A 55,718-nucleotide genomic window follows, 5' to 3' on the forward strand; every position below is an offset into this window, starting at 1 on the left:
CTTGCCGGCGATCGGGCTGCAGAGCAGCCCCAGCTTCTACTTGCCCACCCCGGCCAGCGGGCAATGCAACACCAATCTGGCCCCACCCAACTCGCTGTCTCCCACCTCCAGCCTGAACCCATGCAGGTCGACGATCGCCGCGACGATCGACAACCCCAGCCCGAACCCTGGGTGACGATGGCCTTCCTCGCTGCGATAGAACCGCTTCAACACGGCGGTGCGTTCTTCTTCGGGAATCCCCGGCCCGCTGTCTTCGATGGCAATGTGCACGCCCAGCTCGTCCTGGGTCGCGCGGATGGCCACCAGGCCCCCTTCAGGGGTGAACTTGATACCGTTGCCCACCAGATTGGCCAGTGCCTCGAACAGCAACTCGCGGTCACCGTGCAGGGCTGGCAATTGTTCCGGTTGCTGCAGCTGCAAGCGAATGCCGCCGTCCTCGGCCAGAGGCAGGTAGAAGTCATGCAGCTCCACCAGCAACTCATGCGGATCCAGCTCGACGAAGCCCGCACGGCGTTGGCGGTCTTCCAGCTCGCTGATGCGCAGCAGGCCACGAAAGCGTGCCATCAGGGTGTCGGTTTCGCCGATGGCCTGGTCCAGCGCCTCGGCTTGGGCTGAATCCGCATCGCTCTGCTGGCGGATGCGATACAGCTGGGCGCGCAGGCGGGTGAGGGGGGTGCGCAAGTCGTGGGCGATGTTGTCGCATACCCCTTTGACCTCATGCATCAGCCGCTCGATACGGTCGAGCATGGCATTGACGATGGCCGCCAGCATGTCCAGTTCGTCGCGCCGCGCCGACAGGGGCAGGCGATGGGTGAGATCGCCGGCGACGATCAACTCGGCCTGGGCCTGGATCGCGCGAATGCGCTTCAGTGGCCGGCGGCGCAGCAGGTACCAGCCGGCAAATCCAGGAATCAGCGTCAGGGAGATCCCCCACAGCAGCGCATGCAGGATGATCCGGGTGACCACGAACAGCGAACCGTTGTCGCGGAACAGCACCAGCCAGCGGCCATCCTGCACCTTGATCGCCACGGCGTCGCAGCTGTCGCGTGGCATGTGCGGGTCATCGGCGTCCAGGCAGCGCTTGAGTTCGTGCACCTTGCCGTCCAGGCCAAGACCCGTGGGTATGGCGCGGATGCGCCCGCCAACCGGGTTGAGCTGGGCATCGAACAGGCCATAGGCATCGAACGCCCGCTCCTCGAAGGCCTGGCTGGCGATCAGGGCGTCGTCCAGCTGCTTGCCGCTCATGTGGGCGAACAGGTGCTGGCGCTGCAGCATCGAGTGGCGGGTGAGTTTGTTCAGGTAGCTGGACACCTCGAAGTACAGCACCCCCATGAGGATGCTGCTCCAGGCCACGAAGAGGAAACTGTACAACGCCAGCAAACGGCTGGTCGAGGAGCTCCAGCCCTTAGACGGGTTCAGCAATGGCATAGCCCGAGCCCCGTACCGTACGGATCAGCGGCGACTGCCCGGGGGAATCGATCTTCTTGCGCAAACGGCCGATGTGCACGTCGATCAGGTTGGTGCCGGGGTCGAAGTGATAACCCCAGACCTCCTCGAAGATCATCATTCGGGTAATCACCTGGCCACTGTGGCGCATCAGGTACTCCAGCAGTTTGTATTCGGTGGGCAGCAGGTTGAGCGTCGCCTCGCCGCGGCGGGCCTCGTGGCTGATCAGGTCCAGTTGCAGGTCGGCGACCTGCAGGCGGGTCTGGGTCATGGGCACGCTGTTGCGCCGCAACAGCACTTCCACCCGGGCGGCCATCTCGTCGGAGGCGAACGGCTTGGTCAGGTAGTCATCACCGCCAGCGCGCAGGCCACGCACACGTTCGTCGACATCGGACAGGGCGCTGATCATCAGGATCGGCGTGGCGATCTTGAGGTTGCGCAGGGTGGTGACGATCGTCAGGCCATCGACCTCAGGCAGCATGCGGTCCAGGGTGATCAGGTCGTAACCGCCGGCGATGGCCTTGGACAGGCCTTCGCGGCCGTTATCGGCCCAATCCACTTCCAGACCGTGGCTGGTCAGTTCGGCGACGATTTCCTGGCCGGTGACGGCGTCGTCTTCGATGGTCAGTACGCGTGGCATGCTCGTTCCTGGGCGTCTAGAGGAGACTTGATTGTGCCAAAGAATAGCCAAACGGCGATTTAAGAAAAATTCATCTTCTGCAATGGCCTCATCGCCGGTCCATTCAGCCAAAAAAAAGGGCATGCCAACAACTGGCATGCCCCTTGGTTCAGCATGTTGTCAAGGCTCAGGCGACCTTGACGATCCAGCCGGCTGGCGCTTCGACGTCACCGCTCTGGATGCCGGTCAGCTCGTTGTAGAGCTTCTGGGTGACCGGGCCGACTTTTTCCAGGTCGTGGAACACGTGCAGCTTGCCGTTGTACTCGATGCCGCCAATCGGGGTAATCACCGCGGCGGTACCGCAGGCACCGGCTTCGATGAAGCGGTCGAGCTTGTTGATCTCGACATCGCCTTCGATCACGGTCAGGCCCAGGCGCGAGGACGCCAGTTCCATCAGCGACAGGCGGGTGATGCCGGGCAGTACCGAGGCCGATTTCGGGGTAACGAACTCGTTGTTGGCAGTGATGCCGAAGAAGTTGGCCGAACCGACTTCCTCGATCTTGGTGTGGGTCAGCGGGTCGAGGTAGATGGCGTCGGCGAAGTGCGCCTTCTTGGCTTCAGCGCCTGGCTGCAGGCTGGCCGCGTAGTTGCCGCCGACCTTGGCCGCGCCGGTGCCCTGCGGGGCTGCGCGGTCGAAGCTGGAAATCTGGAAGTTGTGCGGCTTCATGCCGCCTTTGAAGTACGAGCCAACCGGGATGGCGAATACCGAGAAGATGAACTCGGGGGCGGTACGCACGCCAATGTTGTCACCGGTACCGATCACGAACGGGCGCAGGTACAGGGCGCCTTTGCCGTGCGGCGGAATGAAGCGCTCGTTGGCCAGGACCACTTGCTTGCAGGCTTCGATGAACACATCGGTCGGCACGTGCGGCATCAGCAGGCGTGCGCAGCTGCGCTGCATGCGGGCGGCATTCTGGTCTGGGCGGAACAGGTTGATCGAGCCGTCCTTGCAACGGTAGGCCTTCAGGCCTTCGAAGCACTGCTGGCCGTAGTGCAGGGCAGTGGAGCCTTCACTGATATGCAGCACATTGTCTTCGGTCAGGGTGCCTTTGTCCCACTCACCATTGCGCCACACGGACAGGTAGCGCTTGTCGGTCTTGATGTAGTCGAAACCCAGCTTGTCCCAGTTAATGCTCTCGTTACTCATGACACCCTCGATTGTATTGCAGATGCCCGATCGCTCGGGCTGCTGTTATATGCGCACCACGCCACCATAATACATCCGTCGCGGATCGGGAACGGCCAGTCACGAATTGGCGGGGGGCCAGTAGGCGCATGTCGGCGGATTTTTAGTGTTCATGAGATCGAGCGCCGCCCGCGCGGCGCATCGCGAGCAAGCTCGCTCCTACATTCGTTGCAACGTGCCACGGTCTGCAAGGCCATGGTTGTCCGCTTTTTGGCGCCCACCGAGAAATCGCGTCGTACCGACAAGGCTGACAACCATGGCCTATCAGACATAGGCACGTTGCAACGAATGTAGGAGCGAGCTTGCTCGCGATGCGCCGCGCGGGCGGCGCGCGATCTCATAGGCGCTGCAATTCTATCGGCAGCCCTCAAGTCGCCTGTTCCAATCACCCGCGTGGCTGCGCGCACAGGCTTCTTCACTGTCGAAGCGCACGTGCCAGGCGGGATGATCCAGCTGCACGCCGGCCTCGTCGAGCGCCTGGGATGTCAGCATGAGCATCCACGCTTTCGCCTCCCCAGCCAGCGCTGCGGCCTTGTCGGCCTCGCGCTCGAAGACCCAGGTGATGCGCAGGCTGGCCGGGAACTGGTCAGGGTCCAGGCGATGGGTCAGCCAGGTGAAGCCTACGATTTGCGCCTTGGCCGTTTCGCAGGCGTCGGTCAGGCAGGTGACCAGTTCACGCTCGAGGCGCGCCAGTTCGCGCTTGCTCATGGGTTTCACTGGACGGCCTCGTCGTCGATCTGCTGGCAGAAGCGCAGCAGGTTGCCGAACGGGTCGTGGATCTGCATCTGCAGGCCCCAGTCGACAGGCTCAGCATGTGGGCGCGAATAGCCGTATTGCTTGTCTTGCAGCTCGCGCTCCAGGGCGCGTAGGTCTTCGGTCCGGGCAAACACGGTCGAGCCTGGGCAGGCATCACCGTGGTGTTCGCTCAAGTGCAGGATCAGCCCGTCACGGTGGATTTGCGCATAGAGCGGCAGGTCCGGGCTGAAGCGGTGCTCCCAGTCCAGGGTGAAGCCGAGGAAATCGAGATAGAACTCCTTGGCCTTGTCGACCGAAAAGATGCGCAGCACGGGGATGGCGGGTGCGAGGGACATGGCGGTTCCTTGGCCGGTGGTAAACCGCGACTGTAGCGCAGCACCCGAATGGGGCCAAGCGGCGCGCCCGCATTGTGCGCCTGGTCCTTTGTATGCCCCATGCCAGAGCCATCGTCCTGAAGATTTCATCTGCCTTCACCTGCGTAGTTGGCCCGCTACCTGCTATATCCCAGCCAGTGAATTTGATCGAGTGGTCAGGCCAATCACGCGTTCGCGCAGTGGCCTGATCCCTCCAGAGAGCCGAAAGGCCAGGAATCTCGGGGGCTGTAGGATGTCGCTCGCCGTACAGGTAGATAAATCTGAAAGGGATGCAGGGTGGAGCGCTCACCTGCAATTGCGCTTCATCGAGCGCGATGGCGTGACCCGCCTTGGTGCGCGTCGCCACTTCGGACCTCTTTTGGTGCAGCGCCCGTTCTATCCGGAAGGCGCGCCCTGCCACGTTTATGTGCTGCACCCACCCGGCGGCATCGTCGCCGGTGACCGGCTGGAGCTGGACATTCACCTGGAGCCCGGCAGCCATGCGCTGCTGACCATGCCCGGTGCCAGCAAGTTCTACCGCAGCATCGGCCCGACCGCGTACCTGACCCAGCGTTTTCACCTGCAAGCCGGCAGCACGCTGGAGTGGCTGCCCCAAGACAGCATCTTCTTCTGCGGCGCCCGCGCCAGCCTGGACAGCCGCTTCACCCTGGAACCCGGGGCCCGGCTGCTGGCCTGGGAAACCCTGTGCCTGGGCCGCCCGGTGATGAACGAGCGCTTCGACCAGGGCACGCTGGACAGCCGCCTGCGCATCGAACTGCCCGACGACCCCGGCCTGCACGAGCGCCTGCGCATCATCGGCGGGCAACTGGCCAAGCTGGGCGGGCACCCGTTGTCCGCCACCTTCTGTGCATCACCTGCGGACCCGACCGTACTGGAGCAGGCCAGGGCAGTGCTCGATGAGCTCGACACGCCCGCCGGCGCGACCTTGCTCGGCTCGCTGCTGGTGATCCGCCTGCTCGACCACGACAACCAACACCTGCAACGCACCCTGCAGCGCCTCTGGCACGTCCTGCGTCCGGCCGTTCTCGGCCTGCCCGCGTGCCCGCCGCGTATCTGGGCCACTTGAGAGAGCGCCATGGAGCTGACCCCGAGAGAGAAAGACAAACTGCTGCTGTTTACCGCCGCACTGTTGGCGGAACGGCGCTTGGCCCGTGGCCTGAAGCTCAACTACCCGGAGGCGGTGGCGCTGATCAGCGCCGCGGTGCTCGAAGGCGCCCGCGACGGCCGCACGGTGGCCGAGCTGATGAGCCTGGGCCGCGAAGTGATCGGCCGCGAGCAGGTCATGGCCGGCGTTGCCGAGATGCTTCACGACGTGCAGGTCGAGGCCACATTCCCCGATGGCACCAAGCTGGTGACCGTGCATGACCCCATCGTCTGACCTGGCCAGGAGCCCAGCATGATCCCAGGTGAAATTCAGGTCGCCGACGGCGACATCGAGCTCAACGCCGGCCGTGCAACGGTCAGTGTCAGCGTGGCCAACCATGGCGACCGGCCGGTGCAGGTCGGCTCGCATTACCACTTCTATGAGGTCAACGATGCGCTGGTGTTCGAGCGCACGCCGACCCGGGGTTTTCGTCTCGATATTCCGGCCGGTACCGCCGTGCGCTTCGAGCCGGGCCAGTCGCGCACCGTGCAGCTGGTGGCCTATGCCGGCAGACGTGAGGTCTACGGCTTCCAGGGCAAGGTGATGGGCGCGCTGGAGGGCAGGGCATGAGCCGGATTTCCCGCAGGGCCTACGCCGACATGTTCGGCCCAACGGTCGGCGACCGCGTGCGTCTGGCCGACACCGCGCTGTGGGTGGAAGTCGAGAAGGACTTCACCGTCTATGGCGAAGAGGTGAAGTTCGGCGGCGGCAAGGTCATCCGCGACGGCATGGGCCAAGGCCAGATGCTGGCCGCCCAGGCCATGGACCTGGTGCTGACCAACGCCCTGATCATCGACCACTGGGGCATCGTCAAGGCCGATATCGGCGTCAAGTACGGGCGCATTGCGGCCATCGGCAAGGCCGGCAACCCCGACGTGCAGCCGGGCGTGACCGTGCCAGTGGGTCCAGGCACCGAAGTGATTGCCGCCGAAGGCAAGATCGTGACCGCCGGCGGTATCGATTCGCACATCCACTTCATCTGCCCACAACAGGTAGAAGAAGCACTGACCAGCGGCGTGACCACCTTCATCGGCGGTGGCACCGGGCCGGCCACCGGTACCAACGCCACCACCTGCACCCCGGGGCCGTGGTACCTGGCGCGCATGCTGCAGGCCGCCGATTGCCTGCCGATCAACATCGGCCTGCTGGGCAAGGGCAATGCCTCGCGCCCTGAAGCGTTGCGCGAGCAGATCGCCGCTGGCGCGGTGGGCCTGAAGCTGCACGAGGACTGGGGGTCGACGCCGGCCGCCATCGACTGCTGCCTGGGGGTTGCCGAGGAGATGGACATCCAGGTGGCGATCCACACCGACACCCTCAACGAGTCCGGTTGCATCGAAGACACCCTGGCCGCCATCGGCGACCGCACCATCCATACCTTCCACACCGAAGGTGCCGGTGGCGGTCACGCGCCGGACATCATCCGCGCGGCGGGGCAGGCCAACGTGCTGCCGTCCTCGACCAACCCGACCCTGCCGTACACGATCAACACCGTCGACGAGCACCTCGACATGCTCATGGTCTGCCATCACCTGGACCCGAGCATTGCCGAGGACGTGGCCTTCGCCGAATCACGCATCCGCCGCGAAACCATCGCCGCCGAGGACATCCTGCACGACATGGGCGCCTTCGCCATGACCTCGTCCGACTCCCAGGCCATGGGCCGCGTCGGCGAGGTGGTGCTGCGCACCTGGCAGGTGGCGCACCAGATGAAGCTGCGCCGTGGGCCGCTGGCACCGGACACCGCTTACAGCGACAACTTCCGGGTCAAGCGCTACATCGCCAAGTACACCCTCAACCCGGCGCTGACCCACGGCATCGCCCATGAAGTCGGTTCGATCGAGGTGGGCAAGCTGGCCGACCTGGTGCTGTGGGCTCCGGCCTTCTTCGCGGTAAAGCCCGCCCTGGTGATCAAGGGCGGGATGATCGCCACCGCGCCCATGGGCGACATCAATGGCTCGATCCCGACCCCGCAGCCGGTGCACTACCGGCCCATGTTCGGCGCGCTCGGTGCGGCCCGCCATGCCACGCGCATGACGTTCCTGTCCCAGGCCGCCATGGACCGTGGCCTGGCCCGGGAGCTGGGGCTGCAGAGCCTGATCGGCGTGGCCCACGGTTGCCGACGGGTACGCAAGGCCGACATGGTCCACAACACCTTGCAACCGCTGATCGAAGTCGATTCGCAGACCTACCAGGTGCGCGCCGACGGCGAACTGCTGGTGTGCGAGCCGGCCCGCGAATTGCCGTTGGCCCAGCGTTATTTCCTGTTCTGAAGGAGCGAAGATGATTGTTCTGACCCGCCGCATCGGCGCAGCCGACACGGTCACCGGTACCCTGACCCTGGACGTCGACAGCCGTATAAAGAGCCGGCTGCGCGTGACCCTGGACGATGGCCGCGAGGCCGGCCTGATGCTCGAACGCGGCCACTTGCTGCGCGGCGGCGAGCTGCTTGCCGATGCTGCCGGCAGCCAGGTGGTGCGCGTGCTCGCCGCCCCCGAACGGGTGTCCACGGTGCGCTGCGACGACCCGCATCTGTTGGCCCGTGCGGCCTACCACCTGGGTAACCGCCATGTGCCGCTGCAGATCGAGCCTGGCTTGCTGCGCTACCAGCACGACCATGTGCTCGACGACATGCTGCGCGGCCTGGGCCTGGCGGTGGACACCGAGCAGGCACCGTTCGAGCCGGAAGCCGGTGCCTACCAGAGCGCGCCACACAGCCATAGCCACAGCCACGATCATCCGTTCGTGCGCCTGCCAGCCCATTCCTGACCTGCCCAATGGAGCAACCCATGAAAAAGACTTTCGCCCTTGTCCTGCTGCTGGTCGCACTGCCGGCCTTCGCCCATCCCGGCCACGACAGCAACCCGCTGCAGGATGGCCTGCTGCACCCGCTGACCGGTCTCGACCACCTGCTGATGCTGCTGGGTACCGGCGTGCTGGCCGCGCTGACCCGGCGCAACCTGAGCCTGCCACTGGCGACCCTGGCGGCGATGTTCGCCGGGGCCGTGTGCGGCCACCTGTTTGGGGATGTAGTGGGTATGGAAACGTTGATCGCCGTGTCCGTGCTGGTCGCCGCCGCCGCCGTGCTGTTGCCCAGCCGCCAGCTGCTATTGGCCTTGGCGATGCCGGTATTTGCCCTGTTCCATGGCTGGGCCCACGGCGTTGAAGCCACCCCCAGCGCGTTCTGGCAGTTCAGCGCCGGCTTCGTCACGGTCAGTGGCCTGCTGTTGGTGGTGGGCTTTGCCGTCGGCTGCCTGCTGCGCCGTCACAGCGGCCTGCAGAAGGCGTTCGGCGGCGGCATGCTGGCCGGTGCCGCGCTGGTGTTGGCCGGTTGATGAACACCGACCTGGCACTGCTGCGCCTGCTGCAGCTGGCCAGCCCCGGGTTGCCGGTGGGGGGGTTCACCTACTCGCAGGGCCTGGAGTGGGCCGTGGAAGCGGGCTGGGTGCGCGACGCCGCCGGTTTCAGCGCCTGGCAGCACGAACAGCTGCACGACACCCTGGCTTGTCTCGACTGGCCGGTCCTGGCGCGCCTGTACCACGCCTGCCAGGCCGATGACGCCGAAGCGTTCGGCCTCTGGAGCCGCTTTCTCTTGGCCAACCGCGAAACCGCCGAGCTGCGACTTGAAGAGCAGCAACGCGGCGCTGCGTTCGCTCGGCTGCTCGATGGCTGGCAGTTGGGCCAGGCCCCAGCCTGGCGTGCCAGTCTCGCACTCAGCCAGCTGGGCGGTATGGCCTGGCTGGCCGTGCACTGGTCGATCCCGCTGCGCCAGCTCGCCCTCGGCCATGCCTTCGCCTGGCTGGAAGGGGCGGTCATGGCCGGGGTCAAGCTGGTGCCGTTCGGCCAGCAGGCGGCGCAGACCCTGTTGCGTGACCTGGCGGCAGCCTTGCCGGCGTTACTCGACCAATCCCTGGCCCTTGAAGATGACCAGCTTGGCGGCGGCCTGCCGTTGCTGGCGATTGCCTCATCGCGTCACGAAACCCAATACACCCGTTTGTTCCGATCCTGAGGACTGCCTACATGCAAAGCTATCAGCAACCCCTGCGCGTCGGTGTCGGCGGCCCGGTCGGTTCTGGCAAGACCGCGCTGCTCGAATGCCTGTGCAAGGCCATGCGCGACCATTACCAGATCGCCGTGGTCACCAATGACATCTACACCAAGGAAGACCAGCGCATCCTGACCGAGGCTGGGGCGCTTGAACCCGAGCGTATCGTTGGCGTCGAGACCGGCGGCTGCCCGCACACGGCCATCCGCGAGGATGCCTCGATGAACCTGGCAGCCGTGGAAGGGCTGGCGCGCAAGTTCGGCAACCTGGAAGTGATCTTCGTGGAAAGCGGCGGTGACAACCTGAGCGCCACCTTCAGCCCGGAGCTGGCCGACCTGACCATTTATGTCATCGACGTGGCCGAGGGCGAGAAGATCCCGCGCAAGGGCGGCCCTGGCATCACCAAGTCCGACTTCCTGGTGATCAACAAGACCGACCTGGCACCCTATGTGGGGGCCTCGCTGGAGGTGATGGAGCGCGACACCCAGCGCATGCGCCCACAGCGCCCGTGGACCTTCAGCAACCTGAAGAAAGGCGAAGGCCTGCAGGCGGTGATCGACTTCATCGTCGAGCGCGGCATGCTCGGCGTGAGGGGCTGAGCCCTTCACTCATGGCAGCAGTGCGGCTTCCCGGCTTGCCCCTCGTAGCGATCGTGGTGCCGCACCCAGTCCATGGTCCCGGCCTCGTTGCGCCCCAGGGGGGCAATGTCGAGGAAGTTGTAGGTATTGACCAGGATGTCCAGCCCGCGGGCATAGGTGGAGTAGGTGTGATACACCGCCCCATCCTGCCCGCGGTAGAAGGCGCTCAACCCCGGTAGTTCGGCTTCGTTGTCGGTATAGGGTTCGTAGTTGTAGTGCCGTTCGCCTTCAGTGCCGACACTGACCCCGAAGTCTTCATTGAAGCCGCTGCCCTGCGACGAATACCACGGGAAGCGCCAGCCCATGCGCTGGCGAAACGCCTGGAACTCCGCATAGGGTGCGCGCGACACGGCGACCAGCGACACATCGTGATGGGCCAGGTGCAGGTTGGCGCCGTCGAAGTGGTCGGCGAGGAACGAACAGCCGGGGCAGCCTTCGCTCCAGCCTTCGACGAACATGAAGTGGTAGAGCAGCAACTGGCTGCGCCCGGCGAACAGGTCGGCGAGGCTCAGTTCGCCGTCCGGGCCCTGGAAGCGATAGGGTTGTTCGACCTTGACCCAGGGCAGGGCAAGGCGGGCCGCGGCCAGTTCGTCGCGCTGGTGGGTGAGGGCTTTTTCGTGCAGCCACAGTTGGCGGCGGGCGGCCAGCCATTGGCTGCGTGAGACGACCTGGTGACCCTTTTCTGAATGGCTCATGGCGGTGACTCCGCGCTGGGGGATTCATGAGTGGTCGAGTGGGTAAAGGGCGTTTCGACAGGCAGAAGAGCAGGGCGACGAATGGCAGGTTTGCCACAAACTCCAGGGCCAGTGAAGAACTTGTGGGAGCCGGCTTGCCGGCGATAGGGCCCGAACAGGCCGACGTTTGTCTGTCAGGGCCTCATCGCCGGCAAGCCGGCTCCCACAGGGATCGCGCAGCTCCCTTCTACATGGATTCGATCAGCGCCCACAGTCGCGGATCATCGAAATCATCCACCACCAACTTTGCCCCGGCAGCCAGCAACCGCTCGGTCGTCTGCGTAGTCGCAATCCCCACGGTAAAGATCCCCGCAGCACTGGCCGCCTTCACCCCCGGCAACGAATCCTCGAACGCCAGCGCCTGTCCGGCGACCGCCTGCAGACGCTCCAGCCCGGTCAGGTAGGGCAAGGGATCAGGCTTGGCCCGTGCCAGCTCCTCGGCCACCAGCACATGTGCAAAGCGCTCGCCCAGGCCCATGGCCGTCAGCATGTGCTCGGCGTTGAGCCGGGGCGCATTGGTCACCACGCACATGCCAATCCGGCACCCTTGGGCATGCTCCAGCAAGCGCAACAGGCCCGGCATGGGGTCGAGTGCCGGGGCCAGCGCACGAAACAGTGCTTCTTTTCGCTCGGCCAATGCCTGGCATTCAAGGGGGCTGGCCTGCGGAAACAATTCGGCGAACAACTCGCCATTGGCCCGGCCACTGACCTGGGCATCGAACTGAGCCTGGGTCAGCTCACGCCCGTCGTACTCGCGCAGCAACTGGCGAAACGCCTGCAAATGCAGGGTGTCGGTGTCGGTCAGGGTTCCGTCGAGGTCGAACAGCAGGGCAGTCAGCATCAGGTATCCAGTTAGTTAAAAACACAAGCACGGGGATGATAACGAAAGCCGACGACGAAGGGGGCTGTTCAGTGTGCGTCGAAAAGAGTACAAATGTACTCCATGGACAATCTCACCCCAAAACGCCGGGCAATCCTCGCGTTCATCCGCGAGCGCATTGCCGACCATGGCCAGCCACCGAGCCTGGCCGACATCGCCAGCCGCTTCGGCTTCGCTTCGCGCAGCGTGGCGCGCAAGCACATCACGGCCCTGTGCCAGGCCGGCTACATCGACGTCACGCCGAACCAGGCGCGCGGTATCCGCCTGGCCGAACCTTTGCGTCGCCCGGAAATTCTCGAAGTGCCCGTGCTCGGCCAGGTAGCGGCAGGCGCCCCTATCGGGCCGGACCTGGGCATCCACGAACAGTTGCTGCTCGACCCGAGCCTGTTCCGCCGCACCCCGGACTACCTGCTCAAGGTGCGCGGCGACTCGATGGTCGATGACGGCATCTTCGACGGCGACCTGGTAGGCATTCGCCAGCAGGGTGACGCCCGTGACGGTCAGATCGTGGTCGCCCGCCTGGACGGCGAAGTCACCATCAAGCGCCTGCAGCGCCAACCCGGTGGCTATCGGTTATTGCCGCGCAACCCGGCCTATGCACCGATCGATGTCGGGCCTGAGCGCGAATTCTTCATCGAAGGCGTGTTCTGTGGCCTGTTGAGGCGCGACTGATGGGCGCGGTGGTCGATCTCGATCGGCTGCTGGATCAGCGCCAGGTCTGGCGCGGGCGGCAGACCCAGGTACGCCCGAGCGGCCTGCAGCCCACTGGCCATGCCGAGCTCGACGGGCGCCTGCCCGAAGGCGGTTGGCCGGCCTCGGCGCTCAGCGAGTTGCTGTTGGCCAGCCCAGGCTGCGGAGAGCTGCAATTGCTCTGGCCCTCGTTGGCACGGCTGACGGGTGAGGGCGCGCGGGTGGTACTGGTGGCACCGCCGTTCATACCCTACGCGCCGGCCTGGCAAGCGGCGGGTGTCGACTTGCGCTGGCTGGTTCAGGTCGATGCCGAGCCGCAGGACGCACTCTGGGCCGCCGAGCAGTGCCTGCGCTCTGGCAGTTGCGCCGCCGTGTTGTGCTGGCCCCAGCGGGCCGACGACCGTGCCCTGCGGCGCCTGCAAGTGGCCGCCGAAACGGGCCAGGCACTGGCCATTGCCTGCCGCCCCCAATCGGCGGCGCACAACCCTTCGCCGGCTGCGCTGCGCATAGCCATCGACACCCTTCCGGCCCAGTGGCGCGTGCTCAAGTGCCGCGGTGGCCTGCCGCCGACTGCGCCGATCGGGCGGGGCTGATGCACCATGCTCTGGGCCTGCATTCTCTTGCCGCAATTGGCGCTGGACTCGATCCTGCGCGAACGTGACGACGCCGATTCGCCCCTGGTCTTGATCGGCGGGCCGAGCCAGCGTCGCGTGCTGCAGGCGGTCAACCCGGCCGCAGCGGCACTGGGCTTGTGTGCCGGGCAGAGCCTGACTGCCGCCCGAGCCATGGCTGACGGCTTCCATTGTGTCGAGGCCGACGCCGCACGTATCGAGCAGTTGCAGCAGTTGCTGGCCGCCTGGGCCTACCGCTTCAGTGCCCAGGTGAGCCTGCATTACCCGCGGGCACTGTTGCTGGAGGTGGGCTCCAGCTTGCAGCTGTTCGGCCCCTGGCCGCTGTTCGAGGCGCGGCTGCGCGAGGAACTGTCAGCGCTGGGGCTGCGCCAGCGTATCGTGCTGGCGACCAACCCGGTGGCGGCGCGCATGCTTGCCAACGGCCATGACGGCCTGGCACTGACCTGTCCCGAAGACACCCGTGCCGCGCTGGCACGCATGCCCATCGCGCGCGTGGGGCTGCCCCCGGAGGCGGCCGAAGCGTTTGCCCGCATGGGCCTGCACCAGCTGGGTCAGGTGCTGGCCTTGCCGCGTGACGCTTTGGCCAAACGTTTTACGGCACAGGTGCAACTACACCTGGACCAATTGCTCGGCCTGCGTACGTTGGGGCTGGGTTTCTATCAGCCACCCGACCGTTTCGAAACGCGGCTGGAACTCAATTTCGACGTCGAGTCGCACCAGGCCCTGTTGTTCCCGCTGCGGCGCATGCTCAACGACCTGGCCGCCTTTCTCGCCGGGCGTGATTGCGGTGTGCAGCGTTTCTGCCTGTACCTGGAGCACGCCGAGGGGCCCGACACCCAGCTGCAGGTCGGCCTGCTGGCCGCCGAGCGCGATGCGGCGATGCTGTTCGAGCTGGCGCGCGGTCGCCTGGAGCCGCTGCGCATTCCGGCCCCGGTGCGCAACTTGCGCCTGGTGGCCACGGACCTGCCGCCGTTCGTGCCCCAGCATCAGGCGCTGTTCGACCCCCGCGCGCAACAGGCGCAACCCTGGGAGCAATTGCGCGAACGCCTGCGCGCCCGTTTGGGCGATGAAGCGGTAAAGGGCCTGCGCGCCGAAGCCGACCACCGTCCTGAATGCGCCTGGCAAGGGGCCGAGCAAGGGGCGCTCGGCAGCCTGGCAGTCCCGCCCGGCAGCCGCCCTGGCTGGTTGTTGCCGCAACCCCAGGCACTGGACGCCCAAGGCCACACCGTGCTGAGCCAGGCCGAGCGAATCGAGTCGGGCTGGTGGGATGGAGGCGATGTGCGCCGTGATTATTACCGCATCGAAACCCGCGAAGGGCTGCGCGGCTGGGCGTATCGCGACCTGGCGCAACCCGGCCCGTTGTGGTTGCAAGGCTGGTTCGCATGAGTACAGCGGATTACGCCGAACTGCATTGCCTGTCCAATTTCAGCTTCCAGCGCGGCGCCTCCAGTGCCGAAGAGTTGTTCCGTCGCGCCCGTGAACAGGGTTACCAGGCCCTGGCCATCACCGACGAGTGCACCCTGGCCGGCATCGTCCGCGCCTGGCAGGCTGCCAAGGCGCAGCAGGTACGCTTGATCGTCGGTAGCGAAGTACGCCTGCAGGATGGCCCGAAACTGGTGCTGCTGGTGGAAAACCTCACCGGCTATCAAAACCTGTGCGCCTTGATCACCCGTGCCAGGCGGCGGGCGGAGAAGGGCGATTACCAGTTGTTCCGTGATGACTTGCACCAGCACCATGCCGGGCTGCTGGCGCTATGGATCGCCGATGACTCGAGCGATCGGGCATCGGGCGAGTGGCTGCAGGCGTTGTTCGCCGATCGTTTGTGGTTGGGCGTGCACCTGCATCGGCGCAGTGATGATGAAACCCGCCTGGCCCGTTTGCGCGACCTGGCGGTGCAACTGGGCATCCGTGCCGTGGCTTGTGGTGACGTGCACATGCATGTGCGCGGTCGGCGTGCCCTGCAAGATTGCATGACTGCCATCCGCCAGCACTGCAGCGTGGCCGAGGCCGGGCGTTACCTGTACGCCAATGGCGAGCGCCACCTGCGTACCCTGGCGCAAGTGGCCGAGCTGTACCCGGCCGATCTGATCGCCGAAACCCTGTGCATCGCCGCGCGTTGTCGCTTCGACCTGGGCGAGTTGCAGTACCAGTACCCGCGCGAGCAGGTACCGCAGGACCACACCCCCGCCAGCTGGTTGCGCGAACTGTGCGAGCGTGGCTTGCCCCTGCGCTGGCCGTCAGGGCCTGGCGAGAAGGTCCGCGCGGTGCTGGCCAAGGAGCTCTCGCTGATCGAGGAACTGGGCTACGAAAGCTATTTCCTCACTGTGCACGACATCGTCGCCTTTGCCCGCAGCCAGCATATTCTCTGCCAAGGGCGTGGTTCGGCGGCCAACTCGGTGGTGTGTTTCGTGCTGGGCATCACCGAACTGGACCCCATGGAGCACCGCCTGCTGTTCGAACGCTTCCTGTCCCGCGAACGTAACGAACCTCCCGACATCGACGTGGATTTCGAACACGATCGGCGCGAAGAAGTGATCCAGTATGTGTTCCGCCGCTATGGCCGGCACCGTGCCGCGCTCACGGCGGTAGTCAATACCTATCACGCTGCCGGTGCCGTGCGTGATGTCGCCCGAGCGCTGGGCCTGCCCGCCGATCAGGTGGATGCCCTGGCCAAGTGTTGTGGCCGCTGGAGCGACCGCATCCCCGATGAGCAGCGCCTGGCCGAGGCGGGCTTCGAGCCTGCCAGCCCGTCCTTGCAGCGTATCCTGCTACTGGCCGAGCAGCTGATCGGCTTCCCGCGTCACCTGTCCCAGCACCCCGGCGGCTTCGTCATTTCCGAGCAGCCACTGGATCGCCTGGTGCCGGTGGAAAACGCGGCCATGGCAGAGCGCACGGTGATCCAGTGGGACAAGGACGACCTGGACATGGTCGGCCTGCTCAAGGTCGACGTGCTCGCGCTGGGCATGCTCAGCGCCTTGCGCCGCTGTTTCGACCTGCTGCAACACCACCGTGGCAGGCAGTTGACCTTGGCGACCATCCCCGCTGAAGACCCGGCCACCTATGCCATGATCAGCCGCGCCGAAACCATGGGCGTGTTCCAGATCGAATCGCGGGCGCAGATGGCCATGCTGCCCCGGCTCAAGCCCAACACCTTCTACGACCTGGTGATCGAGGTGGCCATCGTGCGCCCTGGGCCGATTCAAGGGGACATGGTGCATCCCTACCTGCGCAGGCGCTTGAAGCAGGAGCCGGTCACCTACCCATCGCTCAAGCTCAAGGAAGTGTTCGAGCGCACCCTGGGCGTGCCGTTGTTCCAGGAACAGGTCATGGAGCTGGCCATGGTCGCCGCCGACTACAGCCCCGGCGAGGCCGACCAGCTGCGCCGTAGCATGGCGGCCTGGAAACGCCACGGTGGCCTGGAGCCGCACCGCGAGCGGCTGATCCAGGGCATGCTGCGCAACGGCTACGACCTGGCGTTCGCCGAACGCATCTTCGAGCAGATCAAAGGCTTTGGCAGCTACGGTTTCCCCGAGTCGCACGCGGCCAGTTTCGCCCTGCTGTGTTATGCCAGCAGCTGGCTCAAGTGCCACGAACCGGCGATCTTCACCTGTGCCCTGGTCAACAGCTGGCCGATGGGGTTCTACAGCCCTGACCAGTTGTTGCAGGAGGCACGTCGGCAGGGGATCGAGGTACGGCCGGTGGATGTGTTCCACAGTGAGTGGGATTGCACACTGGAACCTGTCGGCCAGGGGGCCCTGGCCATTCGAATGGGGTTGCGACAGATCCGCGGCTTCGCCGAGGCCGATGCCCGGCGGTTGGAGCAGGCGAGGGCGCAGCGGTCATGGCGTGATGTCGAGGACCTGTGCCTGCGCGCCGGCCTCGACAGCCGTGCCCGTGCGCGGCTGGCCGATGCGGGTGCGCTGCGTGCCTTGGCCCGCGACCGCCATCAGGCACGCTGGCAGGTGGCTGCCGTGCAACCGCAGTTACCGTTGTTCGCCGACCTTGAGGCGGCGCCTGAGGTTGCGGTGGCCTTGCCGGCGCCCACCGTGGGCGAGGACCTGGTGGCCGATTACGACACGCTGGGCACGACCCTGGGCCCTCATCCGCTGCGTTTGTTGCGCCCGCGATTGCGCGCGTTGGGCTGTCGCAGTTCGGGCGAACTGGCAGGCGTCGAGCATGGCGATGCGATTGCCGTGGCCGGCCTGGTGGTCGGGCGGCAGCGCCCGCAGACGGCCAGTGGCGTGACCTTCGTGACGCTGGAGGACGAGTTCGGGATGGTCAATGTGGTGGTCTGGCGTGAACTGGCCGAGCGGCAGCGGCGGGCGCTGGTGGGGTCGCAACTGCTCAAGGTGAGTGGGCGGCTGGAGCAGGAGAATGGGGTGCGGCACCTGATTGCGCGGCGGCTCGAAGATATCAGCGTGTTGCTACAGGGGTTAGACGTGCGGAGTCGGGATTTTCATTGATTGCACTGGCCACATCGCCGGCAAGCCGGCTCCCACAGGGAACGTCACAGGCCTCAAGGTATGTGCAGTCCTGTAGGCGCTGGCTTGTCGTGGCGACGAACCGCAGCGATTGGGCTGCAAAGCAGCCCCCTGCAATGCCAATCAGACCATCGCCAGATGCTGCTTGCGCGTCGGCCCTGGAAACGCCCGGTCAATTGCCCGCAAGTCCTCACCGGTCAAGGTCAACGCCCCAGCCGCCGCATTCAGCCGCACATGTTCAGGCACCACGGCCTTGGGAATGGCAATCACCCCGTCATCGCGCGTCACCCAGGCCAGGCTGACCTGCGCCGGCGTCGCCCCATGGCGTTCGGCGATCTCGCTCAGCAGCGGATGCTGCAACAGGCGCCCGGCCTGGGCCAAAGGACAGTAGGCCATGGTCGGCAACCCGCGTTGCCGGCTCCAGGGCAGCAGGTCGAACTCGATGCCACGCTGCACCGGGTTGTACAGCACCTGGTTGGTGGCGCAGTCAGGATTGTGCAGCTCGCGCAGGTCATCGACATCGAAGTTGGAAACACCCCAGCGACGAATCTTGCCTTGCTCGCGCAACCGCTCGAACGCCTCGACGGTTTCCTCCAGCGGGTATTGGCCGCGCCAGTGCAGCAGATACAGGTCGATCACGTCCGTACCCAGCCGTTGCAGGCTGCGCTCACAGGCCGCCGGTACGCCGCGCCGGCTGGCATTGTGCGGGTATACCTTGCTGACCAGAAACACCTGGTCGCGACGCCCGGCAATGGCTTGGCCGACCACCTCTTCGGCACCTCCTTCGGCATACATCTCGGCGGTGTCGATCAGGCCCATGCCCAGGTCGATGCCTTGCTGCAGGGCGGCCACTTCGGCGGCCCGCTGGGCCGGGTCTTCGCCCATGTACCAGGTGCCCTGGCCAATGGCCGGCACGCTGCAACCTGCCAGTTTCACGTAACGCATGTCACCTCCGGAGCTTGGGTATGGGAAAGCAGCACCTCGAGCAGCGCTTGCGCTGCGGTGGAAAGCTTGTGGTCGCTCAGGGCCATCACACTGATACGCCGTTCGATCGCGGGTTCGACCAGCGTGACGCAACGCGCGCCAAGCTCCTGCATCTGGCTGATGCACAACGCCGGCACGGCGCTGACGCCCAGGCCGCTGGCGACCATGCGGCCGATGGTGGACAGCTGGTGGCTTTCGAACGCCACGGCCAGTTTGCCGTGCAAGGCGGCGACATTCTGCTCAAGCAGCAGGCGCACCGCCGAAGGGCGTTGCAGGGCGATGAAGTCCTCGGCCAGCAACTGTGCCCACGTGACCTCGCGCTGAGCGGCAAGCGGCGAGTCGGCGGGCACGACCGCGACGAAACGGTCCAGGTACAGGGGATGGAAATTCAAGCCATCGCTGTTGTCGGGTTCGAAGCCGATGCCCAGTTCGACGCGGCGGTGACGCACCAGTTCCAACACCTGCTCGTTGATCACGTCGTGCACCGTGACGTTGACCTTGGGGTAGCGTTGGCGAAATACCTTCAGGCTGTGCGGCAACAGGTTGCCGGCAAAGGCTGGAATGGCCGCGACCGATACCCGGCCCAGCTGCAGGGTGAAGCGCTGGCGCAGCATTTCCTCGGTGTCGTCCCAGTCGGCCAGCAGGCGACGGGCCAGGGGTAGCAGCACTTCGCCCTCGGCGGTAAGGCTGACACTGCGGGTGGTGCGGGCGAGCAGGGCGCCGCCAAGGTTGTCTTCCAACGCCTTGATGGTCAGGCTCAGGGCCGGCTGGGAAACATGCAGGTGTTCGCCCGCCTGGGCAAAGCTCTGGTACTTGGCCACGGCGACGAAGGCGCGCAGTTGCTTGACGTTCATGGCAGGCTCACGGTTTGTTTTGGAAATATTATCAATCGATGATGAAAACAAAATTAACAAATCAGTCGCCAGCGGTGAAGATGCATGCACTCGCTCACCGACAGCCTCGTCGGTTCAACAACTACAAAAGGCGGATCAGCATGGCCGGATTGGACAAGCGCGTAGCTACTTATGAACAGGCCCTTGAAGGCCTGACCGACAACATGACGGTACTGGCCGGCGGCTTCGGCCTGTGCGGCATCCCGGAAAACCTCATCAACGAGATCTGCCGTCGCGGCGTCAAGGGCCTGACCGTGGTCTCCAACAACTGCGGCGTCGATGGCTTCGGCCTTGGCGTACTGCTGAAAGACCGGCAGATCCGCAAGATGATTGCCTCTTATGTAGGGGAAAACGCCGAATTCGAGCGCCAACTGCTCAGCGGCGAGCTGGAAGTCGAACTGACCCCGCAAGGCACCCTGGCCGAGAAAATGCGCGCTGGCGGCGCCGGCATCCCCGCATTCTTCACCGCCACCGGCTACGGCACCCCGGTTGCCGACGGCAAGGAAGTGCGCGAGTTCAACGGCCGCAAATACATCCTCGAAGAATCCATCACCGGCGACTTCGCCATCGTCAAGGGCTGGAAGGCCGACCACTACGGCAACGTGGTGTACCGCAACACCGCGCAGAACTTCAACCCGCTGGCGGCCACCGCCGGCAAGATCACCGTGGTCGAAGTGGAAGAGATCGTCGAGCCCGGTGTGCTGTTGCCTAGCGAGATCCACACCCCGGGCATCTATGTCGACCGGGTCATCGTCGGCAGCTTCGAAAAACGCATCGAAAAGCGCACCGTCAAGGCCTGAGCGCCGTCCACCAGAACAACAAAGAGATCCTGACCATGGCATTGACCCGCGAACAGATGGCGCAACGCGTCGCCCGTGAACTGAAGGACGGCTACTACGTCAACCTCGGCATCGGCATTCCGACCCTGGTGGCCAACTATGTACCTGCCGACATGGATGTGATGCTGCAGTCCGAAAACGGCCTGCTCGGCATGGGTGAATTCCCCACCGAAAGCACCATCGATGCCGACATGATCAACGCCGGCAAGCAGACCGTCACCGCCCGCCGCGGCGCCTCGATCTTCGACTCGGCGCAATCGTTCGCCATGATCCGTGGCGGCCACGTCGACCTCACCGTACTGGGTGCCTTCGAGGTGGATGTGCAAGGCAACATCGCCTCGTGGATGATCCCTGGCAAGCTGGTCAAGGGCATGGGCGGCGCCATGGACCTGGTGGCCGGTGCCGACAACATCATCGTCACCATGACCCACGCCTCCAAGGACGGCGAGTCCAAGCTGCTGTCGCAATGCAGCCTGCCGCTGACCGGTGCCGGCTGCATCCGCAAGGTGCTGACCGACCTGGCTTACCTGGAGATCGAGGACGGCGCCTTCATCCTGCGCGAGACTGCGCCGGGCGTGAGTGTCGAGGAAATCATCGAGAAAACCGCCGGCAAACTGATCGTACCGGACGATGTGAAGGAAATGACCTTCTGATTTCACCCGCTGTGCACTGACCCTGTTGGAGCGGGTTTACCCGCGAATGCGAAGGCCACGATACCCGAGCATTTGCAGGTAGACCTGTTCCCGCAGGGTTTTTTGCGTTGTACCTGCAATTCGATAAAACCAATAAAAGGAAGTAACCGTGGAAGTAACCGTGGCCGCTGAAATGCAAGACAGCCGCTCCGCCCGCTTTGCCCTGCGCTGCTCCAACTGGGCCGAACGCTGGTTCCCAGACTCCTGGGTATTCGCTGCCCTTGCGGTGATGCTGGTATGCCTGGGTGCCCTGGCCATGGGCGCAAAGCCCACCGACACCGCAAAGGCCTTCGGCGATGGCTTCTGGAGCCTGATCCCGTTCACCATGCAGATGGCCTTCGTGGTCATCGGTGGCTACGTGGTGGCCAGCTCGCCGCCCGCCGCGCGGCTGATCGACCGCCTCGCGCGGCTGCCGAGCAATGGCCGCTCTGCCGTGTGCTGGGTAGCGCTGATTTCGATGCTGGCGTCGCTGCTCAACTGGGGCCTGTCGCTGGTGTTCGCAGGCCTTTTGGTGCGTGCGCTGGCGCGTCGCACCGAGTTGAAGATGGATTACCGCGCCGCCGGCGCCGCCGCTTACCTGGGCCTTGGCGCCGTTTGGGCGCTGGGCCTGTCGTCTTCGGCCGCGCAGTTGCAGGCCAACCCGGGCAGCCTGCCGCCGTCGATCCTGTCGATCACCGGGGTGATTCCGTTCACCGACACCATTTTCCTGTGGCAGTCGGGGGTGATGCTGGTGGCGCTGATCGTCGTCTCGCTGGTGATTGCCTATGCCACCGCTCCCGGGGCGAACAGCGCGCGCAGCGCCCAGGACTGCGGCGTCGACCCCAGCTTCACGGCCCCGCCAACGCCCCAGCGCACCCGCCCCGGCGAGTGGCTGGAATACAGCCCGATCCTGATTTTGCTGCTGGTGGCCCTGGCGGGCGGCTGGTTGTACCAGGAGTTCGCCACCAAGCCTGCAATCACCGCGATTTCCGGGCTCAACACCTACAACCTGCTGTTCATCATGCTCGGTGCCTTGCTGCACTGGCGCCCGCGCAGTTTCCTCGATGCTGTCGCCCGCGCCGTGCCGACCACCACCGGGGTGCTGATCCAGTTCCCGCTGTATGGCTCGATCGCGGCGATCATGACCCAGGTGAAGGGCGTGGACGAGCAGACCCTGGCGCACCACATTTCGCTGTTCTTCACCCAGATCGCGACCCATGACACCTATGCACTGCTGATGGGCGTGTATTCGGCAGTGCTGGGCTTCTTCATCCCCTCGGGCGGTGGCAAGTGGATCATCGAAGCCCCCTACGTGATGATGGTGGCCAACGACCTGCAGTACCACCTGGGCTGGGCCGTGCAGATCTACAACGCTGCCGAGGCGCTGCCGAACCTGATCAACCCGTTCTACATGCTGCCGCTGCTGGGTGTATTGGGGCTGAAGGCGCGCGACCTGATCGGCTTCTCGTTTGTGCAACTGCTGGTGCATACCCCACTGGTGCTGGTACTGCTGTGGGCGCTGGGTACTACTTTGGAGTACGTACCGCCGGTGATGCCTTGAAGTGATGGGGCTGGCCATGCCGGCCCCTTCGCGGGACAAGCCCGCTCCCACAGGTTCGGCGCAGTTCTCAAGCGCAGCGGAGAGCCTGTGGGAGCGGGCTTGCCCCGCGAAGAGGCCAAGCCAGGCACCAGAACAGCCTGGAAGGCGGCGGGGGTGTCAGTGCTGGCTGTTCAGGTCTTCGAGCAATGCCGCCAAGTTCGCCCGCCCTTGTTCATCCAGGCCGAACACCGGCCGACGGGGTTCACCCACCGGCAACCCGGTCAGGGCCAACCCGGCTTTGATCGTTGCCGGCAAGCCACCTTTGAGAATGAAGTCGAGCAACGGCAGCTGGCGGTAGAACAGTGCGCTGGCTTGCTTCAGGTCACCTGCCAGCACGGCCTGATAGAGCTGCTGGTTCAGCGCCGGGATCAGGTTCGGCGCCGCCGTGCACCAGCCTTTGGCCCCGGCCACGAACGCTTCCAGCGCCAATGGATTGCAGCCGTTGTAGAACGGCACCTGGCCTTCACCCAGCAGCTGCAGCTTGTGCATGCGCTGAATGTCACCGGTGCTCTCCTTGACCATGGTCACGTTGGCGACCTCACGCACGATCCGCAGGATCAGCTCCACCGGCATGTCGGTACCGCTGGTGGCGGGATTGTTGTAGAGCATGATCGGGATATCGATGGCTTGGCCGATGGCCCGGTAATGCTGAAGGATTTCCGCTTCGCCGAGCTTCCAGTACGCCGCCGGCAGCACCATCACCGCATCGGCGCCGTGGTCCTGGGCGAAGCGCGCACGGCGCACGGCACCGGCGGTGGTCAGGTCGGACACGCTGACGATGGTGGGGACGCGCCTGGCGACCTGGGCAAGGCTGTATTCGGCCACTTGCTGCCATTCGTTGTCGCTCAGGTAGGCGCCTTCGCCGGTGCTGCCCAAGGGCGCGACGGCCTGCACGCCACCGTCGAGCAGGCGCTCGATGGACTGGCCGAGGGCCGGCAGGTCGAGGCGCTCACCGTCGGCGCTGAACGGGGTGATGGTGTAGCCGATGATGCCGTTGAATTCTGTGGTCATGGTTGTGGGCTCCGCAAGCAAGGCATTCTGGGGTCAGTTCAGGCAGTCGGCGTGGGCACGCAGGCTTTGCCGGGCAAAGTAGTTGAACGCAGCGCCATGGCGCTTGGGCCGGTCGATCCAGTCGTGCGCTTCGCGCCCCAGCGCCGGGGCGATGGGCTTCACGGTGCCGGCGGCCATGGCCAGTAACTGAAGACGTGCGGCGCGCTCGATCAACTGGGCGTAGACGCAGGCCTGTTCGATGCTCGTGCCGGTAGAGAGCTGGCCGTGGTGCGAGAGCAGGATGGCGCGCTTGTCGCCGAGGGCGGCACTGATCAGCTCACCTTCTTCGTTACCCACCGGCACGCCCGGCCAGGCTTCGAGGAACGCGCAATCGTCGTACAGCGGGCACAGGTCCATGTGCGAGACCACCAGCGGCACTTCGAGCATGGACAGGGCCGCGACGTGGGTCGGGTGGGTGTGGATGATGCAGTTCACATCCGCACGCGCGCGGTACACCCAGCTGTGGAAGCGGTTGGCCGGGTTGGGCATGCCATGGCCTTCGAGGACGTCCAGGTCCTCGTTGACCAGCAGCAGGTTGCTGGCATTGATTTCGTCGAAACCCAGGCCCAGTTGCTGGGTGTAGAAGGTGCCTGGCTGCGGCCCTCGGGCGCTGATCTGCCCGGCCAGGCCAGAGTCGTGGCCATGGTCGAAGAGAATTCGGCAGGTCAGGGCCAGCTTTTCCCGTACAGTCCACGTATTATCGGCAAGCGAGCCTTGCATCTGCGTCAGGGCTTTTTGCACCAGCTGGTCTTTGCTGTGTGTCAGGGTCTTGGCCATGGGGGTGTCCTCTGTGGCGTGATGGTCGATGTCAGTGCTTGCCCGCCTCGATGCTTTGGTCGGTGGAGAGGCGGTCAATCATATGACACAAATTATCCTATATGACACAAAGTGTCATGAGCAAGTGGGTTCGCCTGGGAAAGCTGCTTCACATGTCTATCCGATTGAAATTGCTGAGAAAAAAACTGGGTATCACGCTTGAGGTGTTGGCCGGGAAGGCCGGCATGACCAAGAGCTACCTGTCCAAGGTCGAACGGGGCTTGAGCACGCCGTCGATCGCGGCCGCGCTGAAGCTGGCGCGGGCGCTGAACGTCAATGTCGAGGAGCTGTTCGCCGAGGAACAGGCCGGGCAGAGCCGCTACAGCCTGGTGCGCCAGGGCGAGCGTCAGGCCCTGGTCGGCGATGGTCATGGGCCGGGCTACGCGGCGCTGACCCACCAGGTCGGGCAGCGCAGCCTGTTGCCGTTCCTGATCCAGCCGCCGACCGAGTTCAGTGACCCGACCTTCAAGGAGCACCAGGGCGAAGAGTTCCTGTTCGTGCATGAGGGGCAGGTGGAAGTGGACTTCATGAATGAGCGCGTCTTGCTGGCGCAGGGCGATGCGCTGCACTTCAATGCCCAGACCCCGCACCGCCTGCGATCGGTAGGCGCACGCCCGGCGCAGCTGCTGGTGGTGGTCCACGACAACGGCGAGTGAGGGCCGATCGATGATCGAGGTGTCGCGGTTCTGGCGGGATCCGGCTTTGCCCTTCGTCGAAGCCCGGCGCGTCGGGGACGGGCGCAAGGTGTGCTATGCGGCCCATTCCCATGAGAGTTTTTCCATCGGCGTGATCACCGGTGGGCATTGCACCTACTTGAGTGGAGCCCGCCAGGTCGAGCTGAGCGCCGGCTCCACGGTGCTGATGAACCCGGGCGTGGTGCACGCCTGCAATCCGATCGCGGGGCAGGGCTGGTCGTACCTGATGCTGTACGTCGACATGCCGTGGTTGCAGGCGCGTGGCTTCTTGCTGCCGACGCAGACCTGGAGTAGCTCGCCTGCCTTGTACCACCGGTTGCTGCAACTGTTCGCCGATCTGTTCGACAGCGCGAACGAGAATCGGGAGGCCGGGCTGGCCTGCTTTTTCGGCGAGCTGCCCGGTTACCTACACGCCGTCGAGGGGCCTGCACGTACCCAGCACCCGCGCCTGGAAACGGCTGCAGCGTTCATTCGCGCACACCGGGCCGACCCGCTGAGTCTTGAAGATATCTGTGCTGCCAGCGGCCTGTCCCGGTCCTATCTGATACGCGCCTTCCGCCAGCGGTTTGACCTGACGCCGCATGGTTACCTGCTCGACCAGCGGGTGCAGCATGCGCGCGCGCAACTGCGCAGGGGCAGGGCGATTGCCGAGGTGGCGGTGGAGGCGGGGTTTGCCGATCAGGCGCACCTGCAGCGGGCGTTCAAGCAGCACCTGGCGGCGACGCCTGGGCACTATAGAAATGGGCTGGCCCTATCGCCGGCAAGCCGGCTCCCACAGGTTCTCCACTGCCCTCAAGGGCAAAACAGCACCTGTGGGAGCCGGCTTGCCGGCGATGAGGCCAGTACGGCCAGCATCAGAAAACCAGATACCCCGCACTGATCACCAGCAGCACAGCCAAGCCGCGATTGAGCAACCGCAAGTACCGCGGCTCACTCAACGACTGCCGAATAACGCTCCCCGCCCAAGCCCAACTGGCCACCGAGACAAAACAGATTGGTGCATAGATCCAGGTAAACCACCACAACAGCTGTTGCTCCCCGCCGGTATAGGCACCCACGCCCGCGACCGCTGCCAGCCAGGCCTTTGGATTCAGCCACTGCATCACGGCGCCATGCCAGGCCGAGGGCGCCTGATGCTGATGCTCGCCGCCCAACTGGCCGTTGTCGCTTGCCAGTTTCCAGGCCATGTACAGCAAAAACGCCACGCCGCCCCAATGCAGCGCCACGCCCAGCAACGGCCAGCGTATCAATAGCTCGTGCAGGCCCAGCCCCACCAGTACCAGCAGCAGGCAGAACCCCAGAGTTGCCCCTGTCACATGTGCCAGGCTCGCGCGCAACCCGTGGCGAACGCCACTGCCCAGCGCAACGATGTTCACCGGGCCAGGTGATATGGAAGCCGCCAGTGCGAAGGCGGCCATGGAAAGTGACAGGCTCATTGAATGTGTTCCGCGATGAAGGATGTCCGGGCATCCTGCCGCCCCGTCAGGCAGGCGTATTGAAGAAAAGTGCCCAGCGGCTTTGTTACAGGTTTTGTAATAGTTTTGCGCTATCAGAAAAACCTGCTGTGCTTGTAGGATCACCGTCCCTAATTGCTATCAAGGTCCCCATGAGCACCTTCGCGGAGCCCCCCAGTCCCCGGCCGTCCCGGCCATCTTTCCCCCGTCCCCGTGACGCCTTCTTCGTGAGTACCCGCTAATGGAATGGCTAGCCGACCCCACGGCCTGGTTAGGCCTGTTGACGCTTATCGTCCTCGAGTTGGTGCTGGGTATCGACAACCTGGTGTTCATCGCCATCCTGGCGGACAAGCTGCCACCGCATCAGCGCGACCGCGCGCGGGTGATCGGCCTGAGCCTGGCGTTGATCATGCGCCTGGGCCTGTTGGCCAGTATCTCGTGGATGGTCACCCTGACCGCGCCGCTGATCGAGGTGTTCGGCAAGAGCTTCTCCGGCCGTGACCTGATCATGCTGTTCGGTGGTGTGTTCCTGCTGTTCAAGGCCACCATGGAGCTGCATGAACGCCTTGAGGGCCACGTCACCCAGGCCAGCGGTGCGGTACGCCACGCGGCGTTCTGGCCGATCGTGGCGCAGATCGTGGTGCTGGACGCGGTGTTCTCGCTGGATGCGGTCATTACCGCTGTGGGCATGGTCGAACATCTGTCGGTGATGATGATCGCGGTGATCTTCTCGATCGGCATCATGATCGTCGCCAGCAAGCCACTGACCCGCTTCGTCAACGCCCACCCGACCGTGATCATGCTGTGCCTGGGCTTCTTGATGATGATCGGCTTCAGCCTGACCGCCGAAGGCCTGGGCTTCCATATCCCGAAAGGCTACCTGTACGCGGCGATTGGCTTCTCGATCCTCATCGAGCTGTTCAACCAGTTGGCCCGCGCCCGTCGCAAGCGCAGCCTGCAGCAGCACCGGCCGCTGCGTGAGCGCACGGCCCATGCCGTGCTGCGTCTGCTCGGCGGGCGTCGGGTCGAGGCTGACGAGGTCGGCGAGGAAATCGCCGACCTGGTGGCGGGTGGCGAAGAGCAGGTGCTGTTCGACCGACGTGAACGGGTGATGATCAGCGGGGTGCTGAACCTTGCCGAGCGGCCGATTCGTACCGTGATGACCGCCCGTGCCGAAGTCGATGTGCTTGACCTGGCGCAGCCTGCGGCCGCCATCTCCGAGGCCCTGGCCAACTCGCCGTATTCGCGTCTGCCATTGATTCGCGACGGCCGCATCGACGAGCCGCTGGGTTTCGTGCACAAGAAAGAGCTGCTCAAGGAGTTCTTGTCGGGTGCCGAGCCCGACCTTGAACGCATGGCCCGGGCACCGTTGAACCTGCTGGAGAGCTTCAGCATCCTCAACGCGCTGGAACAGATGCGCAGCCAGTCGACGCACATTGCCTTCGTGGTCAACGAATTCGGTGACTTCACCGGCCTGTTGACCATGACCGATATCCTTGAGTCGATCGCCGGTGAATTGCCGGATGCCAGTGAGGTGGAAGGCCCGGCGATCGTGGAGGAGGGGAATAGCTTTGTGGTCAGCGGTGCCCTGAACCTTAGCCAGGTCCAGGCCCGTACCGGCTTTGCCGCCCGTGCGACGGAGGACTACCAGACCCTGGCGGGCCTGGTGATGAGCCTGCTGGATCGCCTTCCGGTGGTCGGTGACCACCTGGCCTGGAACGGCTGGAGCATGACCGTAGTGGCGGTGGAGGAGCGGCGGGTGCGTCAGGTGCGCCTTACACCGAACGTCGACGCTGACGCAGCAGGTGCTTGAAACCTTCGAGCACCAGTACCAGGACTGCAGCCCAGATCGGCAGGTAGGTCAGCCACTGATCCGGGCCGATGGTCTCGCCCAATAGCAACGCAACGCCGACCAGCAGCACAGGCTCCACGTAGCTGAGCAGGCCGAACAGGCTGAATGGCAGCAAGCGGCTGGCCAGCACGTAGGCGATCAGGGCCGAGGCACTGATCGCCCCGAGCAGTGGGATCAAGCCGTACAGGCCAGGGTGCGCCAGCAGGTCAGCGCTGGTCAGTGGCCCTTGGCTGACGAAGTACAGGGCCCAGGGCAGCAGCAGGCACATGTCGCACCACAGGCCACCCAGGTGGTCGGTGCGGCAGCGCCGGCGCAGGACGAAGTAGATCGGGTAGCCGATCGTCACCAGCAGCGTTTCCCAGGCAAAGCTGCCGTTCTGGTACAGCTCGTGGCCCACGCCCAGTGCGGCGCAGCTCACCGCCACTTTCTGCAGGCGCGACAGACGTTCTCCATAAGCCAGGCGACCGGTCAGCACCATCGCCAACGGCAGGAGGAAGTAACCCATCGATACTTCCAGGCTGCGCCCGTGCAGCGGCGCCCAGAGGAACAGCCACAACTGCACACCCATCAACCACGAGGTGCCAACCATGCCCAGCAGCAGGACAGGTGTCTGGCGCACGCGTGCGAGCAAGTCTCCAACCCGCTTCCAGTCCTTGCTCACCAGCATGAACAGGGTCAGGCAAGGGAGCGTCAGCAGGGTGCGCCAGCCGAAGATTTCTTCGCCATCGAGGGGGGCAAGCAGAGAGGTATAGAAGTACATCACGGCGAACAGACAGGACGCCATGACCGAACAGAGAATGCCTTTTGACACGAATGCCTCGGATAGGGGGAGTGAGCGGGTGGATCAGCCGCGCATGATCTCAGGGGGCGCGCCCTGCGGCAACTGCTCAACCCCTGGCCGGGTGGCCAATGCCTGGAGAAATTCGGCTGCCGGCATCGGCCGGCCGAACAGGTAGCCCTGCTGGAAGTCGACGCCGTGTCGGGCCAGGTAGTCGCGCTGGACCTCGCTTTCCACACCTTCGGCGACCAGGCCCAGGCCCAGCTTGCCGGACAGTTCGATGATGCTGTCGAGGATATGCAGCGAGAGCGCATCGCCACCGATCATGGCCACGAAGCTCTGGTCGATCTTCAGGTAATCGACCTGGAACTGGCGCAGGTAACTCAGGCTCGACTGGCCGGTGCCGAAGTCGTCGAGGGCAATCATCACGCCCATCTCATGCAACTTCTCGAACAGCTCCAGGGCGACCGGGGAGGCCTCGATCAGCTTGCGTTCGGTCAGTTCCAGGGTCAGCACCACACGTCCGGGCGGGAAATGTTGCAGGAAGGTGCGGCAATCGTCGAGCAGCTCGAAGTTGCGGCAATGGTCGGCGGTGATGTTGATGGCAATGTGAAAGCCATCCTCCATCAGCGCAGCGTAGGGGGCCAGGCTGTGCGCGGCGTGCAGCATCAGCGCCCGGGTCATGTCGACGATCTGCCCGCTGTGCTCGGCATAAGGGATGAACAGGTCGGGGCGTACCAGGCCTTCCTGCGGGTGGTTCCAGCGCATCAACACTTCGGCGCCTGCCCAGCGGTAATCGTCCTTGCGCACTACCGGCTGGAAATACGGCAGAAACTCGTCGGCCTCCAGGGCGCGGCGCAGTTCGGCACGCGGCGAGTTGGCCCGGCGGATCTGCCAGCGACAGGCGATGCCGGCCACCGCGCCCAGCAACAGCAGCAGGCTGAGCAGCGCCGGGTAGTGGCTGCGCAGCAACTGGCCAGGGGTGCCGTCGCTGTAGCCGCCGTGCACGCTGAACGGGTAGCGCGTCGAACTTTGCGTCACTTCGGCGACAGGGGCGCGGGGCAGCTGGCCTTGGTGCACCAGGCCGTCCTTGCCCATCCAGTCATCGCCCACCCGCAGTTGCAGTTCCTGGTTGGGGCCGATCAGGCGCAGTGCGGTCAACAGGTGTTCGCCGTCCACGGTGGTAATGGCGCCGCGTTCGCCATCGCTGGCACGGTACACCAGCAAGGCACGGCCCGGTGTGACCGAGTTGCCATCCATCAGCCACAAGGTGCCATCGGTGTAGTCGCGGGGGTCGACAGGCTCGTCGAACTCGCCGAACAGCGACGTGCAATAGAGGGTATTGTGCTGGAACAGGTTGGTCGAACGCACGAAGGCATTGCGGGTGAGCTCGCCGCGCAGCGTCAGCTGGGTCTGTTCGCACGGGCTGCCGGCCAGGGGCAGCAGGGCCTGGGCGGTACTGGAAAGGTTGTCGAGGATATGTTCGATTTGCTCCACCACCTGGCGCGTGGTGGCTTGGCTGTCCGCACGCAGCTCGCGCTCGATTTGCCAATTCATCACGATCAGGCCGAATCCCAGCGGCAACGCGCCAACTATCCAGGGGAGCAGGGTGCGCCAGCTCCAACGGGCAGGGCGTTTAACGGTAAGGGGCATGCTGGCCTAATCTTGTGAAAGGTAACCTGCAGAGGATAGCCGTTTGTCGGCGCCGGTGGAGAACAAAAGCGCGACAAGAGAATTTACGCACTGTAGAATCGGTTTACGAATACAACAATAAGGTCCTTCATTTGCTGAAGGATCAACCCCACCGAGAATGGTCCATATGACATACCCTGGGTTCAAGCTGATCATTGGTGACTTCCTCGCCCGCAGCGTGCGCGGTATCCCCTGCTCACCGCCATTGCCGTTCCACATCCCACGCATTCAATAATCTTTCGCTGCAGATGAGGACACGAACATGGCTGATATCTTTGAAAATCCAATGGGCCTGATGGGCTTCGAATTCATCGAACTGGCTTCGCCGACCCCAGGTGTGCTTGAGCCGGTATTCCAGATACTCGGCTTCACCAAGGTGGCCACTCACCGCTCCAAGGATGTTCACCTGTACCGTCAGGGTGGCATCAACCTGATTCTCAACAACGAGCCCAAGAGCATCGCCTCGTATTTTGCCGCCGAGCATGGCCCGTCGGTTTGCGGCATGGCCTTCCGCGTGCGCAATGCCCATGAAGCCTATGCCCGTGCGCTTGAGCTGGGTGCCCAGCCGGTGGAGATCGAAACGGGCCCGATGGAGCTGCGCCTGCCAGCGATCAAGGGCATCGGCGGTGCGCCGCTGTACCTGATCGACCGCTTCGAAGAAGGCAGCTCGATCTACGACATCGATTTCAACTTCATCGAAGGCGTCGACCGCAATCCCGCGGGTGCGGGCCTGAAAATCATCGACCACCTGACCCACAACGTCTACCGCGGGCGCATGGCGTACTGGGCCGGGTTCTACGAAAAACTGTTCAATTTCCGTGAGATCCGCTACTTCGACATCAAGGGCGAATACACCGGCCTGACGTCCAAGGCCATGACTGCGCCCGACGGGATGATCCGCATTCCACTGAACGAGGAATCGTCCAAGGGTGCTGGCCAGATCGAAGAGTTCCTCATGCAGTTCAACGGTGAAGGCATCCAGCACGTGGCGTTCCTCACCGATGACCTGCTCAAGACCTGGGATGCCCTGAAGGGCTACGGCATGCGCTTCATGACTGCGCCGCCGCAGACCTATTACGAAATGCTCGAAGAGCGCCTGCCAGGGCACGGTGAGCCGGTCGACCAACTGCAGGCCCGCGGTATTCTGCTTGACGGTGCTTCCGAGTCCGGCGACAAACGTCTGCTGCTGCAGATTTTCTCGGAAACCCTCCTGGGGCCGGTGTTCTTCGAGTTCATCCAGCGCAAGGGCGATGACGGCTTTGGTGAAGGCAACTTCAAGGCGCTGTTCGAGTCCATCGAGCGCGACCAGGTTCGTCGTGGTGTGCTCAACGCTGAGTGAGCCCAGCGTAACGCCGTCAACGCGGGTTGACGGCGTTACCGCCTCGAGGGCCGCGTCGGAACATGGCCCAGTAGATGATGGAGCCGGTGACTATTCCGATCAGCACCAAAGAGGGGAGCACCAGGATCATCGACTGGCGAGCCTCCTGGGCGGAGTAGCCTTGTGCATAGCCGACCTTGAGGGTATAGCCGTACTTTTCCGATACAGCCGTCTGAAAATACTCGGACTGAGAAGGCCGGGACAGACCGCTCGCGTCCCCATTCCAGATGTAGGCGTCGCCAAATTCGAGCAGCAAGGTCAGCCCGTCCTGGAAAGCACTGAGTTCATCGCGCAGTTGATCGGCATAGCTGGTGGCCGTCGCACTGAAATCATCGCGCTGAAGCTGGTAGAGGAGAACGGCGCGACTCGGTGTCAATGTGGCGTCGACAATCAATTGCAGTGGCGCTTGTATCTCGGCGAAATCGATCGCGCCGTCAACGACACCCGCCAATGAACTGCAGTAGACCTCGCGGTTCTGGCTCAACGTGAGCGAGCGCAAGTATTGCGTCTCTGTGACTTGCTTGATCAGGCTTGGTTTCACCTCTGCACAGGGCTTGCCTGACAGTGTCAAGGCGTTGCTGACAACAGCATCTAACCTGTCCAGCGACAAATCGACTGAATAAATCGCTTCCTGTAAGGAGATCCGCGCGTTTTCCGCGAGTTTTCGATCCTGCTGGTAAACCATCACCGCGAGGCCTGAGGCGACAGGTATCAAGCTGATAGACAAGACCAGCAGAACTTCCAGCAGGGAGCGACCGATCATGGTGGTTCTTGACATAGGCCTGCGGCCCTCCGCTTCAAGGCTGTCCGGGATGGGCAGTCGAGCGAAGAGCCTAGGAAAACTGTGGCAGGTCTACTGTAATCCACTGCCGTTTTTGGCTGGGTACGCAATACGTTGATGCGTAGGACTTGTCATGGGCTGAGCTGTTCCAGCACTTTCTTCGCCAGCAGATGCGTAGAGTTTGGATTTTGCCCTGTGATCAGACGTTCGTCGGCGACCACGAATGGCGCCCAGGGATCGTCATGTTTGCTGTAAATACCTCCGCGAGCCCCCATTTCGTTTTCGGTCAGGAACGGTACGACCTTGTCCAGTTCGACAAGCTTTTCCTCGGTATTGGAGAAGCCTGTGACCTTACGGTCCTTGAGCAACAGCGTGTTGTCGCTGAGCTTGATGTTCAGCAGGCCCACCACGCCATGACACACTGCAGCGATGATGCCCTTGTTTTCGTAGATTCTGCGCGCCAGCTCCTGCAACGGCTGATTATCAGGGAAGTCATACATCACCCCATGCCCGCCGGTGTAGTAAATGACGCTGTAGTCCTCGGCCTTGACCATGCCCGGTGGCAGCGAGGCGCCCAGGCGATTCATGAACGACTTGTCGTCGTACCATTGCCAGTCCAGTTCTGGCGCCAATTGCAGGCTGTGTGGGTCGATCGGCACATAGCCGCCCTCGGGGCTTACATAGTCAACGCTGTACCCCGCTTTTTGCACCACATCAACGAAATGCACGGCTTCACCCAGCCACAGGCCGGTGGCCCGGTTCAGTTCCGGGTACTTGGCGGTGTTGGTCAACACCACGAGAATTTTCTTGCTCATCACCACACTCCGGTCTGTAGTAATAAGGAAAGTTGCGCCATGACGCACTGAAACCTAGTGAGCATAGCTGCCGGATGCAGGTACGCACACCAATAGTGGCTGTGTGCTACTGTTGTTGGGGGGCCATTACCCGTGAATATTCTGCTGATTCAATGGCGAGCCCTTTGCGCATACCAGGGATTTTGGCGCTGAAAGAGGAACAGATGATGTGCGAATCGCTTGTTTATTCAGCGTTACCGTGGAATCACGACAATGGTCGCTAAAAACGGTCGGAGCAAATTGTCGGCGCAGCGCATCCAATTGACTTCGTTGGCCACATCGACCAGCGGTATGGGCGAGTTGATCGCCGCACATGATTGGCAGCGAACCGCGCTTGGGCCATTGCCGTTGTGGCAGGCGCCGTTACGTTTGGCGGTCGACGCGATGCTCATGTCGCCCTTTCCCAGCGCTGTGGTCTGGGGCCCAGACCTGACGGTGATTCACAACACGGCGTACGTGAGGTTGCTCGATGGCCTGAACGCTGCCCTGGGCAAGCGATTCGACGCGTTGTGGGAAAAAAACTGGGAAGAGGTGGGGCCGTGGGTGTTCAAGGCACTGCAGGGCCATGCCAGCTTTGTCGAAGACCAACCGCTGTGGGTCGTTTCCGCCAATGACGGTGTCAAGGCCTGGTACGCCTTCAGCTATACGCCGATCTGCGACGAGCAGCGGGAAGTGGCGGGGTTTCTGCACACGGTCATCGAAACCACCGCCAGTGTCGATGCGCTGAACAATTGGCGTGAGCAGGCCCAGGCCTTCGAGCAGCAGATCAAGCGCTATCTGGTCGATCGCGAATCGATCTGGCAACTGTCACGCGATGCCATGATCACCGTGACCCGCGACCTCCGGTTGCAGGCGGCCAACCCCGCCTGGCTGCGTATTCTCGGCTGGACCATGGCCGAGGTGCATGACATCCCGATCCTGCAGCTGGTGCACCCGGCCGACCGGGCCGAAGTAGAAGTGGCGGTGATCGATTTCGTGCGTGACCAGGGCGCCGAACAGTTGGAAACCCGCCTGCGCCATAGCGATGGGCATTATCGGTGGTTCCGCTGGACGGCCAAGTTCGACGGTACCTTTCTGACCGCCGTAGGGCGTGACATCACCGATGACCGCGAGGAGGCGATGCGCCAGTCTCAGGCGCTGCTGCGCGGCAACCAGCAACTGGAAGTGGTGAGCCACCTGGCAGGCGGCATGGCCCATGAGATGAACAACTTGTTGTCGGGCATCAGTGGCAGCCTGGAGTTGCTGCAGCGACGGCTGAGCCAAGGGCGCCTGGAGCGGATCGATCATTATGTCGTCCTGGCCCGCGATTCGGTCCAGCGTGCCATGACCCTCACCCACCGTCTGCTGGCCTTTTCCCGTCACCAGCCGCTTTCACCGAAACCGCTCGATATCAACCGCCAACTGTCAACCATGGAACCTTTGCTGCACCAGGTATTGGGGGCGGAGATGCGCTTGCTCTGGCAGATGGACGTGGAGCCTTGGGCAGTCTGCCTGGATGACTCGCAACTGGAAACGACCCTGGTCAACCTGTGTGCCAATGCGCGCGATGCCTGCCTGGGGCGTGGCACTGTGACGGTACGCACGACCAACACGCGTCTGACTGCCGCTTTTCCCGATGAAGCGGGTCTGCAGCCGGGCGACTACGTCGCCGTGCACTTCTCGGACGATGGCCATGGCATGCCGGCCGAAGACGTGGCCAGGGCGTTCGAACCGTTTTTCACCACCAAGCCCGTCGGGCGCGGGGCCGGGCTGGGGCTGCCGATGATCCATGGGTTCGTCGGCCAGTCCGGTGGCTACATGTGGATCGAGTCCGTCCAGGATCAAGGAACAACGATTTCCATGCTGTTTCCCCGTTGTGCCGAAGCCATCCCTGAAGTGCCGCCTGTACGTGTGCCGACCGTACTGCGGGCCAATGGGCAGCGTGTGCTGCTGGTGGACGATGAGCACAACCTGCGCCTGTTGATGCGTGAATACCTTCGCGAACGGGGTTTCGAGGTGTGTGACGTCACAGATGCCAATTCGGCGTTGGATCGCTTCCGTCACAAGGGGTCCTTCGATCTGGTCATCACCGATATCGGTTTGCCGGGCGGGTTCAGCGGGCGCCAGGTCGCCAGGGCGATGCGCATGATCAAACCGGAACAGAAGATTCTGTTCATCACCGGCTATACCCACCCCACCTTGGAATCGCAGCTGCTCGACGCGCCCGGTACAGCGCTGTTGCTCAAACCTTTCCCGCTGGAGACCCTGGCCGACCAGGCGATGCTGATGCTCACCGAATGAACCCGATCAACGGCCACCGAGCATCTGCGCGATCTGTGCCTGCAGCTGCTTGAGTTCGAACGGCTTGCAGATCAGTTGCATGCCCGGGGCGAGAAAGCCCTCCCGGGCTGTTGCGGTTTCAGCGTAACCGGTGATGAACAGCACCGGCAGTTGTGGGCGCAAGGTGCGGGCGATTTCTGCCAGCTGGCGGCCGTTCATGCCCGGCAGACCAACGTCGCTGACCAGCAGGTCGATGGCTTCGCCGGATCCCAATATCTGCAGCGCTTCGCTGGCATTGCTGGCGCTATGGCAGGGGAAACCGTCCTCCTGCAGGGTCTGGTGCAACAGTTGGCGCACATGCGGGTCATCTTCGACCAGCAATACACAACGCCCGTTGCCGCCCTTAGGCGGCGCTGGCGTCGTTTTCTGCACCGGCGTGCGACCGTGATGGCGGGGCATGAACAGTTCTACTCGCGTGCCATGGCCGATCTGGCTGTGCAGCACCACATGGCCGTGGGATTGTTTGCTGAAGCCGTACACCATCGACAGGCCCAGCCCGATACCCTGGCCGACCGGCTTGGTGCTGAAGAACGGCTCGAAGGCATGCTCCAGAGTGCTTTCCGACATGCCCTGGCCTTCATCGATGACGCTCAGGCAAGCATAATCGCCGGCGCTCAAGCCGGTGCCCGCCAGTTGTTGGGTCCGGACCTGCCGGTTACTCGCCTCGATACGCAGTAGGCCGCCGCTGGGCATGGCTTCACAGGCGTTCAGCAACAGGTTGTCGATGGCTTCCTGCAGCTGTGTCTGGTCTGCCTGTACCGGCCAAAGGTCGGGGGCCAGCTGCAGTTGCAGGTTCACGCTGGCCGTGAGCACTGATTTCAGGCGCTGCGTCTGTAGCAATGTGGGCAGGTCGATGCACTGGTTGTGCAGCGACTGGCGGGACGAAAACGCCAACAACCGGTGGGTGAGCTGGGCCGCGCGCGACACCGCTTCCAGGCCCATGTGCAGGACGCCCTCCAGGCCCTCGCAGCGCCCCTGTTTCAAGCGCCGGTCGATCAGCTCGAAACTGCCGCCAATACTGGTCAGCAGGTTGTTGAAGTCGTGCGCCACACCGCCTGCCAATTGGCCGATCGCTTCCATCTTGCGGGCCTGGTGCTTGGCCAGCGCTTCACGCTGCTGCGCTTCGCTGCGAGCGTCCAGGCGCTGCTGCAGATCCATTAACTGATCACGTGCCAGGTATTGGCGCCGGCGGGTGCGCAGGGCGGTCTGGATCAGTTGCAGCAGTTGCGCTTCTTCGAACGGCATGACCAGCAGGGTCAGGTTGCCCAGCGGGTGATCGGCGGGCGTGGTGGTAGTGGTCGAGGTCGCGGTGAGCATCACGATCGGCAGGTCGGACCACTTGGGTTGCTGGTCGATGAATTGCTGCAGAACAGCCCCAGGGCTTTCGTTCAGTGTGTTTTCGGCGATGATCGCCAGCCCTGCGCCTTCGACCAGACCCGCCTGCAGGCCGGACATGTCGCGGGCGCACAGGCTTTGCACACCCGCGGCCGTCAGCAGCCGCGAAGTGTCTGTGGCAACCTGCGTTGGCGCCAGGATCACGGCACGTTCGTCCAGTGACACAGAACTGGCCAATGCGTATCTCCTTTGACAGTGGGCAAGGCCGATGCTGGGTCATGCCGTCAGGGGTCCGATACCCACTGGACCACAGCCACTTGCCAAGGGTTCAACGCAACTACAGGCCCTGCTGCAGATACGGATCGTCCGGGTTCTGCCGCTCCAGTTCGGCCAGCAGTACTTGCACGTTCTGCAGTTGCCCGGTCTCTTTCCAGTACTCGATGAGCAATACCCGTGCGGCGCGGTTGGCCGGTTGCCGGCTGAGCAGGGTTTCCAGTTGCTTTTGCGCCGCATCGGCCTGCTCCAGGTCGTGCAGGGTCACCGCCAGGGTATAGCGATAAGCGGCGTTGTCCGGCTCCAGCTCGACGGCGCGCGACAAGGCAAGCAGGGCATATTCGCGCTGATCGTGGCGGATCAGCCAGCGCCCCAGCTGGTTTTGCAGGAACGCCGAGTCCGGGCGCAAGGCCAGCGCCTTGGCCAGTACCTGCCTGGACTGGTCATGGTGACCCTGGCGTTCGAGCAGGCGGACCTGGGTGGCCAGCGCATCGAGGCTGTCCGGGTCCACTGCGAGGCTGCGTTGCAAGGCGATGGATGCCTGCGTGTAATCATTTTCGTGCAGGTACAGACGCGCCAGGTGCACTTGCGCTGCGGCGTCGTCGGGTTGTTGCTCCAACACCTGCTGGTACTGCTCCAATGCCGCTTGCAGCGGGCCGAAATACAGGCCGATGGCGTCGGGGTCGAGGCCCAGCAGGGCATCGACCGCGGCAAACCGCACGCTTTGCTCGTCATCGTCCAGCAGCGGCCCCAGTATCAGGCTGCGCTGCGCGGCCGGGACCAGGCGGCGAAGACTGGCGATGGCGGCGCGGCGCACCAGCGGTTCATCGGCGTCCAGCCCCGCACGCGCCAGTTTCAGCGCTTGTGGAGAGGGGTAGTTGGGCAGTTCGGCAAACAGCGCGGCACGGCGGATCGGTGCCAGGTCGTCACGTTGCAGTTGCTGGTACAACACCCGCGCGGCGCCCGGTCGGCCTTCGTGGGCCATGCGCAAGGCCTTGGCATAGCTGTGCGCAGGCAGGACCGGTGGCGCTGTCGGGGTATCCCGCCGAAGGTAGCCGATGGTGACCGATACCAGGATCAGCAGCAGCAAGGCGATCAGGTAGCGGTGGCGTATGGGCATCGTGCGAACCATGGCGGTGGGAGGGAAGAGCTTGGGGCAGAATGCCGTGGGCTGCAAGCACCGTGGCTTGCCGGCGATAAGGCCCGTGCAGCCCACATAAAAAAGCCCCGCGGGCCAAGGCCTGCGGGGCAAAAGGTTGGGAGAGACCAACCAAAGGAGTCGTTGCAAAGGGGAGGTTCAGCGCGCGCTGGCGACCGTTTCGGGCTGCCAGCCGCCGCCGAGCGCCTTGTAGATCGACACGATGCCGCGATACAGCTCGACTTCGCCCACGGCCTGGGCATCTTCGGCGCTCAGCCGTTCACGTTCGGCATCGAGCAGCACCAGGTAGTCCACCGTGCCTTCGCGATAGCGCACCGAAGCCAGCTCCGCCGCCTTGCGGCTGCTGTCGCTCTGGCGCATCAGTGACAACAGCCGCTGCTGGGTCTTGTCGTAGTCGCTGAAGGCGTTGGCCGATTCTTCCAGGGCCAGCAGCACCTGCTGTTCATAGCTGGCCAGGGCCCCTTCGGCATCGGCCTTGGCGCCGCGCAGGCGGGCCCGCACGCTGCCCAGGTCGAATGCCGCCCAGGTGATGCTCGGCCCCAGCGCCCAGGCATTGGCCGCCGCCGAACCGATCTGCGAACCGCGTGCCGCGGTAAAGCCGAGGAAGCCACTGAGGCTCACCCGAGGGAACAGGTCGGCGGTGGCCACGCCGACATTGGCGGTGGCTGCCGCCAGCTGGCGCTCGGCGCTGCGGATATCCGGGCGACGGCGCAGCAGCTCGCCGGGGTCGCCCACCGGCAGGGCCTTGGCGATTGCGGGCAGGGCCTTGGGCGAAAGGTCCACGCTCAAGGCGTCCGGACGCTGGCCGAGCAGGGTGGCGATGCGGTGGCGAGCCCTTGCCTGTTCAGCCTGCAGTTGCGGCACGGTGGCCTCGACCCCGGCCAGACGCGCATCGGCACGCACCACGTCGAGTTCGTTGCCGACCCCGGCGTCACGCAGGGTCACGGTGATGTTGCGCGACTCTTCCTGGGTCTTGAGGTTGGCCACGGCGATCTTCTCGCGCAGTTGCGCCCCGCGCAGCTGGCCGTAGGCGTCGACCAGCTCGGCGATCAGGCTGACCTGCAGCTGTTGCAGGTCGGCCTGGGCGGCCGCTTCCTGGGCTTCGCTGGCTTCGATCTGGCGCTGGATGCGGCCGAACAGGTCGAGCTCCCAGGCCATGTCCAGGCCCAGGTCGTAGCGTTCGCTGTTGACCCGCTGGTCGGTCTGGCCAGGGATCTGGCCCTTGCCGATTTCGCTGCTGACGCGGCTGGTGACCACCGGCAACTGGTCGTTGGCGGCGTCATCGCGGATCGCCCGTGCCGACTTGAGCCGGGCAAAGGCCACCCGCAGGTCGCGGTTGCCGTCCAGCGATGCCTGCACCAGCTGGTTCAGCACCGGGTCGTCGAACTGCTTCCACCACACGCTCTCGAAGCGGCTGCGGTCGAAGGCCTTGGCTTGCAGCTCGGTATCGACACGTGCAGGCTCGGTGTCCGGCGCCTTGTAGTCAGGGCCTACCGCACAGGCCGCCAGGGCCAGGGCCAGCAGGCTCGGGGTCAGGGGTTTGAGCAGGTTCATGCGTGGCTCTCCAGCGAGTGAGCGCGTTCGGCCTTGCGGGCCTGGCGACGCTCGACGAAACGGCGGATCAGGAAGAAGAACACCGGGGTCAGGAACAGCCCGAACACGGTCACACCGATCATCCCCGAGAACACCGCGACACCCATGGCATGGCGCATTTCAGAACCGGCACCGGAGGAGAACACCAGCGGTACCACGCCCATGATGAAGGCGATGGAGGTCATCAGGATCGGCCGCAGACGCAGGCGGCAGGCTTCCAGCACCGCAGCCAGAGGGTCCAGCCCCTTGGCCTGTTCGTCCTTGGCGAACTCGACGATCAGGATCGCGTTCTTGCACGCCAGGCCCACCAGCACGATCAGGCCGATCTGGGTGAAGATGTTGTTGTCGCCACCCGAGACGATCACCCCGGTAATGGCCGACAGCAGAGTCATCGGCACGATCAGGATCACCGCCAGCGGCAGGCTCCAGCTCTCGTACTGGGCCGCCAGTACCAGGAACGCCAGCAGTACGCAGAGCGGGAACACCAGCAGGGCGGTATTGCCCGAGAGGATCTGCTGGTAGGTCAGGTCGGTCCACTCGAAGGTCATGCCGTTGGGCAGTTCTTCCTTGAGCAGCTTCTCGATGGCCGCTTCAGCCTGGCCGGAGCTGTAGCCCGGTGCTGCCGCGCCATTGATTTCCGCCGTGATGAAGCCGTTGTAGTGCATCACCCGATCGGGCCCGGAGGTGTCGCTGACCTTGAGGAAGGTCGCCAGCGGGATCATCTCGCCGAGGTTGTTGCGCACCTTCAACTGGCCAATCTGTTCGGCATCGAGGCGGAACTGCTGCTCGGCCTGGACGTTGACCTGGTAGGTGCGGCCAAAGCGGTTGAAGTCGTTGGTGTACAGCGAGCCCAGGTAGACCTGCAAGGTGTCGAAGATATCGTTGATGGCCACGCCGTGGGTCTTGGCCTTTTCCCGGTCGATGGCGGCATCGACCTGCGGCACGTTGACCTGATAGCTGGTGAACAGCCCCGCCAGTTCCGGCACGTTCTGGCTCTTGGCGATGATGTTCTGGGTTTCCTTGTACAGCGCTTCGTAGCCCAGGTTGCCACGGTCCTCGATCTGCAGGCGGAAACCACCAATGGTGCCCAGGCCCTGTACCGGCGGCGGTGGGAAGATGGCGATGTAGGCGTCCTGGATGTCGACGAACTGGGCGTTCAGCGCGGCGGCGATGGCGGCGGCCGACTGGCTCGGGTCCTTGCGCTCGTCGAACGGCTTGAGCGGGGTGAACACGATGCCGCTGTTCGGGCTGTTGGTGAAGCCGTTGATCGACAGGCCAGGGAAGGCGACCGAGTCGGCAACACCGGGTTGCTTCAGGGCAATTTCGCTCATGCGCTTGATCACCGCCTCCGTGCGGTCGAGGCTGGCGGCGTCAGGCAACTGGGCGAAGGCCACCAGGTACTGCTTGTCCTGGGCCGGCACGAAACCGGTCGGGGTGGACGAGAAGCCCAGGTAGGTCAGGCCCATGAGGCCGGCATAGACGAACAGGGCGATGCCGCTGGAACGGATGACCCGGCGCACGCCGCCGACGTAGCGGTGGCTGGCGCGATCGAAGAAGCGGTTGAACGGGGCGAACAGCCAGCTGCCCAGCAGTTTGTCGAGGAACCGCGAGAACCGGTCCTTGGGTGCATGGTGGTCCTTGAGCAATACGGCAGCCAGGGCCGGCGACAGGGTCAGCGAGTTGAACGCCGAGATCACGGTGGAGATGGCGATGGTCAGGGCGAACTGCTTGTAGAACTGCCCGGTAAGGCCGGAGATGAACGCGGCAGGTACGAACACGGCGCACAGCACCAGTGCCGTGGCGATGATCGGCCCGGTCACTTCGCTCATGGCCTTTTGCGTGGCCTCCAGCGGTTTCAGGCCCAGCCCGATATTGCGTTCGACGTTCTCCACCACAACGATGGCGTCGTCCACCACGATACCGATGGCCAATACCAGCCCGAACAGCGACAGGGCGTTGAGCGAGAAGCCGAACAGGTGCATCACCGCGAAGGTACCGATCAGCGACACCGGCACGGCCAGCAACGGGATGATCGAGGCGCGCCAGGTCTGCAGGAACAGGATCACCACCAGCACCACCAGCACCAGCGCTTCGAACAGGGTGTGCACCACCGCTTCGATGGAGCCGCGTACGAAGATGGTCGGGTCGTAGACGATGCTGTAGTCCATCCCCTCGGGAAAGTCCTTCTTCAGCTCGGCCATCTTCGCCCGCACTTCATCGGAGATTTCGATGGCGTTGGAGCCTGGGCGCTGGAAGATCGGGATGGCCACCGCCGGCTGGTTGTTCAGCAGCGAACGCAGGGCGTACTGGCTGGAGCCGAGTTCGACCCGGGCGATGTCCTTCAGGCGGGTGATTTCGCCATCTTTACCTGCACGAACGATGATGTTCTCGAACTCTTCCTCGTTGACCAAGCGACCCTGGGTGTTGATCGACAGCTGGAAGCTGGTCGAACCAGGGGCGGGCGGGGCGCCCAGCTGGCCGGCGGCGACCTGGCGGTTCTGCTCGCGGATGGCGGCGACCACGTCACTGGCGGTCAGGTTGCGCGAGGCGGTCTTGTTCGGGTCGAGCCACACACGCAGCGAGTAGTCGCCCATGCCGAACAGCTGCACATCGCCCACGCCGCCCAGGCGTGCCAGTTCATCCTTGATGTTGAGGATGGCGTAGTTGGACAGGTAGAGCATGTCGTAGCGGTTGTCCGGCGAGGTCAGGTGCACGACCATGGTCAGGTCGGGCGAGGCCTTGTCGACGGTGATGCCGATCCGTGTCACTTCCTCCGGCAGCTTGGGCTGGGTGCGGGTGACGCGGTTCTGCACCTGCACCTGCGCGTTGTCGAGGTCCGTGCCCAGGGCGAAGGTGATGGTCAGGGTCAGCTTGCCGTCGGCGGTGGACTGCGAGGACATGTACAGCATGTTCTCGACACCGGTGATGGCCTGCTCCAGGGGCGCGGCGACGGTTTCGCCGATGACCTTGGGATTGGCGCCCGGGAAGTTGGCACGCACCACCACGGTGGGCGGTACCACTTCCGGGTATTCGCTGATCGGCAGCTGGAACAGCGAGATGGTGCCCGCGATCAGCAGTACCAGCGACAGCACGGCAGCGAAGATCGGCCGGGTAATGAAGAATTTCGAAAAGTTCATCGGTGTGATCCCTTAACCGCGCGGCGACTGGGCGCTGGCGACTTTCTCAGTGGAGCCCGCTACCTTCTGCGCGGTGTTGCTGGCCTCGAGGGCCTGGCGCTGCTGGGCGAGGGCGGCGAGGGTCTGTTCGCTGGCCATCGGTGCCTCGATCGGGGTTACCGGCGAGCCTGGGCGAACCCGTTGCAGGCCCCTGACCACGATGCGGTCGTCCTTGGCCAGGCCGCTGCGCACGATGCGCAGGCCTTCGAGCTTAGGCCCCAGTTCGACGGCGCGGTAGGTCGCCTTGTTGTCCTTGTCCATGACCAGCACGAACTTCTTGCCAAGGTCGGTGCCGACCGCTTCATCGTTGATCAGCATGGCGTCGTACTGGGCGCTGCCGACCAGTTTCAGGCGCGCATACAGGCCCGGGGTGAACTGGCCGTCGCGGTTGTCGAACACGGCGCGGCCACGGATGGTGCCGGTGCGCGGGTTGACCTGGTTGTCGACGAAGTTCATCTGGCCCAGGTGCGGGTTGCCGGTTTCGCTGGTCAGGCCGAGGTACACCGGGGTGCTCTGGCCGCGCTGGCCGTCGCGCGCCAGTTGGGTGTACTTGAGGTACACGCGCTCGTCGGCGTCGAAGTAGGCGTACACCTTGTCGGTGGAGACCACGCTGGTCAGCGGCGTGACATCGGCGCTGACGATGTTGCCGGCGGTGAACTGGGCGCGGCTGACGCGGCCACTGATCGGCGCGGTGACGCGGGTGAAGCTCAGGTTCAGGCGCGCCAGGTCGAGCTGGGCCTGGATCGCGTCGACCCCGGCGCGGGCTTCGGCGGCGGCGCTGCTGCGCGATTCGGCAAGCTCGGCGGAGATCGCGTTGCTGTCGCGCAGACGCTCGCCACGGCGAGCTTCGTTGGCGCTGCGAATGGCAGTGGCCTTGGCCTGCTGCAGCTGCGCTTCGAGGCGGCGGACTTCAGCCTGGAACGGGCGTGGGTCGATCTGGAACAGCAGGTCGCCTTTCTTGACCTGGGCGCCCTCGGTGAAGGCCACCAGGTCGATCTGGCCGGAGACCCGTGGGCGTACTTCGACGGTTTCCGGGGCTTCGAGGCGGCCGGTGAATTCGTCCCATTCGTTGATCGGCTGTTCGATCACCTTGGCCACGCTGACCTTTGGCGCGGCGGGCGCCTGCACAGCGTCCGGGGTTCGGCCACAAGCGCTGAGCACCACCACTGCGAGGGCAGCGAGGGGGAAGCGCAAGGGTTTGAGTGAGTGGTCCATGGAGAACTCCGCCAAGATATTAGTAGTGGGCGGAGTGTGAGTGCCTTGCGCGCGGCGCACGAATCGAACGCAGCGAAGGTTATTATCACGGGCAATGATATGTCGGCATGTTTCATCGATGGCGGGCATGGTAGGGTGCCCGTGCCGGCCCTTTCGCGGGACAAGCCCGCTCCCACAAGTTCTCCACTACCTCAGGTAGTGCGCAGTTGTTGTGGGAGCGGGCTTGTCCCGCGAAGAGGCCGGCACAGACATCCTGCATGTGATCCAAGGCGCAATCGTGAACACCACCCCCAAATTCCCCAGTCCCCTCGGCATCGTCTGGCTGGGCGTACTGCAAATCCTGGTCTGGGGCGGTTCCTTCTTCCTCATGGCGGTCATGGCCGACCCGATCAGCCGCGACACCGGCTGGCCCAGTCAATGGGTCTACGGCGCACTTTCGCTGAGCCTGATGGTTTCGGCCCTGTTGGCCCCACTGAGCAGCCGTCTGGTCGCCCGCTACGGCGGCCGCCCGCAAATGGCCGCCAGCGGCGCTGTGGTCGCGCTGGGCCTGCTGATCATGGCCGCCAGCCACAACCTGGCGTTGTTCCTGCTGGCCTGGGCAGTGATTGGCGTGGGCATGGCCATGGGGCTCTACGAAGCCCTGTTTTCCACCCTCGGCGGGTTGTATGGGGAGGGTGCAGGCAAGGCCATCACCGGCATCACCCTGATCGCCGGTTTCGCCTCGACCCTGTCCTGGCCCATCGTGGCACTGGCCATCGAGCACCTGGGCTGGCGGGTGACCTGCGTCGGCTACGCGCTGGTGTTGATCGTGGTGGTGGCGCCGCTGTACTGGCGGGTCCTGCCCGCAGGTGGACGGGTCGAGCCGCGCAAGCAACAGCAGAGCGCTGACGGGGGCGAGGTGGACCGTCAGCTCTACCTGCTGCTGACCAGCCTGTTCGCCATTGGCGCGATCATCATGACGGCCATTGCCGTGCAGCTGGTGGCCGTGCTGCAGGGCCTCGGGCATTCGCTACCGGCGGCCATCGGCCTGGCCGCGATGCTCGGCCCCAGCCAGGTGGCCTCGCGGGTGCTGCAGATTCTTGCAGGCAAGCGGCATCCGGTCTGGACGGCGCTGGCCTGGGTGAGCCTGGTGCTGGTCGGCCTGCTGCTGGTCACGCTGGTGCCGGCGGCCACCGCCGTGGGCCTGCTGGTGTTCGGTTGCGGCAATGGTCTGCGGGCGATCGTGCGGGGGTTGCTGCCGCTGGCGATGATGCCACCTGCGCAATACGTGCTGCTGATGGGGCGCATGTCGCGGCCATCGCTGATCGGGCAGGCGTTGACGCCGCTGGTGGGGGGTTACCTGTTCGAGCATTTTGGCGCGATGGGGGTGCTGGTAACGCTGTGCCTGCTGGCGTTGGTCAACGTGGGCTTGGTGCTGGCAGTGTTGCGCAGGGTACGGCGCAGCGCCTGCTCGGGTTGAAGCATCCGACCAGCCGCATTGGCGCGCCGGCGCCGGGTGCACTAGCGTTTTGTTCAACTTCGCCAGCAGCGTTCATCGCGCTGGGTCTGCGAACATCGACGTCAGTCCTCCCTCGCTGTGAGACCAGACACCTATGCAGGACCCGCGCCCGAACCCGACGCTGCCCCTGGAATACTGTGCCGAACGGCCGATCGTCAGCGACTTCCTGCAGCAGGCGAAGCGTGCGCCCGATGCCCCGGCGATCATCGGCGAGCGCGCAAGCTGCAGCTATCAGCAGTTGCAGCGGATCAGCCAGGGCATCGCCAGCTTCTTGCTCGAACACGGTACCGCTGGCACCGACCGGGTGCTGATCGTCTGCAGCCGCGGCGCCGGCCTGGTCTACGCCATGCTCGGCGCGCTACGCGCCGGCTTGCCCTTCAGCGTGGTCGATGTGGCCTACCCGGCAGCCCGCATCGCGCAGCTGGTCGATAGCCTGGAGCCGGCCTTCATCCTGCTCTGTGGCGATGCACAGGTCGCCCTCCCGGCAGGCCGTAGCCCGGCGCAGCTTGTCCGGGTACCGGAAGCACCCGCCCAGGCCTTGCAGCAGTTCCCCGAGCAGTCCAGGACCCTGCCCGAAATCGATGCCAGCCGTCCCGCCTATATCACGTTCACCTCCGGCAGCACCGGCACCCCCAAAGGGGTCGTGACCCATCACGCCCCCTTGGTGCATTTCATCGACTGGCATGTGCGCCGCCACGGTTTCACCGAGCGTGATCGCTTTTCGCTGCTCTCGGGGCTGGGGCACGACCCGGTCTACCGGGATATCTTCACGCCCTTGTCGATTGGCGCGGCGGTGGTCTGTCCGGCTCAGTGCACACTCATCCATCCGGCGCAGCTGGCAGCCTGGATACGTCACCATGGCATCTCGGTCATCCACCTGACACCGCCCCTGGGCAAGCTGATCGCGACCGGCGCGAGCATCGACCCGCAGCCGTTCGGTCAACTGCGCTGGCTGTTCTGGGGCGGCGATGCACTGAGCCCCACGCTCTACCAGACGATGCGAACGATCGCACCCAATGCCACCAGCGTGAATTTCTATGGCACCACGGAAACGCCGCAGGCGATGGTGTTCCATCAACTCGATGGGCAGCCTGGGCAGACGGCGATACCGCTGGGCAAAGGCATCGACGACGCCCAGGTGCTGGTGGTGGGCGAACAGCAACAGTTGGTCGGCGAAGGCGAGGTGGGCGAAATCCTTATCCGCAGCCCGTACCTGTCGATGGGTTACTGGCGGGACGCGGCGCTGACTGCGGAAAAGTTCGTGGTCAATCCGTTTACCGGCGCGCAGGGCGATACCTGCTACCGCACGGGCGACCTGGGCACCTATCTGCCTGACGGCAGTGTCGCCTTCCTCGGCCGGGCCGACTGCCAGGTGAAGATTCGCGGCCATCGCATCGAGCTGGCAGAAATCGAAAGCGTGCTCGCCCGGCAGCCGCAGATCGAGCAGTGCGTGGTCGTGGCCAGCGCCGACAGTGCAGCACCAAGGCTGATCGCCTACTGCGTCGCGCGATCCACTGTTGCGCCTGCGCAGTTGCGCGAGACCCTCGCAGCGCAGTTGCCGGACTACATGGTGCCCGCGCAGTTCGTGTTCATCGAGGCGATACCGCTGACACCCAATGGCAAGATCGATCGGCGGGCATTGCCGGCACCCTCCGATGGCCTGGGGACATCGGAGGGTGCCAGCGAGGCGCTGACGCCTTTGACGAAAAAATTGGCCGATGCCTGGGCCAAGATACTCCAGGTGCCGCGCATCGATGCCAACTTGAGCTTCGTAGAGCTGGGCGGCGATTCGTTGTCGTTCGTCCAGGCTTCGATGGTGCTCGAAGAACTCATCGGGCAATTGCCGGCGCGCTGGGAACTGATCCCGGTGAAACGGCTGGCCGAACTGGCCGGTCAGGCCAAGGCGCCCAGGCACGCACTGCGGGCGATGGAGATGCCGGTATTGATGCGCATGTTGTCGATCCTGCTGATCGTCATGGGGCACCTGGGCGTGCTCGGCAAGGGGGTGATCACGGGCGAAACCACCGCGCTGTTCCTGGTGTCCGGCATCGGCCTTGCCAGGTTCCAGGTCAACGCGATCAATGAGCGCGGCGACGCCCGTGTGCTGCTCAAGTCGATGCTCGCCATCGCGTTGCCAACCGTGCTGTATACCGCGCTGGTGCAGTGCCTGTTCGACAAGGTGCACTGGCAATCGCTGCTGCTGATTTCCAACTGGTTCCCTGCCGAACTGGTAGGCCATTTCAGCTACTGGTACATCGAAGTGCTGGTGCAGATGCTGCTGATCGTCGGCCTGGTCCTGTCGATCAGGCCGGTGCGCCTGCTGATCATGGCCGACCCGTTCCGCCATCTGTTGCTGGCCGCGTGCGTCCTGCTGGTGACGGACCTCGTGCTCGGCCGCTGGGTGTTCGACGCCACGCCGCTTTACAACCGCGTCCCCCAGCATTACCTGGCGGCCATGGTGCTGGGCATGGCCGTGCAGTACGCCGATTCGACGTCGCGCAAATGGCTGGCCAGTGCGGTGGCCGTGGTGGTGATCGGCGAACTGGAGATCGTCGCCATCGCAGGCTATGGCTGGGATGCGTGGCTGAGCGGGGTGCATATCGACATCGCCTTGCCGGCGGTGCTGGCGCTGATCTGGTTCAGGTCGGTGCCGGTACCCGCTGCTGTGGCACGGGCCGGTGCGCTGATTGCCTCGTCGACCCTGTTCATCTACCTGACCCATTACCAGTTCCAGTCCGTGGCCCGGCGTATCAGCGATCAGCCGCTGGTCGCCGTGGCCGTGGCCATCGTCGGCGGCATCCTGGTGGCCTACTGTTGGAACGCTTCGCTGGGCCTGGTCCTGAAACGCTGGAGCCGGGCACGCAAGAAGCGCGCGGCCGATACCCTGGAACCTGTCGCTTGAGCGGCGTCAGGGGTTGCCTGGCGCCAGGCCATTGAGCAGCAAGCGTACTGACGAGGCTGTTGCGGCCTGGTAGTCGATACGTTGCTGGGTATCTTTCGGCGCGTGCCAGCATCGGTCGATGCACGCTTGGGCAATGGCCCAGACCGACGGCAGCACGTGCTCCGGGTTGACCGCTGCCAATTGCCCGCTGCCGACCCATTGGCGAATGTGGGCGGTATTTTCCTGAGCCTGGCAGGCCCAGCGTTCGAGAAAGTCCCCCGGAATGCGTCGGCCACCTTCCTTGAGCTCCTGCAACAGCACTTTCGAGGCGAACGGGCGCCCCTCGAACAGGCGGATCATCACGCTGGCCATGCGGCTCAGCGCTTCCAGCGGCGGGTCGTCGTGGCGAAAAGGTGCGCAGGCGTCGAGGTAGCGGGGGGCGATGTCTTGCAGCACGTGGCTGTAGATGTTCGCCTTGGACTTGAAGTAGTAGAGGACGTTGGACCTGGGCAGGCAGGCCAGGGCGGCGATGGCCGAGAGCTTGGTTGCGGCATAGCCCTGTTGGGCGAACGCTTCGCTGGCGGCATTGAGGATGGTGCTGCGCACGGGCTCGGCCGATGGCTCTTCGCAAGCCTTGGGCATTTCTCGCGGCAACTCGAACGGCATGATGTACACGGCAAGGCTTCCCTGAAACGCGCAAAGCCGTAATATACAAAAATATATAGCGAAAGTGTGTCCGGGCCGGCCCATTCGCGGGACAAGCCCGCTCCCACAGGACCTGCACTGCTATCGAAGTCAGTGACAGACCTGTGGGAGCTGGCTTGCCGAGACGTCGGACCGCCCGCGATTGGGCCGCAACGCGGCCCCGCTGGAGCTGGACGGGGTGCAAGATTGAGGGGGTGATGTACCTGTGGGAGCCGGCTTGCCGGCGATAGGGCCCGAGAGGCTGTGCACTGTGCCTGTGCTGGCCTCATCGCCGGCAAGCCGGCTCCCACAGGGGTGTGCTGGACTCAGCGCCGGTAGTAACGATGATCCCCATCATAACGATGATGCATCGCCCGCTCATGTCGGCGTTCCCAGTCGCGGCGGCGTTCGTAATCACGGCGCGCCTGCTCCCGGCGCCATTGCTCGCGGCGCCACTCTTCACGGCGCCAGTCGTCGCGCCGGTCATGCCGGTAGTGGTCGTGCTCGTAGCGGTCATCATGGGCCAGCAGTGTCGCCGGCTGCTGCGCTGCCACGCTGGCCAGGCTTGGCCACGGGTTCTCGGCAGCCTTCTCGGCGGGCACCTCGGTGGCGCGCACAGGGGTTGAAACCTTCATCGGTGTTGCAGATGCCGAGCCCATTGCCGCGAACGCGAACAGGCTGACAAGCACTATCCGTGGGACATGGATTTTCATGAGCGAAGACAACCTCTGCTGAGTATTGGGCGTTAGGCCAAGGGCCTGTTCACATAGACCAGCAATCCGGAAAAAGTTCTAGAAAACCGTCACTTAAATCACCAGCAGGACGCCCCTCAGTGCTGGCCGAATGCACTCAGCGGCTGTCAGGAACGCTATACTTCGCACCTTTACCCAGGCCTCGGAGCGCTCATGCGGCAGGTTTTACTCATCGTCGATGTCCAGTCCACCTTCAGCCCGCCCGAGTGGCTGGTCGATGGCATACGGGCGTTGTCTGCGACGATTCCTACCATCGCCTCGATCGAGCTGCACGACGAGCAGATCACCCCGTTCGCCAAGCAGCTCGGCTGGCACCCGGCAGCCCAGGACGAGAGCCTGGTCGAGGCCGACCGGGTGTTCGTCAAGCATGGCTATGGGCAGACCGCGGAGACGATCGAGCACCTGCGCCAACTGGGGGCGGAGCGGGTACTGGTGTGCGGGCTGCAGACCGAAACCTGCGTGCTTGCCGCCGGCTTCGCCTTGTTCGATGCGGGGCTGGTGCCGACCTTGATCACCGACCTGACGGTAGGCTCCTCGCTCGACCGCTCAGGGAAAATGGGCATCGAGTTGTGGAAGCATCACTTTGGCAATGTCACCACCCGGGCCGAGGTGCTGGCCGAGCTCACAGCCTGACCCCTTCGATACTGCGGCCCAGCTTGTGCGCCTGGGCCTGCAATACCCGCATCAGCTGCAACGCCGCCTGCGAAGGGGGCTCGAAGCGCGAGTAGACGAAACTGATGTCGAAGTGAATGTCTTCCGCCAGCGGCACCACGGCCAGGCCGCTGTCCTGCGCCACGAACTCGTCGATCAGGGTGATGCCCATGCCTTGCTTGACCAGCGCCACCGCTTCATTGGCATTGGTGAACGACAGCAGCGAATCCAGCTGCAAACCCTGCCGGCGTATCGCTTCGGCCAGCAACTGGCCGAACGGCATGTCCGGGCGGAACAGCAACAACGCATGGCCCACCAGCTGCTGCAGGGCCAGTGAAGGCTGCTGCGCCAGCACGTGATCGGCCGGCATCACTGCCACCATGCGCCCGCGCATGAACGCCTGCGAATGCAAGTGATCGTGAACCACCGGCAGGGCGGCGATCGCCAGATCCACCTTCTTCGCCAGGATCTGGTTGGGCATCTCGCCCATCAGCGAGGTCTGCCACTCGATCTGCAGCGCGGGCGACTCGCGCTTGAGCTGGGCCAGGGCCATCGGGATGACCACCGTCGACAACGAAGCGCTGCAGCACAGGCGCAGGCTACGGTGCGTACCCGCCGCCAGTGACAGCGCGCACTCATTGACCTGCAAAGCCGCCTGGTACACCCGTTCGACCTCACGGAACAACACCTGCGCCTCCTCGGTGGGCACCAGACGGTTGTTGATGCGCTCGAACAGGCGATAGGTCAGCCGCCCTTCGATGTAGCCGATCAGCTTGCTCACCGCCGGTTGCGAAACATACAGCAGCTTGGCGGCGGCGCTGATCGAACCGGTCAGCATCACCGCGCGAAACACTTCCATATGCCGCAGTTTGAACAGCATCGTGCTGGCATCCGCGCCTTCTTTGCCGGCCTGCATGGGTATTACCTCTGGTTATGGTCTTCGCCATCTGTGTATGAGCGCAACGCACACGCCCGCAGTATCTTGAGCCCAGGCCAATCGCCTGGACGGCGAACGATAACAAGATCTGCAGGCAAGCGCAGTGGCGCTTGAAGGAGCCGCCTTTTGAACATCTTTGATGAACCGAAGATCGATTGCCATAACCATTTGTTTGACCCTGCGCGCTTTGCCTATCACCCGGATGCGCCTTATGCACCGTCCGGCCAGGAAGTCGCCCCGCTGGAGCAGTTCAACCAGGTGATGGATGCCTACGGTGTGCGTCATGCCTTGCTGGTGGGGCCCAACAGCGGCTATCACACCGACAATCGCTGCCTGTTGCACGCCCTGGCCAGCGGCCAGGGGCGCTTCAAGGGGGTGGCGGTGGTCGATCGCCAGATCGGCCTGGAGCAACTGGCCGCCCTGCGTGAGCAGGGGGTGGTGGGCGTGGCGTTCAACCCCGCGATGCATGGCCTGACCAGGCTGCAGGAGGCCGAGGCGCTGCTGGGCAAGCTGGCCGAACTGGGCCTGTTCGCCCAGATCCAGGTCTGCGAAGACCAACTGGTCGACTTGCAGGGCCTGATCGAGCGCAGCCCGGTGCGCGTGCTGATCGACCACTGCGGTCGCCCGCAGGCCGCTGCCGGGTTGCAGCAGCCCGGTTTCCAGGCGCTGCTGAGGCTGGCCCGGCTTGGCCGCGTCAGCGTGAAGCTCTCCGGTATGCAGAAATTCGCGGCCGCCCATGCGCTGCACGCGCAGAGCGCCGCCTATGTCCAGGCGCTGATCGAGGCGTTCGGCCCGGATGCCTGTGTCTGGGGCTCGGACTGGCCCTTCATCCGCCAGCCTGCGCGGGTCGATTACGGCCCGCTGCTGAAACTGGCCGAGCGCTTGATGCCAGACCCTCGGCTGCGCCGAACGATCATGTGGGACACGCCCAGGCGCCTGTTCGGCTTCGCCTGACCCCCACGCATTGCCATTCCAATAACAAGAGAGCAATTGTCATGACCGTTGAACAGCACCTCGGCCAAGGCGTGCTAGACACGCCCGCGCGCCTGCAGCAAAGGACCCGCACCCGCTTCATGATCCTGGCGTTGATCTCGGGCGGCACCATGATCAATTACCTCGACCGCAGTGTCATGGGGATCGCCGCGCCCAGTATCAGCGCCGACCTGGGCCTCAACGCCGCGCTGATGGGGGTGATCTTCTCGGCGTTCTCGTGGACCTACGCCGCGGCGCAGATTCCCGGCGGCATCCTGATCGACCGCCTCGGCACCAAGTTCACCTACTGGCTGGCGCTGACCCTGTGGTCGCTGTTCACAGGCTTGCAGGGCCTGGCCCAGGGTTTTCTGTCGTTGCTGGGCATGCGCTTTCTGGTGGGCGTGACCGAGGCACCGTGCTTCCCCACCAACAGCCGCGTGGTGGCGACCTGGTTCCCGCAAAGCGAACGGGCCAGGGCAACCGGCATCTACACCTTTGCCGAGTACACCGGGCTTGCGTTCCTCACGCCGCTGCTGTTCTGGGTGCTGCACGCCTATGGCTGGCGCTTCCTGTTGATGGCGGTCGGTCTGCTCGGGGTGCTGTACGGTCTGGTGTGGTGGCGCAAGTACCATGAGCCGCATCAGTCGACCTCCGCCAACCAGGCCGAGCTGGACTACATCGCCGCCGGCGGCGGCGTGGTCGACGGCGGACAGAAAGCCACCGTGTTCCGCTGGTCGCAGATCCCGGCACTGCTCAAGCACCGCAACATGCTGGGCATCTGCCTGGGGCAGTTCGCCTGCAATTCGACCAACGTGTTCTTCCTCACCTGGTTCCCCACCTACCTGGTCACCGAACGGCACATGCCCTGGCTCAAGGTCGGCTGGGTCGCGGTGCTGCCCTTCATCGCCGCATCGCTGGGTACCCTGGCCGGTGGCTGGCTGTCGGATGCCTTGCTGCGCCGCGGCTACTCGCTGAACGTGGCGCGCAAGCTGCCGGTGATTGCCGGGCTGCTGACCGCCTCGGTGATCGTGCTGGCCAACTATGTCGAGTCCGACGCGCTGGTGATCACCATCCTCTGCGTTGCCTACTTTGCCCAGGGCATGTCGGCGCTGGCCTGGATGATCGTTTCCGATATCGCCCCCAAAGGCCTGCTGGGGCTCAGTGGCGGGCTGTTCAACCTGTTCGCCAACGCCGCCGGCATCGTCACCCCGCTGACCATCGGCCTGATCGTCAGTGCCACGGGCTCGTTCGTCTGGGCCTTGGCCTTCGTGTCCACCATCACCGCGCTGGGTGCGCTGTGCTACCTGTTCATGGTGCGCGACCTGCGTCGCCTGCCGGATATTCCCTCTGTCGAAAATGGAGCAAGACAATGAGTCAATCTTTGCAAGGGCAAACGGCAATCGTCACCGGCGGCATGCGCGGCATCGGCCTGGCCATTGCGCAACGGCTGAACGCGGCTGGCGCCCAGGTGGTGATCTGGGACCTGGCGGTCGATGGCTGGGACAGTGCTGCCAACGGGTTCGAGCCGGTCTTGCGCCAAGCCGTGGATGTGGCCTCGCTGGCATCCGTGCAGGGGGCATTCGCGCAGGTACTGGAGCGCCTGGGGCAGGTCGAGATCCTGGTCAACAATGCCGGCATCAACGGCCCGGTGCTGCCGTGCTGGGAGTACTCCCCAGAGGCCTGGGACAAGGTCATCGCGGTTGATCTGAACAGCGTCTTCTACTGCTGCCGCACGGCCATACCGCACATGCGCGAGCGTGGCTACGGGCGCATCGTCAACGTCGCTTCGATGGCAGGCAAGGACGGCGTTCAGTTCATCTCGGGGTATTCCGCGGCCAAGGCCGGGGTCATCGCCTTCACCAAGGCCGCGGCCAAGGAGCTTGCGCAGGACGGCGTGCTGCTCAACTGCATCGCGCCGGCCATGGTCGAAACGCCGCTGATGGCCGAGATGACCGCGGAGCACATTGCCGCGAGCAAGGCCAAGATCCCCATGGGGCGGTTCCTCAAGGCCGAGGAGATCGCCAACATGGTGGCCTGGATCGCCGGACCTGAATGCAGTTTCACCACCGGCTTCGTGTTCGACCTCAGCGGCGGCAGGGCGACCTATTGAAAACCCTGGGGGTGGCCCACCTGACGGCCTTGGACCTGGCCCCGGCTGTGTTGGTGCGCGAGGCCGGCCGGGCCGGTTTCGCCGCCGTGGGGCTGCGCCTTCACCCGGTGCAGCCGGGTGCGCGGGCCTACCCAGTGGCGCAAG

52 protein-coding genes (1 of these 52 running past the window's edge) are annotated in these 55,718 nt (G+C 64.4%); 27 read left to right on the top strand and 25 right to left on the bottom strand.

Annotated features, from left to right (window positions below; translation table 11 throughout):
• Window positions 1-36 precede the first annotated feature (36 nt).
• The 5 genes from PMI38_RS10785 to PMI38_RS10805 form a co-directional block, all read right to left on the bottom strand.
• On the bottom strand, window positions 37-1,428 hold the full coding sequence (locus PMI38_RS10785) for a sensor histidine kinase (RefSeq protein WP_008093739.1): 1,392 nt from the start codon (window positions 1,426-1,428) through the stop codon (window positions 37-39).
• A complete protein-coding gene (locus PMI38_RS10790) occupies window positions 1,406-2,086 on the bottom strand; it encodes a response regulator transcription factor (protein WP_008093740.1) in 681 nt (226 codons plus the stop codon). The genes PMI38_RS10785 and PMI38_RS10790 overlap by 23 nt, the downstream gene beginning before the upstream one ends.
• A 166-nt stretch (window positions 2,087-2,252) precedes the next feature.
• Window positions 2,253-3,272, bottom strand: coding sequence for a branched-chain amino acid aminotransferase (locus tag PMI38_RS10795; RefSeq protein ID WP_008093741.1), 1,020 nt, complete (start codon window positions 3,270-3,272; stop codon window positions 2,253-2,255).
• 393 nt (window positions 3,273-3,665) lie between these two features.
• Window positions 3,666-4,028 (bottom strand): hypothetical protein, encoded by a 363-nt coding sequence (locus PMI38_RS10800; RefSeq protein ID WP_008093742.1) that lies wholly within the window; start codon window positions 4,026-4,028, stop codon window positions 3,666-3,668.
• On the bottom strand, window positions 4,025-4,402 hold the full coding sequence (locus PMI38_RS10805; RefSeq protein ID WP_008093743.1) for a glyoxalase superfamily protein: 378 nt from the start codon (window positions 4,400-4,402) through the stop codon (window positions 4,025-4,027). Before PMI38_RS10805 ends, PMI38_RS10800 begins: the two co-directional genes overlap by 4 nt.
• Window positions 4,403-4,673: 271 nt before the next feature.
• Here PMI38_RS10805 and PMI38_RS10810 point away from each other — a divergent pair, with 271 nt between their 5' ends.
• From PMI38_RS10810 to ureG, 8 genes are read left to right on the top strand one after another with little or no spacing between them, the layout of a single operon-like run.
• Window positions 4,674-5,507, top strand: coding sequence for an urease accessory protein UreD (locus PMI38_RS10810; RefSeq protein ID WP_043273405.1), 834 nt, complete (start codon window positions 4,674-4,676; stop codon window positions 5,505-5,507).
• Between the two features lie 9 nt (window positions 5,508-5,516).
• Window positions 5,517-5,819 carry an urease subunit gamma gene (locus tag PMI38_RS10815; protein ID WP_008093745.1) on the top strand — a complete coding sequence of 101 codons (303 nt, stop codon included), beginning with the start codon at window positions 5,517-5,519 and terminating at the stop codon, window positions 5,817-5,819.
• Between the two features lie 18 nt (window positions 5,820-5,837).
• Complete coding sequence (locus PMI38_RS10820) at window positions 5,838-6,155, top strand: urease subunit beta (protein WP_008093746.1); 318 nt, start codon at window positions 5,838-5,840, stop codon at window positions 6,153-6,155.
• Window positions 6,152-7,855, top strand: a complete 1,704-nt coding sequence (gene ureC, locus PMI38_RS10825; RefSeq protein WP_008093747.1) for an urease subunit alpha — start codon at window positions 6,152-6,154, stop codon at window positions 7,853-7,855. The genes PMI38_RS10820 and ureC overlap by 4 nt, the downstream gene beginning before the upstream one ends.
• 10 nt (window positions 7,856-7,865) lie before the next feature.
• A complete protein-coding gene (ureE, locus tag PMI38_RS10830) occupies window positions 7,866-8,351 on the top strand; it encodes an urease accessory protein UreE (protein ID WP_008093748.1) in 486 nt (161 codons plus the stop codon).
• A 20-nt stretch (window positions 8,352-8,371) separates the two neighbouring features.
• On the top strand, window positions 8,372-8,917 hold the full coding sequence (locus tag PMI38_RS10835; protein ID WP_008093749.1) for a HupE/UreJ family protein: 546 nt from the start codon (window positions 8,372-8,374) through the stop codon (window positions 8,915-8,917).
• Complete coding sequence (locus tag PMI38_RS10840) at window positions 8,917-9,591, top strand: urease accessory protein UreF (protein WP_008093750.1); 675 nt, start codon at window positions 8,917-8,919, stop codon at window positions 9,589-9,591. The genes PMI38_RS10835 and PMI38_RS10840 overlap by 1 nt, the downstream gene beginning before the upstream one ends.
• A gap of 11 nt (window positions 9,592-9,602) precedes the next feature.
• Entirely contained in the window at window positions 9,603-10,226 is a 624-nt protein-coding gene (gene ureG, locus PMI38_RS10845; RefSeq protein WP_008093751.1) for an urease accessory protein UreG, read from the top strand.
• A gap of 5 nt (window positions 10,227-10,231) precedes the next feature.
• Here ureG and PMI38_RS10850 read toward each other — a convergent pair whose 3' ends face one another.
• Both PMI38_RS10850 and PMI38_RS10855 read right to left on the bottom strand, forming a co-directional pair.
• Complete coding sequence (locus PMI38_RS10850) at window positions 10,232-10,960, bottom strand: DUF899 domain-containing protein (RefSeq protein ID WP_008093752.1); 729 nt, start codon at window positions 10,958-10,960, stop codon at window positions 10,232-10,234.
• A gap of 226 nt (window positions 10,961-11,186) precedes the next feature.
• Complete coding sequence (locus PMI38_RS10855; protein ID WP_008093753.1) at window positions 11,187-11,840, bottom strand: HAD family hydrolase; 654 nt, start codon at window positions 11,838-11,840, stop codon at window positions 11,187-11,189.
• Between the two features lie 93 nt (window positions 11,841-11,933).
• Between PMI38_RS10855 and lexA the strand changes: the two genes are divergently transcribed.
• From lexA to PMI38_RS10875, 4 genes are read left to right on the top strand one after another with little or no spacing between them, the layout of a single operon-like run.
• Window positions 11,934-12,551 (top strand): transcriptional repressor LexA, encoded by a 618-nt coding sequence (gene lexA / locus PMI38_RS10860; protein ID WP_008093754.1) that lies wholly within the window; start codon window positions 11,934-11,936, stop codon window positions 12,549-12,551.
• Window positions 12,551-13,162 (top strand): translesion DNA synthesis-associated protein ImuA, encoded by a 612-nt coding sequence (imuA, locus tag PMI38_RS10865; protein ID WP_008093755.1) that lies wholly within the window; start codon window positions 12,551-12,553, stop codon window positions 13,160-13,162. The genes lexA and imuA overlap by 1 nt, the downstream gene beginning before the upstream one ends.
• A 6-nt stretch (window positions 13,163-13,168) precedes the next feature.
• Window positions 13,169-14,587, top strand: coding sequence for a Y-family DNA polymerase (locus PMI38_RS10870; protein ID WP_008093756.1), 1,419 nt, complete (start codon window positions 13,169-13,171; stop codon window positions 14,585-14,587).
• Complete coding sequence (locus tag PMI38_RS10875) at window positions 14,584-17,664, top strand: error-prone DNA polymerase (RefSeq protein ID WP_008093757.1); 3,081 nt, start codon at window positions 14,584-14,586, stop codon at window positions 17,662-17,664. The genes PMI38_RS10870 and PMI38_RS10875 overlap by 4 nt, the downstream gene beginning before the upstream one ends.
• A 141-nt stretch (window positions 17,665-17,805) precedes the next feature.
• Here PMI38_RS10875 and PMI38_RS10880 read toward each other — a convergent pair whose 3' ends face one another.
• Entirely contained in the window at window positions 17,806-18,627 is an 822-nt protein-coding gene (locus PMI38_RS10880) for an aldo/keto reductase (RefSeq protein ID WP_008093759.1), read from the bottom strand.
• The gene (locus PMI38_RS10885; protein ID WP_008093760.1) at window positions 18,615-19,520 is read right to left on the bottom strand and encodes a LysR family transcriptional regulator; all 906 of its coding nucleotides are present in this window, start codon (window positions 19,518-19,520) and stop codon (window positions 18,615-18,617) included. The genes PMI38_RS10880 and PMI38_RS10885 overlap by 13 nt, the downstream gene beginning before the upstream one ends.
• 140 nt (window positions 19,521-19,660) lie before the next feature.
• Between PMI38_RS10885 and PMI38_RS10890 the strand changes: the two genes are divergently transcribed.
• The 3 genes from PMI38_RS10890 (at window position 19,661) to PMI38_RS10900 (ending at window position 22,630) form a co-directional block, all read left to right on the top strand.
• Window positions 19,661-20,359, top strand: a complete 699-nt coding sequence (locus tag PMI38_RS10890) for a CoA transferase subunit A (RefSeq protein ID WP_008093761.1) — start codon at window positions 19,661-19,663, stop codon at window positions 20,357-20,359.
• 35 nt (window positions 20,360-20,394) lie between these two features.
• Window positions 20,395-21,051 (top strand): CoA transferase subunit B, encoded by a 657-nt coding sequence (locus tag PMI38_RS10895; RefSeq protein WP_008093762.1) that lies wholly within the window; start codon window positions 20,395-20,397, stop codon window positions 21,049-21,051.
• A 172-nt stretch (window positions 21,052-21,223) separates the two neighbouring features.
• Window positions 21,224-22,630 (top strand): short-chain fatty acid transporter, encoded by a 1,407-nt coding sequence (locus PMI38_RS10900; RefSeq protein WP_162130464.1) that lies wholly within the window; start codon window positions 21,224-21,226, stop codon window positions 22,628-22,630.
• Between the two features lie 156 nt (window positions 22,631-22,786).
• Here the strand turns inward: PMI38_RS10900 and PMI38_RS10905 are convergent, their stop codons facing one another.
• Together PMI38_RS10905 and PMI38_RS10910 are read right to left on the bottom strand one after the other, a co-directional pair.
• Entirely contained in the window at window positions 22,787-23,680 is an 894-nt protein-coding gene (locus PMI38_RS10905) for a dihydrodipicolinate synthase family protein (RefSeq protein ID WP_008093764.1), read from the bottom strand.
• Between the two features lie 33 nt (window positions 23,681-23,713).
• Window positions 23,714-24,496, bottom strand: coding sequence for an aldolase (locus PMI38_RS10910; RefSeq protein WP_008093766.1), 783 nt, complete (start codon window positions 24,494-24,496; stop codon window positions 23,714-23,716).
• Between the two features lie 152 nt (window positions 24,497-24,648).
• Here PMI38_RS10910 and PMI38_RS10915 point away from each other — a divergent pair, with 152 nt between their 5' ends.
• Both PMI38_RS10915 and PMI38_RS10920 read left to right on the top strand, forming a co-directional pair.
• Window positions 24,649-25,191: a helix-turn-helix domain-containing protein gene (locus tag PMI38_RS10915; protein WP_043273415.1), complete on the top strand. Its 543-nt coding sequence runs from the start codon at window positions 24,649-24,651 to the stop codon at window positions 25,189-25,191.
• Window positions 25,192-25,201: 10 nt separating this feature from the next.
• On the top strand, window positions 25,202-26,110 hold the full coding sequence (locus PMI38_RS10920) for an AraC family transcriptional regulator (protein ID WP_008093768.1): 909 nt from the start codon (window positions 25,202-25,204) through the stop codon (window positions 26,108-26,110).
• Here the strand turns inward: PMI38_RS10920 and PMI38_RS10925 are convergent.
• Window positions 26,085-26,666, bottom strand: a complete 582-nt coding sequence (locus tag PMI38_RS10925; protein WP_008093769.1) for a LysE family translocator — start codon at window positions 26,664-26,666, stop codon at window positions 26,085-26,087. The genes PMI38_RS10920 and PMI38_RS10925 overlap by 26 nt on opposite strands.
• A gap of 259 nt (window positions 26,667-26,925) precedes the next feature.
• On the opposite strand from PMI38_RS10925, the gene PMI38_RS10930 reads away from it, so the two are divergent.
• The gene (locus tag PMI38_RS10930; protein ID WP_008093770.1) at window positions 26,926-28,497 is read left to right on the top strand and encodes a TerC family protein; all 1,572 of its coding nucleotides are present in this window, start codon (window positions 26,926-26,928) and stop codon (window positions 28,495-28,497) included.
• Here the strand turns inward: PMI38_RS10930 and rarD are convergent.
• Together rarD and PMI38_RS10940 are read right to left on the bottom strand one after the other, a co-directional pair.
• Window positions 28,460-29,347 (bottom strand): EamA family transporter RarD, encoded by an 888-nt coding sequence (rarD, locus tag PMI38_RS10935; protein WP_008093771.1) that lies wholly within the window; start codon window positions 29,345-29,347, stop codon window positions 28,460-28,462. The two genes, PMI38_RS10930 and rarD, sit on opposite strands and share 38 nt — an antisense overlap.
• Before the next feature lie 33 nt (window positions 29,348-29,380).
• Window positions 29,381-30,967, bottom strand: a complete 1,587-nt coding sequence (locus tag PMI38_RS10940) for an EAL domain-containing protein (RefSeq protein WP_008093773.1) — start codon at window positions 30,965-30,967, stop codon at window positions 29,381-29,383.
• A gap of 301 nt (window positions 30,968-31,268) precedes the next feature.
• On the opposite strand from PMI38_RS10940, the gene hppD reads away from it, so the two are divergent.
• Window positions 31,269-32,345, top strand: coding sequence for a 4-hydroxyphenylpyruvate dioxygenase (gene hppD, locus PMI38_RS10945; RefSeq protein ID WP_008093775.1), 1,077 nt, complete (start codon window positions 31,269-31,271; stop codon window positions 32,343-32,345).
• A gap of 16 nt (window positions 32,346-32,361) precedes the next feature.
• On the opposite strand, the gene PMI38_RS10950 is transcribed toward hppD, so the two are convergent.
• The 3 genes from PMI38_RS10950 to PMI38_RS27510 form a co-directional block, all read right to left on the bottom strand.
• A complete protein-coding gene (locus PMI38_RS10950; protein WP_157214864.1) occupies window positions 32,362-33,147 on the bottom strand; it encodes a CSS-motif domain-containing protein in 786 nt (261 codons plus the stop codon).
• A gap of 149 nt (window positions 33,148-33,296) precedes the next feature.
• Window positions 33,297-33,980: a type 1 glutamine amidotransferase domain-containing protein gene (locus PMI38_RS10955; RefSeq protein ID WP_008093778.1), complete on the bottom strand. Its 684-nt coding sequence runs from the start codon at window positions 33,978-33,980 to the stop codon at window positions 33,297-33,299.
• A gap of 233 nt (window positions 33,981-34,213) precedes the next feature.
• Entirely contained in the window at window positions 34,214-34,411 is a 198-nt protein-coding gene (locus PMI38_RS27510) for a hypothetical protein (RefSeq protein ID WP_238540183.1), read from the bottom strand.
• Between PMI38_RS27510 and PMI38_RS10960 the strand changes: the two genes are divergently transcribed.
• Window positions 34,410-36,299 carry a hybrid sensor histidine kinase/response regulator gene (locus PMI38_RS10960; RefSeq protein WP_238540184.1) on the top strand — a complete coding sequence of 630 codons (1,890 nt, stop codon included), beginning with the start codon at window positions 34,410-34,412 and terminating at the stop codon, window positions 36,297-36,299. The two genes, PMI38_RS27510 and PMI38_RS10960, sit on opposite strands and share 2 nt — an antisense overlap.
• Window positions 36,300-36,305: 6 nt before the next feature.
• Here PMI38_RS10960 and PMI38_RS10965 read toward each other — a convergent pair whose 3' ends face one another.
• From PMI38_RS10965 to mexE, 5 genes are all read right to left on the bottom strand, one after another.
• Window positions 36,306-37,910: a response regulator gene (locus PMI38_RS10965; RefSeq protein ID WP_008093780.1), complete on the bottom strand. Its 1,605-nt coding sequence runs from the start codon at window positions 37,908-37,910 to the stop codon at window positions 36,306-36,308.
• Window positions 37,911-38,010: 100 nt separating this feature from the next.
• Complete coding sequence (locus tag PMI38_RS10970; RefSeq protein WP_008093781.1) at window positions 38,011-39,066, bottom strand: tetratricopeptide repeat protein; 1,056 nt, start codon at window positions 39,064-39,066, stop codon at window positions 38,011-38,013.
• 177 nt (window positions 39,067-39,243) lie between these two features.
• On the bottom strand, window positions 39,244-40,659 hold the full coding sequence (locus PMI38_RS10975; RefSeq protein ID WP_008093782.1) for an efflux transporter outer membrane subunit: 1,416 nt from the start codon (window positions 40,657-40,659) through the stop codon (window positions 39,244-39,246).
• Window positions 40,656-43,835, bottom strand: a complete 3,180-nt coding sequence (locus PMI38_RS10980; RefSeq protein ID WP_008093783.1) for an efflux RND transporter permease subunit — start codon at window positions 43,833-43,835, stop codon at window positions 40,656-40,658. Before PMI38_RS10980 ends, PMI38_RS10975 begins: the two co-directional genes overlap by 4 nt.
• A gap of 12 nt (window positions 43,836-43,847) precedes the next feature.
• Window positions 43,848-45,089 carry a multidrug efflux RND transporter periplasmic adaptor subunit MexE gene (gene mexE, locus PMI38_RS10985; protein WP_008093784.1) on the bottom strand — a complete coding sequence of 414 codons (1,242 nt, stop codon included), beginning with the start codon at window positions 45,087-45,089 and terminating at the stop codon, window positions 43,848-43,850.
• A gap of 277 nt (window positions 45,090-45,366) precedes the next feature.
• On the opposite strand from mexE, the gene PMI38_RS10990 reads away from it, so the two are divergent.
• Window positions 45,367-46,548: an MFS transporter gene (locus tag PMI38_RS10990; protein ID WP_081502529.1), complete on the top strand. Its 1,182-nt coding sequence runs from the start codon at window positions 45,367-45,369 to the stop codon at window positions 46,546-46,548.
• 133 nt (window positions 46,549-46,681) lie between these two features.
• Entirely contained in the window at window positions 46,682-49,489 is a 2,808-nt protein-coding gene (locus PMI38_RS10995) for an amino acid adenylation domain-containing protein (RefSeq protein ID WP_008093786.1), read from the top strand.
• A 6-nt stretch (window positions 49,490-49,495) separates the two neighbouring features.
• On the opposite strand, the gene PMI38_RS11000 is transcribed toward PMI38_RS10995, so the two are convergent.
• The gene (locus PMI38_RS11000; RefSeq protein WP_008093787.1) at window positions 49,496-50,134 is read right to left on the bottom strand and encodes a TetR/AcrR family transcriptional regulator; all 639 of its coding nucleotides are present in this window, start codon (window positions 50,132-50,134) and stop codon (window positions 49,496-49,498) included.
• 344 nt (window positions 50,135-50,478) lie between these two features.
• Entirely contained in the window at window positions 50,479-50,787 is a 309-nt protein-coding gene (locus tag PMI38_RS11005) for a hypothetical protein (RefSeq protein ID WP_238540185.1), read from the bottom strand.
• Window positions 50,788-51,057: 270 nt separating this feature from the next.
• Here PMI38_RS11005 and PMI38_RS11010 point away from each other — a divergent pair, with 270 nt between their 5' ends.
• Window positions 51,058-51,537 (top strand): isochorismatase family protein, encoded by a 480-nt coding sequence (locus PMI38_RS11010; protein ID WP_008093789.1) that lies wholly within the window; start codon window positions 51,058-51,060, stop codon window positions 51,535-51,537.
• Here PMI38_RS11010 and PMI38_RS11015 read toward each other — a convergent pair.
• Window positions 51,527-52,471 (bottom strand): LysR family transcriptional regulator, encoded by a 945-nt coding sequence (locus tag PMI38_RS11015; protein ID WP_008093790.1) that lies wholly within the window; start codon window positions 52,469-52,471, stop codon window positions 51,527-51,529. The genes PMI38_RS11010 and PMI38_RS11015 overlap by 11 nt on opposite strands.
• 147 nt (window positions 52,472-52,618) lie before the next feature.
• Here PMI38_RS11015 and PMI38_RS11020 point away from each other — a divergent pair, with 147 nt between their 5' ends.
• The 4 genes in view from PMI38_RS11020 to PMI38_RS11035 are tightly spaced (at most 41 nt apart) and all read left to right on the top strand, a layout consistent with a single transcriptional unit that may run on beyond the window.
• A complete protein-coding gene (locus tag PMI38_RS11020) occupies window positions 52,619-53,446 on the top strand; it encodes an amidohydrolase family protein (protein WP_008093792.1) in 828 nt (275 codons plus the stop codon).
• A gap of 41 nt (window positions 53,447-53,487) precedes the next feature.
• Window positions 53,488-54,837, top strand: a complete 1,350-nt coding sequence (locus PMI38_RS11025) for an MFS transporter (protein ID WP_008093793.1) — start codon at window positions 53,488-53,490, stop codon at window positions 54,835-54,837.
• A complete protein-coding gene (locus PMI38_RS11030) occupies window positions 54,834-55,574 on the top strand; it encodes an SDR family NAD(P)-dependent oxidoreductase (RefSeq protein ID WP_008093795.1) in 741 nt (246 codons plus the stop codon). The genes PMI38_RS11025 and PMI38_RS11030 overlap by 4 nt, the downstream gene beginning before the upstream one ends.
• Window positions 55,571-55,718, top strand: partial view of a sugar phosphate isomerase/epimerase family protein gene (locus PMI38_RS11035; RefSeq protein ID WP_043273409.1) — the 5' portion only. Its footprint extends 644 nt past the window's final position; the window shows 148 of its 792 coding nt (coding positions 1-148); its start codon is at window positions 55,571-55,573; its stop codon lies beyond the right edge, outside the window. Before PMI38_RS11030 ends, PMI38_RS11035 begins: the two co-directional genes overlap by 4 nt.

The organism is Pseudomonas sp. GM84 (genome assembly GCF_000282535.1).
Taxonomy (GTDB): domain Bacteria; phylum Pseudomonadota; class Gammaproteobacteria; order Pseudomonadales; family Pseudomonadaceae; genus Aquipseudomonas.

Excerpts from the sequence above, each read along its gene's own strand:
- PMI38_RS10960 (WP_238540184.1), top strand. The coding sequence starts at position 34,410 with ATGTCGCCCTTTCCCAGCGCTGTGGTCTGGGGCCCAGACCTGACGGTG.
- mexE (WP_008093784.1), bottom strand. The coding sequence starts at position 45,089 with ATGGACCACTCACTCAAACCCTTGCGCTTCCCCCTCGCTGCCCTCGCA.
- PMI38_RS11025 (WP_008093793.1), top strand. The coding sequence starts at position 53,488 with ATGACCGTTGAACAGCACCTCGGCCAAGGCGTGCTAGACACGCCCGCG.
- PMI38_RS10915 (WP_043273415.1), top strand. The coding sequence starts at position 24,649 with ATGTCTATCCGATTGAAATTGCTGAGAAAAAAACTGGGTATCACGCTT.
- PMI38_RS11010 (WP_008093789.1), top strand. The coding sequence starts at position 51,058 with ATGCGGCAGGTTTTACTCATCGTCGATGTCCAGTCCACCTTCAGCCCG.
- PMI38_RS10905 (WP_008093764.1), bottom strand. The coding sequence starts at position 23,680 with ATGACCACAGAATTCAACGGCATCATCGGCTACACCATCACCCCGTTC.
- PMI38_RS10950 (WP_157214864.1), bottom strand. The coding sequence starts at position 33,147 with ATGATCGGTCGCTCCCTGCTGGAAGTTCTGCTGGTCTTGTCTATCAGC.
- PMI38_RS11015 (WP_008093790.1), bottom strand. The coding sequence starts at position 52,471 with ATGCAGGCCGGCAAAGAAGGCGCGGATGCCAGCACGATGCTGTTCAAA.
- PMI38_RS10910 (WP_008093766.1), bottom strand. The coding sequence starts at position 24,496 with ATGGCCAAGACCCTGACACACAGCAAAGACCAGCTGGTGCAAAAAGCC.
- PMI38_RS10810 (WP_043273405.1), top strand. The coding sequence starts at position 4,674 with ATGTCGCTCGCCGTACAGGTAGATAAATCTGAAAGGGATGCAGGGTGG.
- imuA (WP_008093755.1), top strand. The coding sequence starts at position 12,551 with ATGGGCGCGGTGGTCGATCTCGATCGGCTGCTGGATCAGCGCCAGGTC.
- PMI38_RS10820 (WP_008093746.1), top strand. The coding sequence starts at position 5,838 with ATGATCCCAGGTGAAATTCAGGTCGCCGACGGCGACATCGAGCTCAAC.
- PMI38_RS11030 (WP_008093795.1), top strand. The coding sequence starts at position 54,834 with ATGAGTCAATCTTTGCAAGGGCAAACGGCAATCGTCACCGGCGGCATG.
- PMI38_RS10815 (WP_008093745.1), top strand. The coding sequence starts at position 5,517 with ATGGAGCTGACCCCGAGAGAGAAAGACAAACTGCTGCTGTTTACCGCC.
- PMI38_RS10940 (WP_008093773.1), bottom strand. The coding sequence starts at position 30,967 with ATGCCCCTTACCGTTAAACGCCCTGCCCGTTGGAGCTGGCGCACCCTG.
- PMI38_RS10900 (WP_162130464.1), top strand. The coding sequence starts at position 21,224 with ATGCAAGACAGCCGCTCCGCCCGCTTTGCCCTGCGCTGCTCCAACTGG.
- PMI38_RS10885 (WP_008093760.1), bottom strand. The coding sequence starts at position 19,520 with ATGAACGTCAAGCAACTGCGCGCCTTCGTCGCCGTGGCCAAGTACCAG.
- PMI38_RS10980 (WP_008093783.1), bottom strand. The coding sequence starts at position 43,835 with ATGAACTTTTCGAAATTCTTCATTACCCGGCCGATCTTCGCTGCCGTG.
- PMI38_RS11005 (WP_238540185.1), bottom strand. The coding sequence starts at position 50,787 with ATGAAGGTTTCAACCCCTGTGCGCGCCACCGAGGTGCCCGCCGAGAAG.
- PMI38_RS10880 (WP_008093759.1), bottom strand. The coding sequence starts at position 18,627 with ATGCGTTACGTGAAACTGGCAGGTTGCAGCGTGCCGGCCATTGGCCAG.
- PMI38_RS27510 (WP_238540183.1), bottom strand. The coding sequence starts at position 34,411 with ATGAGCATCGCGTCGACCGCCAAACGTAACGGCGCCTGCCACAACGGC.
- PMI38_RS10785 (WP_008093739.1), bottom strand. The coding sequence starts at position 1,428 with ATGCCATTGCTGAACCCGTCTAAGGGCTGGAGCTCCTCGACCAGCCGT.
- PMI38_RS10875 (WP_008093757.1), top strand. The coding sequence starts at position 14,584 with ATGAGTACAGCGGATTACGCCGAACTGCATTGCCTGTCCAATTTCAGC.
- PMI38_RS10975 (WP_008093782.1), bottom strand. The coding sequence starts at position 40,659 with ATGAACCTGCTCAAACCCCTGACCCCGAGCCTGCTGGCCCTGGCCCTG.
- lexA (WP_008093754.1), top strand. The coding sequence starts at position 11,934 with ATGTACTCCATGGACAATCTCACCCCAAAACGCCGGGCAATCCTCGCG.
- PMI38_RS10855 (WP_008093753.1), bottom strand. The coding sequence starts at position 11,840 with ATGCTGACTGCCCTGCTGTTCGACCTCGACGGAACCCTGACCGACACC.
- PMI38_RS10955 (WP_008093778.1), bottom strand. The coding sequence starts at position 33,980 with ATGAGCAAGAAAATTCTCGTGGTGTTGACCAACACCGCCAAGTACCCG.
- PMI38_RS10890 (WP_008093761.1), top strand. The coding sequence starts at position 19,661 with ATGGCCGGATTGGACAAGCGCGTAGCTACTTATGAACAGGCCCTTGAA.
- PMI38_RS10920 (WP_008093768.1), top strand. The coding sequence starts at position 25,202 with ATGATCGAGGTGTCGCGGTTCTGGCGGGATCCGGCTTTGCCCTTCGTC.
- PMI38_RS10895 (WP_008093762.1), top strand. The coding sequence starts at position 20,395 with ATGGCATTGACCCGCGAACAGATGGCGCAACGCGTCGCCCGTGAACTG.
- PMI38_RS10840 (WP_008093750.1), top strand. The coding sequence starts at position 8,917 with ATGAACACCGACCTGGCACTGCTGCGCCTGCTGCAGCTGGCCAGCCCC.
- PMI38_RS11000 (WP_008093787.1), bottom strand. The coding sequence starts at position 50,134 with ATGCCGTTCGAGTTGCCGCGAGAAATGCCCAAGGCTTGCGAAGAGCCA.
- ureC (WP_008093747.1), top strand. The coding sequence starts at position 6,152 with ATGAGCCGGATTTCCCGCAGGGCCTACGCCGACATGTTCGGCCCAACG.
- PMI38_RS10925 (WP_008093769.1), bottom strand. The coding sequence starts at position 26,666 with ATGAGCCTGTCACTTTCCATGGCCGCCTTCGCACTGGCGGCTTCCATA.
- PMI38_RS10835 (WP_008093749.1), top strand. The coding sequence starts at position 8,372 with ATGAAAAAGACTTTCGCCCTTGTCCTGCTGCTGGTCGCACTGCCGGCC.
- hppD (WP_008093775.1), top strand. The coding sequence starts at position 31,269 with ATGGCTGATATCTTTGAAAATCCAATGGGCCTGATGGGCTTCGAATTC.
- PMI38_RS10805 (WP_008093743.1), bottom strand. The coding sequence starts at position 4,402 with ATGTCCCTCGCACCCGCCATCCCCGTGCTGCGCATCTTTTCGGTCGAC.
- PMI38_RS10790 (WP_008093740.1), bottom strand. The coding sequence starts at position 2,086 with ATGCCACGCGTACTGACCATCGAAGACGACGCCGTCACCGGCCAGGAA.
- PMI38_RS10870 (WP_008093756.1), top strand. The coding sequence starts at position 13,169 with ATGCTCTGGGCCTGCATTCTCTTGCCGCAATTGGCGCTGGACTCGATC.
- ureG (WP_008093751.1), top strand. The coding sequence starts at position 9,603 with ATGCAAAGCTATCAGCAACCCCTGCGCGTCGGTGTCGGCGGCCCGGTC.
- PMI38_RS10850 (WP_008093752.1), bottom strand. The coding sequence starts at position 10,960 with ATGAGCCATTCAGAAAAGGGTCACCAGGTCGTCTCACGCAGCCAATGG.
- ureE (WP_008093748.1), top strand. The coding sequence starts at position 7,866 with ATGATTGTTCTGACCCGCCGCATCGGCGCAGCCGACACGGTCACCGGT.
- PMI38_RS10970 (WP_008093781.1), bottom strand. The coding sequence starts at position 39,066 with ATGCCCATACGCCACCGCTACCTGATCGCCTTGCTGCTGCTGATCCTG.
- PMI38_RS10795 (WP_008093741.1), bottom strand. The coding sequence starts at position 3,272 with ATGAGTAACGAGAGCATTAACTGGGACAAGCTGGGTTTCGACTACATC.
- PMI38_RS10930 (WP_008093770.1), top strand. The coding sequence starts at position 26,926 with ATGGAATGGCTAGCCGACCCCACGGCCTGGTTAGGCCTGTTGACGCTT.
- PMI38_RS10995 (WP_008093786.1), top strand. The coding sequence starts at position 46,682 with ATGCAGGACCCGCGCCCGAACCCGACGCTGCCCCTGGAATACTGTGCC.